This window comes from Tumidithrix helvetica PCC 7403, assembly GCF_965232925.1.
Classification (GTDB): domain Bacteria; phylum Cyanobacteriota; class Cyanobacteriia; order Pseudanabaenales; family Pseudanabaenaceae; genus Tumidithrix; species Tumidithrix helvetica.
Genome location: NZ_CBDDRA010000026.1, coordinates 1 through 55,853, shown reverse-complemented (window position 1 = coordinate 55,853; position 55,853 = coordinate 1). Strand labels below are relative to the sequence as shown.

Sequence of the window (55,853 nt, the reverse complement as noted above, 5' to 3'; positions counted from 1 at the left end):
ATGAGAGAATGCTCGGGAGCCTCTAACACATTGGTTAGCAAGGTAGGTTGGCCAAAGTAGCCAAGTAAGCGACACATGAGGTATTTACTAAATTTGGAAATATTTCGACAGATCCTCGTTTATTAATAAGCGATCGCCGAGTATACAAGTGTAGCGAGTTTTGCCAAAAACTTGGGACTTGATGCGTGAGTGGAAATGATTAGTTTCAGCTTTGCCCAACCGACCGAGACAGGCTCAGGCGAGGTCAAAATCGCTCAACCACCTACAGGGTAGACATTGCGGGGAATTAGCCTATTTTTTGTGCCACATGAAAAGCTGAAACATAAGATAGCGAAAGGCGATCGCCGCAGTTTTTTTCTAATTCTGTTCTTAACCCTTCAAACAGAGTATTTCTGGTTTCGGGCTTTAACACGATGTAGGCAGATGATGCCCTTCATCCAATTTGCTAACTCATTCGTATATCAAATAAGTAAACCCTGAGAGGATTACTCCACATTAACTTTTTGGAATGAGAGCTTACAACGATGAACTACAGATTTCTTGGACTTATTGCTGGTTTGGCTGTGACTGCTGGAATTGTTTCATGTTCTGCTACCCCCACCTCCCAAGCAACTTCCGCAACTCAGTCCACTCCAGCCACCAAGCCTGCTGATGCCATGAAAAGCGATGCCATGAAAGATAAAACTAGCGTAGAAACTAATACAAAAGCCAGCACAAAATCGAGAACTGGAAGTTTTGTAAGTGCAGAGCATACTACTATCGGCAAGGCTAGTATTGTTCAAGAAAATGAAACTTATTTTATTGAGCTTGATGAAGGTTTTAAGACATCAGAAAATGGACCAGATCTATTTGTGATTTTGCATCGATCGCCAAATATTCTGAAAATATCCCAACCACCTGATTATGCGATCGCTGAGAGTGATTATACAATAATTGCTCCTCTCAAAAGTTTCAATGGTAAACAGCGCTACGAGATTCCAAAAAATGTTCAACCAGATAGTTACAAGTCTGTAGCAATCTGGTGTCGTAAGTTTAACGCTACTTTTGGTTTTGCCCCTTTGTCTTGAGGCTTTGTCTTGGGGCTAATACTATATCGCGGTTTTCAAGAAATCTCGGACAAAACCAAAAAAAATGGAAGTATATAGATCCCTGTCTTCGCTGGATTTTCCCTGAATATAGTAATACTTCTGCGATCGTTCTCGGACTCCTTTGCTGCCCGCCATAACTCCACTGGGAATCGATTGAGAAACTTAGCAAGGTTTGTCACAAAAGTTTGTCACAGTGGAGCTGGTCTATTTATCGTAATTGTAGCTGTTTATCTTTATAGGCGGGGATTCACCCCCAATGCCTACAAGCTTACTGTCACGGCAATCAATACCATCACCACAACCATAAACATGGCGGTAAAGATTGTATTGACAATATGACGTTGCGATTCGGCTGTAGCTGGATCTTCCTCGGTAATCTTGGGAAGAATAGCGTAGTTGTTGAGCAGACCCGTTTCATCCATCGTGTAGCCAAGGGGCAGATGCTCTAGAGGTATTTCGCTTTCTGTGTGAATTTCAGCAGAGAGTGGTTCAGAGCCAGCAATAGGACGATCTGCTTCTGCAATTTCTTGAGGTTGCATCGTAAGCATATTCATTTCCCTCTCAGTTCTATACGAAGATTATAGCACGCTCCCCACCAATTCTCATGTTAATAAATGTATGCAGGAAGTAGGTTTCAGCGTATTTCAGGGTTTGGCTTTGAACGAGGGAATAGGCGTTGATTTAAAGGAATATGGAATGGGCAGAACGAAATCATTCAGGCAAGACTGAGTGCATCCAAATTGCAGCTTGCGTGCGATCGCGCAGTCCTAATTGACCGAGAATATTGGTGATATTGTTCCTTACGGTTTTCTCGGAAATATAGAGGGCATCGGCAATTTCTTGATTGTTAGCTCCCTTGGCAATCAACTTTAAAATTTCCTGCTCTCTGGGTGTCAGTTTCGAGAAGTTTGACGGAGGGTTTGTCGCAACAGATGACGGACTCGTTAGGAGCTTACTGGCAAGACCGGGAGCCAATTGCGTATAGCCTTTTTGCACGAGACGAATTGCTTGGGTGAGTTCCTCAAAGGGCGTGTCTTTGAGCAGGTAGCCCGCAGCGCCAAACCGCAGTGCCTCCGTGATATAGTCGCGATCGTCGAAGGTGGTGAGAATCAGTACCTTGACCTCGGGGAACCGTTGCGAAATTTCTCGCGTAGCCGCCACGCCATCCATTTCTGGCATCCGCACATCCATGAGTACGACATCGGGTTGGAGAGATTCTACAAAAGCGATCGCTTCGCGACCATTTTTGCCTTCGCCCACAACTTGTAGCTCGGGGTCAGACTTGAGCAAAGCTCTCATGCCTCGCCGAATTAAATCTTGGTCGTCAATCAGCAGAATCCGAATCATAGGGGTTACTATAAACGCTAAAAGAGCTGTCTAGTGGGAACTGGGCAATAATCTGGCATCCCGATCCCAATGCCGCAATTATTTCAAAAGTACCATCTAAAGCACTCGTTCGTTCTCTCATACCTTGCAACCCAAACCCTGTAATGTTTTGGCTCAAGTCAAACCCTTTGCCGTTATCCCGAATGGTTAGTTGCAGATTGGGTGTGCATTGGAAGCAAATTTCTACTTCTGTGGCAGCGGCATACTTGCGGATATTCGTAAGGGCTTCCTGTGTAATGCGGTACAGAGCTGTCTGAAGCTCATGGGGAATTGGCTTAAAGGATAGATGGCAAATGGGTGAAATGCCCGTAGAACGGTGAAAATCTTCGATCAGAGAACCCAAGGATTCTTTCAGCGATCGCCCTTGGAGGGGATCCGATCGCAGGGTCGCTACGGACTGCCGCACTTCCTGTAAAGCGATTGCGCCTAGTTGTTTTGCCTCGACGATCAGATCCTCTGCTTCTTTGAGATCGGAGTGGAGCAATCTCAAAGCCGCTTCTAGATACAAATTGAAGCCTGTGAGAGAATGTCCGAGGGAATCGTGAATTTCGCGGGCAATACGGTTCCTTTCTTGGACTGTGGCTAACTCCTCAACCTTCAAAGCATAGTCGCGCAAACGAGTATTCGCGACGATCAGTTGTTCTCTGCTTTTGCGTTCCGAAAGAATCGCATCGACGAGTAATTGTAAAAACAGCACGATCAAGCCAAACATCAAGAAAAAACCCACCCAAAAAATCCCCATTTGGTCGGGGGCAATTTTAACCACGAGTCCTTGTGTATACAGCCGATGGGCTTGACCGAGAATGGCAGCAATAAAGGTTAGCCCCGTGACAATCGAACGCGATCGCCCCTCTAATAAAACGCAGTTACGAATGACTAAAACAATAAACAGCAATTGAAATAGCTGGATATGCCCCCAAAATATCATGCATAGAATTAACCCGAACTCAAAGCTAAGCAATAGCAATTTATGCAGCGATCGCTGGGGTAATATCCTTCCCATTAGCCACAAAGTCCCTAATCCCAAGCCATTCGCGATTGTAAGCATACTGACCCCATTCAAGGTAGCCATCCAGACTTGCGCGATCGCGACAATGCCTAACAAAATCCACTCCAAAATTAATAATAGGCGCAGAGGCGAAGCTTGAGAATGTAGTTTCATCGTAAGTAAGAGAATCGTATATTTCACTTTACTGCTCGAACGAGCGGGATGCCAAGATGTTTGTTTGAGGTTGGGACATTTGTCCTGACAGAGCGGGACATATATCTCTGGCGATCGCTGGGTATTGCTTCTAAATTGTTGACATGAGATGAAATCAAGGAGCGAACGCGATGAAAAAGCAATGGATGGCAATGATTGCAAGTGGTTTGATTGGAACCACCCTTTTTGCAATTCCCCCAGCCCAAGCTGACACGAATTCTTTAACGAAAATGTTTCCTGTTTTGGTGGGGATTCAACTCACACCCGCACAGCAAGCGCAGCTAGAAGGACTCAGCGATCGGGCAATGCCGCAGATCCTAAACCTTCTCTCTTCAGAGCAACAGGCGCAATTTAAAGCGGCTCTAGCAGAAGGGAATGGCATAGGACGAGCGATGATGTCACTCAATTTGTCGATGTCTCAAAAGCTAAAGTTACGGAATATCGCTCAATCCTTGCGATCGCAACTCACCACAATTCTCACTGACGAACAACAACAGCAATTGACGCAGAACCTGCGCTCGCAACTACAAGGAAATCATTAGGTCAAAAACTATGAAAATGCACGCACTTAGCCTGATTATGACGGTCGGATTGGCATTAACAGGATTGAACCAAGCCGCCTTTGCTGGAACCACCACACGCACAGGGGTGAATGGTAAAACTCAAACAACTAACCGTACCTATGGTAATGGACAACAGACTACTACACGTACAGGTGTGAATGGCAATACTCAAACAACTAACCGTACCTATGGTAATGGACAGCAAACCACTACGCGCACGGGTGTGAATGGTAATACCCAAACCACCAATCGTACTTATAGTGACGGACAACAGACCACTACGCGCACGGGTGCGAACGGTAATACTCAGACAACTACTCGCACCTATAGTGACGGGCAGCAAACCACTACGCGCACAGGTGTGAACGGTAATACTCAGACAACTACTCGCACTTATTGATTGTTATCCGTTTCACTCATTTCTAAGAGATTCAGGTTATTAGGGGAGAGTAGTTTTACTCTCCTCTCTAAATTTTATCCATTGCTAACTGCTGAATAATTATGGAACATTTAATTTATTCAAGGATTTACCCAGTTTTAGGAATCTTGATCTTAGTCGAAGCCTTGCTACTCATGCGCAGTGGTAAGTATCGCCATTCTTGGCAAGAGAGCGTGGCATCCCTAGGCGTATTTATCGGACAACATCTCACGAACATGGTGATGAAGGTGGTGCTAGCAGGAATCTTTATCGTGATATGGGAACATCGTCTATGGACAGTTCCGCTGAATACTTGGTGGGGGTTGCCCTTATTGTTTTTTGGTATTGAATTTTTCTACTATTGGCATCACCGCTGCGCCCATAGGGTGCGATGGCTTTGGGCAACCCATGCCGTTCATCATTCCACAAAGCATTTTAATTTGTCTGCTGCCTATCGGTTAGGCTGGACAGGAGTTATATCAGGTAATTTCCTCTTCTTTTTGCCCTTGATTTGGCTGGGATTCCATCCGATTGCGGTTACCACAGGACTAGCCTTCAATTTGGTTTACCAATTTTGGATTCATACCGAAATTGTGCCTAAGTTGGGATTTTTAGAATGGGTGCTGAATACGCCCTCGCATCATCGCGTTCACCATGCCTCCAATCCTGAATATATCGATCGCAACTATGGGGGTGTTTTGATCCTGTTCGATCGCCTATTTGGTACATTTACCGAGGAGCAAGCAGCGCATAAACCCATCTATGGCTTAACGCACTCGCTGCATACCTATAATCCACTCAAAATCGCATTTCACGCTTGGATTAGTCTCTTTCAAGATTTATGGAATGCCCGCACTTGGAAAGGTCGGCTTGATACTATTTTTGGAGCACCTAAGTAAGGTAGTTAGCAATCTACCGTTTGCGCCTAACCTATTCACGAGCAACTGTATGCGATCGCGATCGCACATTTACATTAGATTTATCACAGGAATAGAGCGCGAACCATCACCCCCAGATCTTCGTCAATCTTAGATATTAAATACAGTCAGGTAGACCTAGTCAGTCTAAATTCCATATCTTAAGGCTTGGTGAAATTATGCTTATTATCTTAAATACTGAAATCGAGCCAGTTTTCAATGTCTCTACTCCTTGGGGTGAGGAAAAATTGATTTACTTGCTAGAACATATGTACGTTCGGACTGAAACGTACAAACGCATTGAGGATGCGATCGCAGATTGCCAAAGAGATCTACATTCAGGCTTTAACTCAGTTGTCGTCAAAGAAAAAGAAGGCGCTAGCCTTTGGTGCGTCTTACCCAAGATGGTAAATGTCGATCTTCACAAGATGACTACGGCATTAGATAAACAGGAAACGATCGCCCTCGAATCAGCCTCTCCTGCCAAAAGAACCAAGTCTTGGTTAAATCTCGTCATGCATCTAACCCAAAATCCCAACGATCTAATGGCTGTGCATTAGCAAACTCAAGTTAGACTGGATTAGGAAATCATGTCTATTGTCATCATGCATTCAACTTCAGCCAGTTTGCCCGACTCTTTAGATCGCATTGTCAAGCGTTTTCAAAGGCTAGCTGATCCCAAGCAACGCTACGAGCAGCTAATCCTTTACGGAAAAAAACTTGAGGCATTTCCCGAAAAAGATAAGACCCCAGGCAATAAAGTACCAGGGTGTGTTTCTCAGGTTTATGTCACTGCCAGTTGGGATGAAAATCAAAGAGTCGTATTTCAGGGAGACTCAGATGCTCTGATCAGTAAGGGTTTTGTGGGTTTGTTAGCGATCGGCATGAATGGGCTAACCCAAAAAGAAATTGAGCTACTTTCGCCAGACTTTATTAAAGACACGGGCTTAGCCGTAAGCCTCACTCCTTCCCGCGCCAATGGCTTTTATAATGTATTCAAAACCATGCAGGCAAAAGCTGCTGGCTTAGATTTACCCAATTTGTCTTAAGTATTTCTAACGATAAAAATTCCCAAAAAAGTGGCAAATAGGCAGAGGATGACGCTTAGAGAAACATAGAGAAATAGGGTGAGGTAGTCACCACTCTCAAAAAGTGAATTGTTTTCATAGGCAAAAGAAGAGAATGTCGTAAATCCTCCACAAAAACCTGTGGCAAGCAGCAAGCTCAAAGCTGGACTTAAGCGATATTTTGCCACGAGAGCATAAATTACGCCAATGAGAAAACATCCCAAAATATTCACGAAAAAAGTCCCCAATGGGAATGTAAGTTCAAATTGGCGACTAATCGTTTTACTAAGCAAAAATCGCGAAACACTCCCAAATCCTCCTCCCAAGAAAACGATGAATATCTGGCGCATGATGTTTGTCGAGTAAATCGTTGTTAAAATTGCAGTGAAATCATTCTCTCCTGCAAACTTTAATCCATGCCTGCTATTAGTCCCGCGATCTCTTTAGTTTTTCCAGAATTTCAAACCCATGCCACGATGGTAGGACTGATTGCAATTTTTGCGATCGCGCACAGCGGTCTAGCAGCTTTACGGATGCGGGGCGAAAAATTGATTGGGGCTAGGGCATATCGGGTGATTTTTGCACTCGTCAGCTTACCCCTCGCATCAATCTTGCTGATTTATTTCTTTAATCATCGCTATGACGGCATCCAACTCTGGCAAGTGCAAGCTGTACCGGGCATCAACCCTTTGGTCTTGGTCGTATCCGCAATTTCTTTTTTGTTTCTCTATCCCTCCACATTCAATCTGCTCGAAGTAGCCGCGATCGCAAAGCCACAGGTTCACCTACATGAAACGGGAATTATTCGCATCACCCGCCATCCACAGATGGTTGGACAAATTATTTGGTGTGTTGCCCATACACTCTGGATTGGGAGCAGCTTTATGGTAGTAACTTCCCTTGCGCTGATCTTGCATCATCTTTTTGGTGTGTGGCATGGCGATCGCCGTTTGCTGGAACGATATGGCGATGCTTTTGAGGAACTGAAACAGCGAACTTCTGTATTTCCATTTCTGGCGATCGCGCAGGGACGCCAAACCTTTGAATGGAAAGAATTCATCCGCCCTGCCTATATTGGTGTAATTATTGCCGTAGTTCTATTTCGCTGGCTGCACCCGATCGCAATTAATGCCTTTGCCAACATCCCTTGGTAGTCGTCTAAAAGTTCAGGTGGGATAAACTTCAGGCGGGATTTAGCTCGGCAGTAAGATTTTTAATTGCTGCAATCAATTCGGGTACGGAGGATGCCGCCCAATCTAGTTCGGCCCTGCGTCCGACTTGCAGTTGGGCGTGCAGGCTAAACTCCTGCGGGTAGCCCGTTACCTCCACGCGAATCATTTCGGTGGCAGCCGTACAGGTGAGCTTCTCGCGATCGCTTAGCTCTGTTTCCATGTGTGTCATCGTATCTGCAAGCTGCAAACTCAGCCGACAAAAATCGCGCAGTTCCTGACCCGTGAGTTCGATCGCCCAGCGATCGCCACCCACCAAACCTTCAAAAACCTCTGCCTCAGATTGCCAACCAAGTCGCCAGCCCGCACCACTTGCCATGCGTTTTGGCATTCGTTTGAATCTATAAATCTAGTCGCTATACATTTAATCGCTAAGACTTAATCGCTAAGTCTGAGGGGGCGATCGCCTTTAAATAGGGTACTTCCAGATTCTCCCCCCTTAATTCAAGGGGGGCTGGGGGGATCTAAACCTAATCGCTCAAAATTTCTGGTTGGGTCATTTCATCAGACATCTCAATAATGGCTCTGAGAATTGGTTTCATGGCGTGATCGTCGTAATCGTCAATTTCTTCGTAACGTCTGAGCTTGGCACGATTGGCGACCTGCACCGTAATACGGTAGCGATTAGAAGCTTTACCTACCAAATCTTCTACACGACGAGTAATCTGAGCTGAGTCAACAATGTAGCGTTTTGCCATAACGAGTTTGTCTGTCTAAGTTCTGGTTTATGAGTTCGAGTCGATTTTGCCTAGTGCGCCCTTAAACAAATATTCAGTTAAAAAGCAACAGTCAGCCTGTCTAGTTTACCTTGATTCTCAAGTTGTATTGCTTAGAATTATAGGTCATCAGTATTTATACCTAAAGACATATCAAAATATCTGCCAAGCTGTAAATATTGATACTAGTTATTCGGTAAGATTGTTAAGACAGTCTAAAAAATATTTAATATAACGTAAGGATTTTTCTATGGCGAAGCAAACTTTAGCGTCTTTAAACTCTGCGGACTTGGCTGGTAAGAAAGTGTTGGTCAGAGTGGACTTTAACGTACCTCAAGATAAAGTAACTGGTGCAATTACCGACGATACCCGCATTCGCGCTGCATTGCCCACAATTAACTATTTGACTGAAGCTGGAGCCATAGTAATCCTCACCAGTCACCTCGGCAGACCTAAAGGTGTGACTGAAAATTTGAGACTCAACCCGATCTCCGCACGTCTGTCAGAACTTCTCGGTAAGCCCGTAGCCAAGACCGATGATTGTATTGGCGATGCCGTAGCCGCAACCGTCGCTGGTCTGAGCAATGGCGATGTTGTCTTGCTTGAGAACGTACGCTTTTATCCTGAAGAAGAAAAGAACGACCCTGAGTTTGCACGTAAGTTAGCATCAGTTGCTGACATGTATGTTAACGATGCCTTTGGTGCCGCCCACCGCGCCCATGCTTCTACAGAAGGTGTCACCAAATATCTCAGCCCCTCCGTCGCAGGTTTCTTGCTCGACAAAGAGTTGCAGTACTTGAGTGGTGCGATTGATACGCCCCAACGTCCTCTGGCAGCGATCGTCGGTGGTTCTAAGGTTTCTAGCAAAATCGGTGTGATTGAAGCTTTGCTCGGTAAAGTCGACAAGCTTTTGATCGGCGGTGGCATGATCTTTACCTTTTATAAAGCCAGAGGCCTTGCCGTAGGTAAGTCCTTGGTCGAAGAAGACAAGCTCGAATTGGCAAAATCTCTCGAAGAAATCGCCAAGCAAAAAGGCGTACAACTGCTTTTGCCTACCGATGTTGTCGTAGCTGATAACTTTGCCCCTGATGCCAACTCCCAAACCGTCAGCATTGACAATATTCCCGATGGTTGGATGGGCTTAGATATTGGACCTGACTCGCTCAAGGTATTCCAAGAAGCCTTGGCTGATTGCAAGACCGTAATTTGGAATGGCCCAATGGGTGTATTTGAGTTTGATAAATTTGCAGCAGGTACAGACGGAATTGCCCACACGCTTTCTGGTCTAACTGGTTCAGGCACGATTACGATCATCGGTGGTGGTGACTCTGTAGCGGCTGTTGAGAAAGTTGGCGTAGCCGACAAGATGAGCCACATTTCTACAGGTGGTGGTGCCAGTCTCGAACTCCTAGAAGGCAAGGTACTTCCTGGTATCGCTGCTTTAAATGACGCTTAGTTTGCCGTCGGTATCTAGATCGATAGTGAGATAAATAACGAATCGGGGGGATTGGGATGGAAGTCTCAGTCCCCTCTCTATTTCAGCTATCATAACGTGGGTTCGGGTTATTGATTGTTTCTAGACCACATAAGGCGTACTAGTTTAAAACCTACCACTTTTTATAGGGTAAAAACTTTCCATTCATAGTGATCTTTACGCGATCGCCTTTTGGATCTTCTACCTTATCGACATCCAGTGTAAAGTCGATTGCACTCATAATGCCATCCCCAAACTTCTCTTGGATGACATCTTTGAGGGGCATCCCATACACCTGCATAATTTCATAAAATCGGTAGATCAGCGGATCGGTCGGCACAATTGGCCCCAAGCCTTTGACAGGACAGGCTGTTAATTCTGACACCAGATCTAAGCTCAAGCCCAATGCCTGGAGAATTTTGATTGCCTCATCTTCCGATGCGGTTCCTTGTCGGTAAAAAATTGCCGCAACGCAAACTTCATCAAGACCTAGCATCGTTTCAAAGTCAGCAAAACTGAGCCCTTTGATTTTCTTGGCAGCAAGTAACTTTGCAGTGATTTCTGGTATTCCAACGTTAGACATAATCATTCCTCATTATTTTCTAAAATTTTTCAATTGCACTCATTTCGCGCATTAGATGCTGTTCCATTTCTGATTTGAGATCGTGATAGCCAGGATACCGATCGAGATCTTCACGTTGGCGCGGACGCGGGAAAGGAACATCTAATACTCGAGCGATCGTGGCAGCAGGTCCCTTGGTCATCATCACAATTTTGTCTGAAAGCAATAAGGCTTCATCAATACTGTGGGTGATCAGAATCGCCGTTTTCTGCTTTTGCTCCCAAATACGGGCTACTTCATTTTGCAGGAACCCTCGAGTAAGCGCGTCAAGTGCACCAAATGGCTCATCCATTAACAAGATTCTGGGATTAATTGCTAATGCTCTGGCAATCCCTACACGTTGCTTCATCCCACCCGACAATTCATGGGGATGCTTTTTTTGCGCGCCCTGTAAGTTAACCAGACGGAGTTGCTCGTAGACGATTACTTCTCGATCGAATTGAGACATTTGAGGATAGACCGTAGCGATCGCAAAATCAATATTCTCCTCAACCGTCATCCAAGGCATAAGAGCGTAGTTTTGGAAAACCACTCCGCGATCGGGACCAGGTTTTTTAATCAATTTATTGTCAAGCACGATCGAACCAGTAGTTGGCTTTGATAAGCCTGCAATAATATTGAGTAAAGTAGATTTGCCACATCCAGAAGTACCAATAATCGAAACAAAAGTATTCGACTCTATTTCTAAATTGATATCTGCGATCGCAACATAATCAGGGGTAGTACGCTTGAGAATTTTATCGATCGCCGAGCTTCTGCCAGGGTAAACCTTGGAAACACCCTGAATGGAAAGATGGGGTATTGCACTGGTTGCAGTCGATTTAAATTCCATTATGATGCCCTCTGTCCAAAAGAGACCCAAGTTTGCAAAAGGCCAAATAATCGATCCAAAATCAGCCCTACTAAGCCAATCACAAAAATAGCGGTGATAATACTACTGATTTTCAAGTTATTCCATTCATTCCACACAAAGTAGCCAACTCCACCACCAAGGATGATTTCTGCCGCTACGATTACAAGCCAAGCAATGCCAAAGCTAATGCGTAAACCAGCAATAATATTGGGGGCAGCCGCAGGCAATATCACCTTATAGATGGTTCGCCAACGGGAAGCACCTAATGTACGTGCGACATTAATATAGGCTGGATCCACATTACTGACTGCAAACTTCGTATTTGCTAGGGTAGGCCAAACGCTTGTGATTGCAATGATAAACAGAGCTGTTCGCTCCGAATCACGCATCAAAGCTAGCCCTAATGGCAGCCATGCCAGTGGAGAAACAGGACGCAGAATCTGAATAAATGGATCGATCGCTTTAGATGCAATAGGTGATAAGCCCGTAATCACACCGAGGGGGACAGCAATCGCAGAGCCAAGCAAAAAACCTGTAACCACTCGTTTCAGGCTTGTGAGTAAAAGCAACCCAAGCCCCTGATCGTTGGGCCCATCGTAAAAGAAAGGATTAGTGAACCAAAACCAAGAGTCTTTAAGGGTTTGACTTGCCGAAGGCATAATCGGCAGAAAAATTTTACGCTCTACGCCCAATTCCCAAACAACTAAAAATACCAACAAGATCGCTAAAAACAGCAAAAATGCTTTTTGGTTAATCGAGAGTCTAAAAGACTGTGATTGAGAGATCATAATCAAGTTACACCTTATATTTCTTGATTTGCTCATCTACATAAGTCCCAGGAGTCTTGGGATCGAATGAGTCATATTTCAGCTTCTCAATCCGTTCTAGTTCAGTAGGGGGAGTTTGCCCTAACTCTTTTTGCAGTTCTGCCGATACTTCTGTGAGAAAGATATCCTTGGCGATCTTGTCATAGTTGGCTTTATCTTTCGGCATCAAGTCCCAGCGTACCAATTGCGATGAAATCCATTTAGAAAAGCTCTTCCAAGGATAGGGATCGAAACCAATGCGATTGGGAAAATCTTGCGTATTCCCCAATCCATCTTCAAACTTGCCAGTTAGTACTGCCTCAACCACAGGTAAGGGTTGGTTGAGATATTTACGCTCAACCAAAGCGGCTGCAACTTTTTGGCGATTGGCTGGGTTATTTGCATAACCACAAGCATCAATAATCGCTTTGTTTACGGCTCTAAATGAGTTAGGATTTGTGTCGATCCATGACTGACTGGCGGCAAAAGCACAGCAAGGATGTCCATCCCATAAATCTTTACTCAGCATGTGAATATAGCCTACTTTCTCAAACACTGCTCTTTGATTGAAAGGATCGGGCATTAGCATGGCATCAATTTCGCCAGCAGCCATTTTGGCAACACTATCAGGTGGTGGAACAGGAGAGATTTGCACATCCTTATCAGGATCGAGTCCGCCAGCGGCTAGGTAGTAGCGGATTAACATATTGTGCATTGAGAAGGGGAAAGGCACACCGATCTTAAAGCCTTTGAAATCTTTAGCCTCTTTGACTTTGTCTTTATGTTTTAAAGCAATCGTAATTGCTTGACCGTTAATGTTCTCAATGCTCGCTAGCTTGATTGGAAAAGATGCGGAGCCAACACCTAAAGTAATCGCAATTGGCATGGGGGAAAGCATATGATAAGCATCTAGCTCACCTGCGATCGCCGAATCTCTTACCGCCGCCCAATTAGGCATCTTTTTTAAGACCACTTTCAGCCCGTATTTATTGTAAAAGCCCAATGGTTCAGACATGACAATCGGAGTGGCGCAGGTAATAGGAATAAATCCAATCGTTAGGTTAGTTTTCTCTAATTTAGTTGGTGTGGCGCTGTTAGTGTTTGAAATTTCGGTGGGAGGAGTAGAATTATTGCAGCCAGACATCCCCACGATTGCGGCGGCTACCACCACTCGTTGGAGAAACTGGCGACGGCTGAACTCTCCATTGCGAATCGTATTGCTAAAGAATTCTGAAGCATGGACACCAAAGGCAGCTGCCATTGCTCGATCTAAGCCTCCCGCCTCGGTGAGAAGCTCTCGTAAAAACTGTTCTCGAACTGGATTGCCACCACCAATTTGTTGTAGTAACAGTGCTTCTTTTAACTCAACTTCTGTAAGGGTTTTGGCTAGATCTAAGGTATGAGGTTTGTAGGTTCCCATCTCGATCAAATCATCGATCAAATCTGGAGGCGATTGTGGCATACTTTCCAAAAATCCCCAGTGATCTTGAGGCATATGATCTCCGCCACAAGAACATTGGGCAGTATCTGCTAAATCGGTTGAAGACACCCTAATGGAGACTGGCATAAAGAAGTACCTTTCACGAATTAAGTACGTAGAACTGACTTGACTAGCAGTACTTGCGATCGCATTGCTTGAAAGTCATGTGTGTAAGCTATCACGCTCTTTACTAAACCCTATAGCAATATATATCGCAAAAATAGGACTTTCTTTCGATCTCCTTCACGTCCGAACTTTGGCTCTAGATTAGCTAGCAGCCATTGAGTTCCGCCAAACTTGGGGAGAGATACTGTGAATCTGCTTAAATTGACGCACAAAGTAGCTAGTATCTGGATAACCAACGATCGCTGCAATTTGATGAATAGACTGAGAGGTTGTGATTAATAAAGTACGTGCTTGTGTCATTCGTCTCTCTGTAACCCAACGTTTAACAGTTCGTCCAGTTTGGGACTGCACGAGATTAGTTAAATATGCTGGGGAATAGCCAACAGCTTCAGCAATATCACTAAGACTTATTGGTTGGTTGTAGTTTACTTCGATAAATTGAAATACCTGAGCAAGTTTTGGGCAATGGGGAAAGATTGTCTTGGTATTTGTGGGTAGAGACTCATAGCTAGATGATGTTGTGCTTGTCTGCGTTACACCTAAATGCCAAGATTTAATGGTTTCATGTCGCCTCAGTCGTGTGGTAATTGCCGATAAAAATTGTTCGACCGTACAGGGTTTTGTTAGATAATCATCTGCTCCTAGCTCCATACCTCTTCTCAAGTCTGCCATTGTGACTTTAGCGGTCAGAAAAATAAATGGAATCTTTGCTGTGGAAGCCTGCTGATGGAGTATTGAAAGCACACTGTAGCCATCCGAATCAGGCATCATAATGTCACAAACAATCAGATCGGGTAGATGCAATTTTGCCAGCTTTATACCCATAGCAGCACTCTCGGCCCCCAGAGCCTCAAATCCTTCAAGGGTTAAGCATTTGAGGAAAATATCCCTAGTTTGCGTTTCGTCTTCGATGATTAAAATCTTGTGCATCTTGCCCTCTAACGCCCGCAATCTTCGCAAAATTGCTGTAGGAGATTTTGGACTGTATTCTAAAAAATCTATTACTCTTGATAATCGGTTTAAGCTATTGTTTGTGGTGTAAAGGGCTACAGTATTGCTGTAAATAAACTTAAGAATCACCCTGAAACTCTAACCTTCAAAGCGATCACTTAACTTTCGCGAAGTCATAAATTCTGTAAAAACGCTAGCTTGACTATGGGACAAATTCATCGATTGCTATACGAACTTGGCGATCCATTGCCAATTCATCACAGATTCCCATCTGACTATCCAACTTTTGGCTCCTGCAACTTGGATGATATAGAGATAGAAGTCCATAGACTTCATTCCCAGAGCCTCTATGCTGAGGTGGAGGACTTCTTTCAGTACTATCCAAAGTCCATAGGTGTGCTGATTACAGAAGCGCAGTCCAACTCAACCTCTAAGCTTGTCGCCATGATTTCTCGCGATCGCTTTGCGGAATGGCGATCGCAACCACAATGGCAGCAGGCACTCGATCGACCTATCCATTCAATTAAAGCATGGTGGCAAGAGTCCCTAAACTATTTGCAAATCGACGCTCAGTTGAGACTCCAAGATGCTATTTCCCTGCTCTTAGATCGCCCAACTCACCAGATACAGGAGCCAGTAGTTATCCACAAGCAAACAGGGGATAGTTTAGTCAATCCCATTCGGTTGTTTGCAGCTCACACAAGCTTGACACAGTCAAAACAAGCAATCTACCAAACAAACCAAGATGTCGAGAATCTGCGACGGCAGCATCAACTCATCCTGAATGCCGTGGGAGAAGGAGTGTATGGGGTTGACCTAAGCGGTAAAGTCACCTTTGTCAACCCTGCGGCGGCTCAAATGATTGGCTGCGCTCTACAAGACCTGATCGGCAAATCGATGCACCAAGTTCTACATCACTCTAAAGCTGACAGAACTCCATATCCCTTAGAAACTTGCCCGATCTATGCTGCTTTTCAAGATGGCATCATCCATCGTGTTGCTGACGAAGTATTTTGGCGCAAAGATGGAACGAGTTTTCCTGTGGAGTACATCAGTACACCGATGCGTAACGACCAGGGACAATTAATTGGTGCAGTGGTTGCCTTTCGTGACATTACAGAACGTAAATGGGCTGAGGCTGTTTTGCATCGAGCCAATGAAGAGCTAGAGAAAATTGTAGGAGAGCGAACCTCCGAACTTTATGAAGCGAATAAAGAGCTGAGGGAATTGAGCGAACTGCGATCGCGAATGGTATCGATGGTTTGTCACGAGTTTGGCAATCCTCTCAATAATATTTTGTTCTCAGTTTCATCTTTGGAACGATATCAGGAGCAGCTATCACTAACCGAAAAACAAAGCTATATCTTTGGGATTAAAGAAAATGTGGAACGGATGGTTCAAATGATTGATGCGATTTTGAGCATTGGTAAAGTGGAAGCTAAAAATATCCAAGTTCATCCCTGTCGCTTCGATCTAATCGAGTTTTGCCACCATTTAATTTCTGAAATTCAACAGGATTCTACAAGCAATCGGATTGAATTGATTAGTCGGGCTAAACATCTATTTGTGAATGTGGATAAACATTTACTGCGATCGATTTTGGTCAATATTCTGTCTAATTCATTGCGCTATTCAGAAGAACATCTTTCAATCCAATTTAAATTGCAACGAAAAAAACAATTGCTAGTGTTTCAAGTTAGAGATCGAGGCATTGGTATTCCGTCTGAGGATTTACCTTACTTATTTGAACCTTTTTACCGAGCTTGCAATGTTAGTAATATTCCTGGTAGTGGTTTAGGTCTCCATATTGTAAAACGTTTTGTAGATTTGCTCCAAGGCAAAATCGAAGTGACTAGTAAGCTGGGTATGGGTACAACATTCAAATTTTCGTTGCCTATTTAACGTGATATACAAGCGTTCTGGGCAGGCACAGGGGCATCGCCCCTGTGCCTGCCCAGATTTATTGGATGAATAGGATTTATTTGCGAGAATTTAGCATTTATAGATTCAATAGCCTTATACCATTTTCAAAAAATGATGCAACGCATCTTTTTGAAAAGACCGCGCTCTGCGCGGAACACAAAATCCGATTTGTTTCAAATTCAAGAGAAATTGGTATTAGATAAAGGGTTTGGGATTTTCTTATCCCGAACTGAGGTTGTTTTAGTTTTTTTTCAGCTTATCGGTTTCTCCTTTTTTTGTCCTTTTTTCTTATCCCGAACTCGCGTTATCATAAGCACCATTCACGCATAACTACCGCAGATAACTCACACACAACTATTTACCGATCGCTGATAGGAGCAATGACGAATGTCTCAAGGGAAAGAAACGACAGTCCTAATTTTGAGTCTGTTAGTCACAGGTGGATTAGCAGCAGGTGGTTACTGGTATTTCCAGAAGGAGAGCAAAAATTCCGTACAAACAACCTCAACTGAGACGGCTAGTCCAACTTCATCGCCAACCCCTTCATCCACGCAAGCCCCTCCGAGTCCTGCTTCTGTGGCTTCCCTAGATACCTCTCTACCAAATCCTGCCGTGTTGGGCATTGATGGCAGTACGGCGATGGTTGCCTTAGTAAAAGACTTGCGTACTGCCTACGCTCAGGTCAATCCCAATATTCCCACTACCTTTGGTGTACCCGATGGTAGCCCAGGTGGTTCGGGCAAGGGAATTCAAAATTTAATGAATGGCTCTGTGGCGATCGCTGCCACTTCGCGTCCGCTCAAGGCCAATGAAGCGCAAGCGGGAATTCAACTCATTCCGATCGCCAAAGATGCTGTTGCAATCGTCGTTGGTGCTAGCAATCCTTTTAAAGGAAACTTAACCTCAGCCCAATTACGGGACATTTATAGTGGAAAGATTACAAATTGGTCTGAGGTGGGTGGAGCAAATTTACCCATCAAGGTGATCAATCGCGCTGCTGCTAGTGGAACCAGAGACCTATTCCAAGATGTCGTATTGAAAGGTCAAGCTTTTGCTCCTGATAGTGCCAACTTTATTACTTGGTCGCAGGACGAAACTACAGCAATCTTAAGGGCTCTCGGGAATAATGGCATCAGTTATGCCACAGTGTCGCAAGTCGAAAAACAAGAGATCGTTCGGATTGTATCGATCGATGGAGTAGCACCCACGGACATTGCCGCGCTCAAAATTGGCAAGTACCCAATCTCCCGAAATCTGTTTTTAGCAATCAAAAAGCAGACCAGTCCTGCGGTTAAGCAATTTGTCGATTTAGCCCTATCGCCCCAAGGACAGCAAATCGTGCAAAATTTAGGGTTTATTTCAATCCAATAATTAAAGTTTTAGGAGCGATCGCGAATGTCTCAAGGCAAAGAAACGGCAGTCCTAATTTTGAGTCTGTTAGTCACAGGTGGATTAGCAGCAGGTGGTTACTGGTATTTTCAAAAGACTAGCAATGAGAGCAAAAATACCGCAACAAACACTCAAACTGTGGTAGCAAGTCCAAGCCCATCTTCCACATCTACTCCATCACAGCAATCTTCTCCAAGTCCCAGTCCAACTTCTGGTGTTTCCTTAGATACCTCGCTACCAAATCCTTTGGTGTTAAGTATTGATGGCAGTACGACCATGGTCGCGATCGTTAAAGAATTGCGCAATGCCTACGCTCAGATGTATCCCAACATTCCCACCACCTTCGGCATCCCCGATGGGAGTCCAGGCGGATCGAGCAAAGGAATTCAAAATTTAATGAATGATTCCGCCGCGATCGCTGCCAGTTCGCGCCCGCTCAAGGCCAGCGAAGCGCAGGCAGGAATTCAACTCATTCCGATCGCCAAGGATGCTGTCGCGATCGTCGTAGGCATTAACAATCCCTTTAAAGGAAACTTAACCTTGCCCCAAGTACGCGACATCTATACTGGCAAAATCACCAACTGGTCTGAGGTCGGGGGGGCCAATATACCGATCAAGGTAATCAATCGAGCTACAACGAGCGGTACTAGGGACTTTTTTCAAGATGTCGTGTTAAAAGGGCAGCCTTTTGCAAGCGATAGTAGCAATTTCATCACTTGGCCGCAGGACGAAACTACAGCGATCTTAAGAGTTATAGGTGACAATGGCATCAGCTATGCCACTGTATCTCAAGTCGAAAAACAAGAGATCGTTCGGATCGTATCAATAGATGGGGTAACACCTACCGATGCTACCGCCATTAAAACAAATAAGTACCCGATTTCTCGCAACCTGTTTTTAGTAGTTCGGAAGCAGACTAGTCCTGCGGTCAAGCAATTTATCGATTTAACCCTGTCGCCTCAAGGGCAACAAATTATTCAAAGTCTAGGATTTACACCAGTTCAATAAATCCCAGACATAAAGTCTAGAAACAAACTCAAACAGCAGCCGTCACGCGATCGATTTCGCCGACGTAGGTTCCCAGACCGATCGCAGTTTTAATTAAACCGCCATCGGTCTCAACGGCACGATATTGGGAGATCGCTTCCATAATTGGTACTGCTACGATGTGGCGATTTTGCCATGCCACCATATGGTCAAATTTCTCTTGGGCAATCAGATCGACAGCACTGACCCCAAAGGCTGCACCTAAAACGCGATCCAATGCCGAAGGCTTACTACCCCGCTGGACGTGACCGAGGGTCGTGACGCGGGTTTCAATGCCCGTGCTGGTGCTGATCTGGTCGCCCAAATACTGAGCAATCCCGCCATAGAGGGACTGACCCAAACTATTGGTGTATTTGACCGCTTCACCAGTTTCGGTTTTTACGGCTTCGGCGACGACCATCGTACTAAAGTTGATGCCCCGATCGCGGCGATCGCTTAAGGTCTTACAGATTTTTTCCATGCTATAGGGAATCTCAGGAATGAGAATCACATGCGCACCGCCAGCAATCCCTGCACTCACGGCAATATGCCCCGCATCGCGTCCCATCACTTCTAAAATCATGACGCGGCTGTGACTGATCGCCGTGTAGGTGAGGCGATCTAAGGCTTCAACCGCAACATCGACAGCCGTATTGAAACCTACGGAATATTCGGTAGCGCCGAGATCGTTATCAATGGTTTTGGGAACGGCAACGAGATTTAAATTACCCTTTTGGGCAAGTTTGCGTAAAATTGCCAGACTGCCATCGCCACCCACCACAATTAGGGCATCTAGCTCCAGTTGCTTGTAACCTTCAATTACTTCATCGGAGCGATCGACAAGACTGCCATCGGGCATGGGAAAAGCGAAGGGATTGCCTTTATTGATCGTGCCTAGAATGGTGCCGCCATATCTCAGAATGCCAGAAACCTTTTTAATATCAAGGAGTTCGGCATCAACGGGGCGATTCATCAATCCTTGGGTCGAATCTTTAATCCCATAGATCTCTATGTCATAGTCTCGGGCTCGCCGCACTACGGCTCTAGTCACCGCGTTTAAGCCACCACAATCACCGCCACTGGTGAGAATACCAACACGCTTGGGTTTACTCATGCAATACCTTACTTAACTCACAATGTATGAACTTAGCTTTATCTAGCCTTTGAACTAGAAAATTGCAGGTTGTCTCAAGGATCGCTCAGGCAATGCAAATAAGTAGCATCAATAAACACAAATCCGAGAACGCGAAAATGGGCGCAAAAAGATAAGCACCACAGGAACTTATGATTCCTCGGTGCTTATCCCAAATAATTTCTAATAATTTAATGATTGCTTCTTGAAAACTTGAGTTTCTAAGTCTGACGATCTAAATTAGTCACCTAATTCGATCTTCAGCTTAATAGAGAAAACTCAACAAGCTACGTTGGTTGTTTGGTTACAGAGAAGAACCAAGACCGATATAAGAACCATAGAAAAACAAACCGACTACAACAAGCACACTAGTTCCAGCAACAGTTGCTACCAACCATAAGGGAATACGCCCACCTTCAGTCATCGTTTACACCTCTATAAAATAAGTTTTATCTGAATTTTGATTCAAATCGGCGATCTAAGTTTCTATTTGAGTTTTGGCTTGAAGTTTGTAAAGCTAGCAACCTAACCAGTACGAACAACTAGTTAAAGAAATAGCTCGAAAACAACAAAACAGTAACAAAAATAAGCAGCAAACCCAAAAAGAGCGATGTACGGTTTAGCTCTACAGGTTGGCTATTAGGATTTTTGGGAGCCATGAATAATAAGACCTCTAAATTCTCTGGGTTAATCAGTAGTGTCTAACGAGAAATGAACTGCATAGCAGTGATTGCGCCAATGAAGAATACAGTGGGTACGCCGAGGGCATGGATTGCCAACCAACGCACTGTAAATACTGGATATTGAACGGGTTGATTTGAGTTAGTCATAACAGCAGTTTAAATAATGAATCTTGGTTTTAGGGGGAGATTTCCTAACTATTATTTAGCCGCCGCAGGGATTTCTTGGCTGGCATCGTAGCGATCGCGAAGCACTGGTGCTGTTTGGCGATCGGGGGTGTAGTACTCATTGGGTCTAGGCGTACCAAACACGTCATAGGCAAGACCTGTTTGCACAAATAGCCAACCTGCTAAAAACAAAGCGGGAATCGTCAAGCTATGAATTAGCCAATAACGAATACTTGTAATAATGTCTGAGAATGGACGTTCTCCAGTCGTTCCTGCCATAACAGTCCTCTATAGGTTTATATCTAAAATCGTGATGCTTAAATAATAATTTACTATTGTACCAAGTTAGAAATACCAACTTAGAAATACCAACATGGAAATCAGGAAGATCGACCTCGCAGAACGAGACGAGATTCTTCGTGGGGATCGATATGCCTACAGCCAGTGGTTTCATCAAGAATTTAAAGTCTCTCAATTAGGGACAATTAATCCTGACGATGTTTTTGTTGCCGCGATCGCGGGCAAAATAGCTGCCGCCCTGCAAAATTTCCGCTTTCGACAATCGGTACGAGGGATTGTCAAACCGATGGGAGGTATTGGAGGGGTATGGACATATCCAGAATATCGCAATCAAGGCTGTGTTAAAAATTTAATCAAAGCCACTTTTATAGAGATGCAAACCAAGGGGATCTGCGTCAGTATGTTGCAGCCCTTTAAAGAAAGCTTTTACGCTGCCTTTGGCTATGTGACCGCCAACGCAAATTTAGAGCTAAAAGTCCCGATTCAAGCCTTGCGTCACTATCTCAGCCAAAATTCACCATCCCCCACAATCTCAGAACCGATCGCTCGTTGGCAGTGGGAGCGCCAACCTGCTAGCGATCTAAAAGATCCGATTTTAACGTTTATATCGGCTTTGCCACCCCAGCAACATCATGGGTTAGCAATACCGGATCTGACCTACGAACAATGGTGTCTTTGGTACAGACATAAGATCTGTGTTTCTGTGAAACATAACGGTGAAACCTTGGCGATCGCCCTCTACAACATCGACAGCCGCACGACCAAGGAAGGTGGCACGAGGTGCATCGATATCTATGCCATGTTTTGGAAGAATCTAGAAGCTCGCGATCGCCTCATGGCTTTTTTTGCCAACCATCGCGATCAGATCGACTACGTTACAATGTCGGTTCCAGCAAATAGCCATTTTCATACTCTATTTAGGGATGCCCCACATCCGATCGAAGCGATCGTTTCTCATCAGCCTTGGATGGTAAGAGTTATGGATGTGGCTGAGGCTTTGAGGGATTTGCCCGGACCTGCGATCGGAGAAGTTGCGATCGCTGTATCCGATCCACTTTGTGCGTGGAATCAAGGTGTCTTTATATTGCAAAGTCAAGAAGGTAAATTAACCGTAACGCGGAGAGACGAAGTTAAACCCGATCTTTATGCCACGATTGAGGGAATATCGTCGTTGGTTTATGGCACATTGCCCCTAGAGGAGCTATTTTACAAACAATGGCTTAAAGTTCCAAATCATAATGATAACGATTCTATTGCTCCTTCCAGTGACCTAACTCATATTCTAGAACAATGGTTTCCTGCCTTCCTTATCTTCAACCCATTTAAGTTTTAGTTTTTTAGCATTGTCAGTTGTTAGTGCAAAAAAGATTGATAACTGATAGCCAAATCATATTTCTTGTCAAGTTGAGATGCTGTGAAAGCAGGAGAACCACATCTGTTGGAAGCTCCAAAATGGTTTTACTGGTGGATAGATAGTCTGATTCGGCGAAGGATCTCATCTATCTATCCCCCTTTTGAATGTGGTTAGAGGGCTGGAGGTAAACTGATGTTGTTATTCTGGTAGTTTTCCCATAATTCAAATCCCTTTTTAAGTCTTTGTTTAGATGTATCCCTATAGGCTTTGACTTCAGACTGCAACAACTTCTTCATTACAGGTTGCTTGGACAAATTTAGCAGTTCCTTTAATTCATCTTCCGAAAAATCGGCCTCCAGTCTTGCTGCGTAGGCATCTTTAAAATGTTTCCATCCAATCTCTCTTACAAACATTTTTTTGAAACTTTCGTGGATTTTAAGCTCAACCCCCGAACCGACTAATGCGCCCATCATCTGATCTAAATGCATATCATACCGTTTTGCGATTCCTACCTCTACCAGCAACTCGCTCGCTAACTTATGTTTGGAGGTCTCTTTGGCAGATGTTTTGGAGTGAGCTTCATCTAAAGGGAGTTGTTGAGAATTTGCTGCATATACTGCGACGAAGGTACAGCAGACCGCCAGTAACAATGCTAGAAACCTTGAAAATTGCAACTTCACTTTGAGCATTTGAATTTAATTACCTCAGCTTCAATCGACGACCTCACCAATTCAACCCAAATTACGGCTGAATTCTCTTGCTATCTTAGTTTTTTACTCCTGTCAAAACAAGTCAAACCTATAGGTTTTTATGCAATGCCGATCGCGCTTATCTATAACCTATTTACATATTGCTTTTAAGGCGATCGCCTTAAAAATAGCCAATCGCTGTTTGTCAATTTCAACTGGGGCTTTGGATAGCGATCGCATCTATACAAGCTTCAAGCTAAGAGCGATCGCTAGCAGGAATCGCAGATTATTCCATTTCAAGGGTAAAATGCTGTTGCTGCAAACAAGGCTTCATTATGCGACTCTGTATCAACCCCCATTGCAAATCTAGCGATCGTCAAAATCCAGACACCGTAGATTTTTGTGAGAACTGTCAATGCGAATTGCTGATCGATCGCACCTATGTTGTAAAGCGTTTGCTCAGTGACAATACTGGCTTTGGCACAATCTATGAGGTAGAAAATGCGAAGCAACAGCCCAGGGTGCTGAAAATCCTTAGGTCTGAATTTAACGAACAGCCTAAAACCATCTCGCTTTTCCAACAAGAAGCTCTAATATTAGGTAAAATTGATTCTCCAGGATTACCCAAAATTGATGGCTATATCCATCACCCTCTGCCAGATAACACGATTTTGCATGGCATTGTGATGGAAAAAGTTGAAGGAATCAATCTCTATGAATGGATAACTACCCATAAGCCCGTCTCCGAGAAAATTGCGATCGCCTGGCTGCGTCAAATCATGCGGGTATTACAAATCGTGCATCAAAACGGTTATTTTCATCGCGATATCAAACCCGAAAATATTATGCTCAAACCATCGGGGAAGCTGACTTTGATTGACTTTGGCACAGCACGAGAAGCTACCTATACCTATCTGGCAAAGATCGGCAGTTTAGGCGGCATCACGAAAATAAATTCTGCTGGCTATACTGCGCCAGAGCAGTCGCGCGGCTTTGCGATTCCACAATCAGATTTTTATTCTTTAGGAATGACTTTCATCCATTTAGCGACGGGTAAACATCCCCTCGATCTGCACGACCCCCATACAGACATCTATAATTGGCGTCCATCTGCGATGCAGCTCTCTGATGATTTTGCCCAACTATTAGAACGTTTAATTTCGCCTAGACCCGTCGATCGCCCCGCTGACTGCGCTGCAATTTTACACAATCTTGACGAACTCGATCGCTTATCCAAAGAGAATCAAACCGAACGCCAAAACCAAGCAAAGAAAAAGATCGAACAGCAAACCAGAAATAAGATTTGGCTAAGTTTCGCGATCGTCGCCTTTTTGGGGTTGACAGTCTATGCGCTCGCCATTTTCTATCGTCTTCTTCCTTCACCGATTCCACTACCAACTCCGATCGTTCAGCCTAAATAATTGATGCAACTTCCTCTCTTAAAATTTCTCGCAAATGAATACGAGCAGGTAAACATTTCGTCCGCCCTCTAATGTTTCACCCATTTGAACATGTGTATCAGCAATAGAATTCGTTCCTACAATACGAATTCGATCTTATTTAATTTCCATTTCTAAAGAACCAATCATCAGTTGCGTAGATGCTTTAGCAACCGTTCAAATCCTTCGGGTAAAGGCGCGATCGCTTCAATTGCCTCACCACTGACAGGATGGGTAAAGGTCAAACGCCAAGCATGTAATGCCTGTCCTGTTAGATATTTCGCGAATTGCTTTGCCATTGCCTTAGCATTGGGGCTATAAACGGGATCGTTGGCGATCGCATGTCCCATATGCGCTGCATGTACGCGAATTTGATGGGTGCGCCCCGTTTCTAGATCGAATTTTAATAGGGAGAAATTGCGCAATACCTCTTGGACTTGCCAATGGGTAATCGCAGGTCTGCCATCTGCTACTACTGCCATCTTTTTGCGATCGTTCCTATGCCGACCAATTGGGGCAACAATCGTGCCAGAACTCATTTTAGGGATGCCATGTACGATACCCAAATATTCTCGTCGTGCCGTTTTAGCTTGGATTTGCGCTTGTAAATGTTGATGCGCTTGGTCAGTCTTAGCAACCACGATCGCGCCACTCGTGTCTTTGTCTAGGCGATGCACAATGCCAGGACGCTGAACGCCATTAATTCCCGACAAACTACTGCTAGATCGGTTGTTGCCTAGTAAAAGATTCGGATCTTCCTCTAATTCGTCAAGCTCTGGAGTTCGATCCCCTAAAATTCGATCCAGTGAAATTTGACAATGAGCCAGTAGTGCATTCACCAAGGTACCATCCTCATGACCTGGGGCGGGATGGACAACCAAGCCTGCGGGTTTATTAATTACCAACAGATGCTCATCTTCATAAAGAATATCTAGTGGAATTGACTGTGCGATTAGGTCAAGAGGCTTCGCTGCGGGAATTTCAATTGTCAGGCGATCGCCACTTTTTACCAAGGTTTTCTTATCGTCACAAACGCGGTCATTTAGGCATACCAAGCCAGATTCGATCAGTTTTTGCAAGCGCGATCGCGACAGATCTGGGAGTTGTTGAGTCAGAAAGCGATCGAGCCGATCGGCAACCAGATCGGGTGGTACAGCAATCATTAAATGGGCGTTTGGGATATCCAATGGAGCTGAAGAAAGCATAGCCATAGATTCATGATGAGTTCTAATATTTAGCCGTTTTCCTAAGCCTATTTCTAGAGTAGATCGAATGGGGATTTCTGGGGGTAGTAAGTTTTGGGTAGCATATTTGTCATAATGGTTAATTATTCGTGGCATTCACAAAAGTTACCAAACAAAAACTATCGTGGCTCATACTTTTTTGATGCAACCAGGCAGGTGGTCGTTTGAAGGCAGTTGGCTAGACCGCGAAGCTTTAGCGATTCCTGTAAAGGGGAGAACATTAGTCGGGTGGTCTAAGGATAACTTTTGGTTCACGATGGTGACCGAGCTGACCTTTCCTGAAAGCGATCGCGCCAAAGTTACCTTAACCTATCGGGGCCGCATCGATGCGGATGAACGTAGATTTACGTTTGTGCTAGATCATAGTGAAATGGGCCGAGTTGAAGGCGAAGGCTTGGTCGCCCCTGATTCGATCGTGCAACGCTATTGGGTGATGGGTGACAAGAAAATGCGTACGGGTTTTCAAACACTCTATAAACTAGATGCCGATCGCTATCTTTTGTCTAGTGGCATTGTTGGGGGACAAAACCTAGAAAGTACCATGGAAGCCGTTCTCACGCGGCAACATTAGTATCTTTGTTTGTCAGTTGTCAGTTGTCAGTATGGATACCGATAACCGATAACCGATGACTAAATCACCGATCGCTAAATAACCGATAACCCTTTACCTTTTTCCTTAAAATGTAACCCTGATAGCGGATAGCTCAGTGTTGAGCGATACAATAAATCCAACGTAGGTTTTTTGAGGGGTTAAATGCTAACAGATAACGATCGCGTCCAGGTGCTCAGCGAAGCTTTGCCCTATATGCAGAAATTTGCAGGGCGAACCATTGTCGTCAAATATGGCGGTGCGGCGATGAAAGAAGAACACTTACGACAGGGCGTGATGCGTGATGTCGTCACGATGTCATTTATGGGGCTTCGTCCAGTTTTAGTCCATGGAGGCGGGCCTGAGATCAATACATGGCTGACTAAATTAAATATTCAGCCCCAATTCATTAATGGCTTGCGCGTTACCGATGCGCCCACGATGGAAGTCGTAGAAATGGTACTGGTTGGGCGCGTAAATAAGCAGATTGTGGAGCTAATCAATCTTGAAGGGGGCTCTGCTGTAGGTTTGTGTGGCAAAGATGGCAATTTGATCCGTGCTAGACCTCAAGGTGACGAAGCGATCGGGTTTGTCGGCGAAGTCAGTAGTATTGACATCAGGTTATTAGATACCCTACTCAAGGCTGGTCATATTCCTGTAGTTTCTAGTGTGGCTTGTGATGAAACAGGTCAGGCTTACAATATCAATGCGGATACAGTTGCGGGTGAGTTGGCAGCGGCTCTGGGTGCTGAAAAACTCGTACTCCTCACTGATATCTCAGGAATTTTAGAAGATTACAAGGATCCAAGTAGTCTAATTCATAGTTTGAGTATTCAACAGGCGAGAGAGCTGATCGAGAGAGGTGTGGTCAGTGGTGGCATGATTCCTAAGGTACAATGCTGCGTGCGATCGCTTGCTCAGGGCGTCAAGGCAGCTCATATTGTGGATGGGCGCGTGCCTCATTCTCTGTTGCTAGAGGTGTTTACCAATAGCGGCGTGGGTTCGATGTTAGTTGCCTCCGATCCAGCGAATGGTGAAATTATCTAAGATTGGTTAATTTCTGACAAATATCAAATCCTCAAGGGCAAAGCATTTGCAAAGCAGTCTTTTCTTCGATCGCAGATCTACTGATGCGAATGCTTCGCTCCCACTATTCTTTAAGAACTCATTACCAAAGTGTCTGGTCAGCCGCCCAAATCTGATGATTCTGATTCTAAACCCACTGCTCAACCCAGTGCTAAAGCTACTGACCAACCAACGGATAAGCCTATTGTTCAACCCAGTGCTAAATCAAGTTCTAAACCGAGTTTTATATCAAGGTTTACACCAAGGTTTAAGTTAAAACCTAACGGAAAAATCACTTTTTCGATTTGGCTATGGCTGGCAATTTTGCTGCTTTGTAGTTCCTTAATTAACACCCTGTTAGTTTTGTTGATGGTTTACCAGCGATATCTGGCGATCGCTGGGATTGCGATCTTGTTATTACTACCAACCATTACGACCTTGACGGACTACTCCTTGACGGCTTGGGGTTATGTTTTGAGCGGGGTGGTAATTTTCGCAGCTTTAATCTTTTGGGCAAAGGCTTCGGCTGTTACCTTGATTATTGCGGCAATTATTTGGATTGGAATTATCGCGATTCCAATAACCGTTGAAAAAATGATCGGAGCATCCTTTAGCCGAGTAACCACAATAATTATATTGAGTATGGTTTGTCTGCTTGGCTTAGCGATCGCTTGGTTGACCGTTTGGTATCAGAGTTGAGGTTCCGAAATTCCGATCGACTTCCTTGCCAGCTTTTCACTTTGACATGTCTAACATCCTTTGCATCGGGCGTAGCGCTGCCAACCGAATTGACTCATCTAAGGTAACTTCAGGGGTTCGATGCTTCATGGCAAGATAGAGCTTTTCTAAGGTGTTTAGACGCATGTGGGGGCACTGATTGCAAGCACAACCATTATCAGGTGGCGCAGGAATCAATAATTTTGCGGGTGCCATCTTTTGCATCTGATGGATCACACCTTCTTCAGTAACAACGATGAATGCTTGACTGGAACTAGTCTGCACGTATTTTAAAAGCCCCGTAGTCGAGCCAATATAGTCAGCATGTCTCAGGACATTGGGTTCGCATTCAGGGTGAGCAATAATTTCGGCATGGGGATGCTCTTGTTTGAGTTCCACCAATTTACGCTCTGAAAAGATCTCATGCACGATGCAAGCACCTTGCCACAGCACCAAATCTCGACCCGTCTGTTCGGCAACATAGCGCCCCAAATTGCGATCGGGCGCGAAGATAATCGGCTGGTCTTTAGGAATTTGATTGATGATCGCGACAGCATTGGCACTCGTACAGATAATATCGCTCATCGCTTTAATCGCTGCCGAGCAATTTATGTAGGAAATTACCAAATGATCGGGATGTTTGGCTTTAAATTCGGCAAATTGTTCGGGAGGGCAACTGTCTGCGAGAGAACAACCTGCGTTTAAATCTGGTAAGAGAACCTGTTTATTGGGGTTAAAAATTTTGGCTGTTTCTGCCATGAAATGAACGCCCAAAAATACGATGACATCGGCTTGACAGTTGGCAGCAGCTTGAGAGAGACCCAACGAATCGCCGATATAGTCTGCAACGTCCTGTAGGTCAGGCTCTTGGTAATAGTGTGCAAGAATGACAGCATTGAGTTGCTGCTTGAGTTCAGCGATCGCCTCAAACAGATCGTGAGGTATTTGAGAGAATGCTGTTGCTGGTTGTTGTCGATCGCTTTTGGGTAAGGTAAGAAACACGGCTTGCCTCGGCTAGTTAGTAGGTGAAGGAGTTTATATTGCTTATCATCTTTAAGATGCAAATAATTATAGTATAAATTACCAAAATATACTACTCCTATAGGTAGATTTTGCAGGAATTTAGATCCTCGACATTTTCTAAAAGTCGGGGATCTTGCGCCAATTCCCAAGCAATCACCTAATCACTTTCTTCTCGCCAAGCTTGGGGTTGTTGAAAATGATAAATATCTCTAATTAACTGCGCCCAGCTATCAGTGAGAGAATCTAGAATGCGATCGCCTTTCTCTTTGGTCGCCACCGTCGGGTCGCCCAAAACGCCACTCTTACTCAAATCTCTGGTGACCCAAGCAAAAGGGCTAGCTCCTTCCATAGATAGCAAACTGTGCTGCGGTAAACCATGGGGATATTCTGTAATGGCTTTATCCATATGCACGCGATCGGGTAAAAGCGATAGCATGACACTGGTCTCGGCATCACCCCCGTGAATTCCCAACTCCATTTCCTTAGCAGTTAGGAATTCGGCGGCGACATGAGGAACTCGCCATGTAAATAGAGGAAACACCATAAAGTCTGGATATTTCTGATGGATGTCTCTCGCGACTAATTCTAAAATTTGCGGTTGTCCACCGTGGGAGTTCATCAATACGAGTTTGCGAAATCCCGCTCGATAAATGCACTCGGCGATATCCGTTAAAATGGCAAGCATGGTTTGAGTGGTCAGCGTAATCGTGCCCGCAAAATCATCGTGTTCGCTAGATTTGCCATAGTAAAGCGGTGGCAAGCTATAGGCGGGAATTTCTGGTTCTAGTTTCTCAAGTGCTTTACCTAATACGCCCATACTAATGGCTGCATCCACCACAAGCGGTAAATGCGCACCATGTTGCTCGATCGCCCCCATCGGTTGCACGATCGCTACATTCGCCTTGTTAGGCATCGCCGCAATCTCCTGCCAAGTCAGGTAAGCAAAAAAGCGATCGGGGGGAATAAAAGAGTGAATCATATGCGCTCACGCCATAACCAGTAAAAACAACTGTAACTTGCGTATCATTGTAATAGTAAGATTCAAAGCAGTTTTTGTGGTTACCACCTAAAACTCGTAGCATTCGTCATAAGCTTGCGAAAACACCCAGAACGCTCAGGAAAATCATCATGAAAGGCGGCATCCGCATCGGCAAAATCTTTGGCATTCCCCTACACCTCGATCCATCGTGGTTTTTAATCGTGGGGTTAATGACTTTTTGGTTTAGCGCAGCCTATGCCAAGTTGTCCCCCAATTTTTCATGGGCATATGGTTTATTAACTGCCCTGTTACTGTTTTTGTCTGTACTTCTGCATGAACTCGGTCATAGCCTCACGGCGAAAGCACATGGTATTGAAGTTACTTCAATTACCCTGTACCCCTTTGGTGGAACCTCTTCCTTCGATCGCGAGTTTAAGAGTCCTTGGATCCTATTTAGCGTTTCGATCGCTGGACCTTTGGTCAATCTAGTTTTGGGTATTTTGTTGACTGGTTTGGCTTGGTCTATTGCTGGAGATGGTATTTTCATCACAACTAGTCCTAAGACTATGGATAATCTGGTTGCCAACGTGGGCACACTCAGAACGATTTGGGGCTTTATGGTGTTAAATATTGCCTATATCAACATTATTCTAGGCGTGTTTAACCTAATTCCTGGATTGCCTCTAGATGGGGGACAAGTACTCAAAGCCGCAGTATGGCAAATTACAGGCGATCGCACGACAGGTATTCGTTGGGCAGCTAGATCGGGGCAGATTTTAGGGATTGTGGCAATGCTTCAAGGTGTCCTGTTGATTGCGAGTCAACGTCTGTTTGACGGCTTCTTTCTGATGCTACTGGGATGGTTTGTGATGAATCAAGCCTTGCGCCACCTTCAAATCACCAACCTTCAGCAGGCCTTACAGGAACTCACTGCCGAAGAAGCCATGACCAGGGACTTTCGCATTGTGGATGCTGATATGACCCTACGCAGGTTTGCCGATGAGTTTTTGCTCATGGAAGATAAGAATGCCGAACCTGTGTATTTTGCGGCTTCCAATGGGCGCGATCGCGGCATCATTTTAGCTGAAGAAATTCGTCATGTCGATCGCAGTGAATGGGAAAACAAAACCCTACATAGTATCGTTAAACCCCTACCATCGATTGACTCGGTAGAGCTAAAGACCAAAATTCCATCGGTAATTAATTTGCTAGAAGAAAAGAAGGCTCGCTATTTGCCCGTTCTTTCTCAAGTCGGCTCCGTTGCTGGTATTGTCGATCGTGGCGATGTGATTCGGGCTTTATCTCGCAAATTTAACTGGAAAATTCCTGAAACCTATATCCAAAACATCAAAAAAGAAGGGAAGTTCCCACCCGAACTTCCGCTTGCGGATATTGCTGCCCAGATCCCCTAGCGATCGCGAGTTTCAGAAAATCGATTTAGCAACTTTACGCCAAATCTTCTATCCATTCTCAGCAACGCGATGTAAGGTCTTCTCGCCGATCGCTTTGTACCTTGGATTATCCACCAATCCTGTTTCTAATAGTACGACTCCAAAAAAAATTGCGCATCCTTTGGCACGTTGCAGGGTTGCCTCGGAAATATTTGCATAGGCAGCGATCGCTTGCTGACGAGTATGGCGATCGCCAAAAAGCATCCATATCGAAGCGAGATCTGTGGCAATATCACCTGATGTCATATCGCCCCAATCGATTTTGAAGTTCAGAGACTGGCTTTCCACTCGAACTTAAATTCTTCTGTACCTGCTTAGGACGACCCTACGAATTTCAAATCAAACTTGCTACTGTTTGATTACCTGCTCTGATTTTTTAACCCAAACTTATACCAATTTTACTTAGAGTTGCAACAGATCGAGATTTGAGTTCCGCGCTCCGCGCGGTCTTTCAAAAGATAATGCGTCGCATTATCTTTTGAAAATGGTATTACATTAGCGATGAAGCTAATATCGAATCCTCAAATACCATTGTTTATTATGATTTCCAATTACCAAAAACTATCAAGGGTAATCATTTCTTTCTCCTCTGACTCGCGTCCTGGGGAGGATGGCGGTGTTGATTCGCGTTTTGCTGTTTTAGAGACAGCATTTTCTGGACTCGAAGCCTTCACCTTTAACGGTTCATCGCTTGATTCGTCTGCAAACTCAAATTCATGAAATAGAGGCTCGATAAACCGATTGGTTGTTCTTTCGCTTTCAACTTCAACTATGTTGTTTTGCGATTGGGCATTTACAAGAGCTTCAGAGGGTGGTTTCGCTTGAGGAGTCGATTGCAGATAATTCGGCGAATTAGGAACGACCTTCTCTTCAAAGCCAAAATCATTCAAAAAATCACCTACTGTCAGAGACTGTTCGCGATCGCCGATCGAATCTGGGGAAGAAATTGGATTAGTCGCGATCGCCTGTTTAGACTCTGGATTGGAACGATTGGGTTCTAGGTCTTGAATCAAATCATCCAGCACATTGTCAGAGACCGTAGTAAATCCACGTTGGTTCTTTGAATTTGCATCTATTCCTAAATCTACAACTCGATAATTTACACTTTGTTCGATACTCTGCGCTGCTGCAATTGGAGTAATTGGTGGAGTAATTGGTGTGTCATTAACATCTAGGGTAATGCCACTATGCTGTTTAGGGGTCGGTACTTCTTCATCTGGGGCGGGTTCAAAATATACCTGCGTTACCAAACGAATTTTAACCTTTTGCCAAGGTTGCCCTGGCTGTAAAACGGAAACGTTGGTGATGATTTGATCGCCTTTCTCATCGGTACTGCTATATTCAGCGATCGTATCCAAAAGATGTCTGAGGTTTGGGTTCGTCGCAACCGAAGAGAAAGAAAAGTTGGATTTATTGATTGCCTGCATCAGTTCTGAAAGCGTGGCTAGACATCTAACTGTTCCAACCCGATCGTCAATAAATCGAATAATGATGTCCTGATATTCTTGCTGGTTGCGATTTAGTTGAGACAGCTTCTGCACGAGAATAATTCCCTTCTGATTTTTGATTGGATCGAGCAGTGTTGTGGTGCTCTCAGGAGGAATTGACAACGAGCTTTCGATAGGCGTCAAAGAAAACTCGCTTTCCCATATCAAAGCTTTCGTATCTACCCTACGCGCAGCGATGCGTACCTGTTTGACAGATTCCACTTGTAAAATTACCATGCCTCGGTGGATGAGATCCACAACCGACTTTTGATTGGGAAGTTGGGCTGACAGCAAAACAATCCGCAGGCATTCCCCTTCCATACTAGCTTGGGCAACAATCCCCTTGGGTTGTAGAGAGCGGTTGATTAATGCAGCGATCGCAGTGGCATCCCCCTGCTTAGCCATCTCTAAAATGCTTAACTGCTGTGTCATATTCTTTACCAGAACGACTGTAATTTGCTCTTACGGCGCATCTCTAGATTTTAATGAAAAGCCCTTGCAGAATGGGCACGGAAACCAGCCTACCCTAAACCTGGTCGATCAAAATCATGATTTGGCTGATACTGTCCCCCACAAGACTCTCGGTCATCTTATCAACGTAGCCTTGTCTATTTTCAAACAAATTGTCAAGAGATTGTAATAAGTTTTCTGGATTTAGATCCTCTTCTGGCAAAACCGCACTATATCCCTGTTTCTGAAAAGATTGAGCGTTGAGAATTTGGTCGCCCCGACTGGCAGCTTTAGACAAGGGAATTAGTAAATGGGGCTTTTTGAGGGCTAGCCATTCAAAAATTGAGTTAGCACCCGCCCTAGAAACAATTACATCCGCGATCGCTAAAACATCTGCTAGTTCGCTACCCAAATATTCAAATTGTTTGTAGTGTTTGTAGCGATCGAATGCTGGATTGAGGTTATTTTTGCCGCACACATGCACGACTTGAAATTTCTGGGTAAGTACCTCTAAAACTGACCAAATCGCTTGATTAATTTTGCCCGAACCCGTGCTGCCACCCACCACAAACAAAACGGGTAGCTCTGTACTAAACTCACAGAGTTGCCTACCGATTTCAGGATTCCCTTTGAGAATTTCCTGCCGAATTGGAAGCCCCGTACATACTGTCCTATTGGAATACTTCCGTAGGTGTTTCAGCGTCTCGGGAAAGGTGACGCAGATCTGTGTAGCTAAAGGGAGCGAAATTTTGTTAGCCAATCCTGGGGTAATGTCAGACTCATGGACGATAACGGGAATTCGTTGCAGCCAACTTGCCAAAATTACGGGCACGGTCACAAACCCACCCTTAGAAAATACAACTTGGGGCTTTAGGCGTTTAAGGGCGCAATAAGCATCAAAAATCCCTTTAATCACCTTAAAGGGATCGGTAAAGTTTTTGAGATCGAAATATCGTCTGAGTTTGCCAGAGGCAATGCCATGATAGGGAATCCCAAGGTCGGTAATTAGCTGCTTTTCAATGCCATTGGCTGAGCCAATGTATTCAACCTGCCAGCCAGACGCTTTGAGCTTTGGCAAGAGAGCAATATTGGGCGTCACATGCCCTGCCGTGCCACCCCCTGTGAGAATAATTTTTTTAGATTCTCGCAATTGGGATGGCTGTTGGCTTGACATGGGATTCAGAATTTGTGACTCACCCCATTTTATCTATGTTTGTTACGCTTCGCAGCGAGGAATTCGAGTTTAGCGGTTAGCAAAAAGTTATCGTCGGACGATCTTCGTCTAAAGCTGATTTCCTTTATGAATCCCTGTGGGATAGGCGGCGATATGAGATCGGGCAAAATACCTATCCCACAAGAATTGCTCGTTAAGCTAGATCGAATACCAAAACTTCGGCTTTATTGTCCTGACCGACCAAGTACAGTTCGCCTGCGTCACTTACCGCTGCGGCATCCCCAGCGTGGAGAACTTCACCATTGAGGGCGATCGCACCTTTGGCAACCTGTACCCAAGCATAGCGATCGGGCTGAACCACATGCGTCACCTTTGCCTCCCGATCTAGGATCGTGGCATAGACCTTAACATCTTGATGCACCATAACCGAGCCGTTTTCACCATTGGATGAAACAATCAAACGCAACTGGTTATGCTTTTCGGCAGGGCTAAACATCTTTTGCTCGTAACCTGGCTCAACCCCCGCTTTATTGGGCAAAATCCAGATTTGCAACAAATGCACGAGATCGGAGGAAGAATGGTTGTACTCGCTATGCGTGATTCCAGTACCAGCCGTAAGGCGTTGCACATCCCCAGGCAAAATCACAGAACCATTGCCCATGCTGTCTTTATGCTCTAAAGCACCATCTAGCACATAGGTAACGATCTCCATATCTTTATGGGGGTGCGTACCAAATCCTTTACCTCCCAACACGTAATCTTCATTAATCACGCGCAGATCTCTAAACCCCATGTGGCTTGGATCGTAATAGTTCGCGAAGGAAAAGGTGTGATAACTATCTAGCCAACCATGATTGGCATGTCCCCTTTCCTCTGACTTGCGTATCGTTAACATGTTTACCTCCCTTCCTCTCAAATTTATAAATCTTTATAGATTCTCAATCGCCCGCAGGTTTACAGCTTGGAATGGGCCCCATCACAAAAAGGAGGGCTCTCTGTATATTTACATTGGCAAAGGGCAACACGCTTTGTTTTGTCAATCTCAAACGCCAAGGGTGTAAACTCACTGCCTTGATGCCCTCCATCGCAAAAGGGTTGATTTTTTGACTGCCCGCAACTGCACCAATAATAGGTGTTAGCCTCAAGCTCAAGTACAGCAGGTCTCTTAGCAGCGATATGGGGTTCACTCATCTCTAAGGCTCCTAGTAAAACTAGTGAATTTTTATTGCTTATAGATACAGTATATGCCTTACAATACTTTCGTAAAGTATGTACTTTTTTGTAAGATACTACCCAAAAAGATACTATGAAATTTCTAGAGGAAATTCATCAAGAAAGCCTAAGCCTTGACCATAAAAATTTAGAACCAGACGATGAAAACTCTAAGCGCAGTAGTTGCCCTGTAGAGGCGGCGCTAAAAGTGATTGGTGGGCGTTGGAAAGTGTTAATTTTACGGGAGCTATTTGGTGGCATTAAGCGGTTTGGGCAATTGCATCGCGCGCTTCATGGTATTACCCAAAAGATGCTGACCCAGCAGTTGCGAGAGCTAGAACGAGATGGCTTGGTCGATCGCCATGTATATATGCAAGTTCCGCCCAAGGTAGAATATTCGCTCACCCCTCTCGGCACAACGCTCGAACCCGTTCTAAATTCTCTCCATGATTGGAGTACAAAATATTTGACGCGATCTTGATTCAACGAGCAATTCAAGCTTAACTACCTTTATAGGTCAGATATTCGATATCATAACTGTCTGGGTTGTTTGGGTTTGGTCAGTTTTTAGATGAGAAAATGGCACAAACATATCTAGAATTAACTAAGGAAGAATGTGTTATGGGCTTTGCAGATTTATCCCTTGCTGAGATAGCTGAAGACTATAAGCTAAAGGTTGAAATTGTCTGTCAACTTTGCGAACAGCTTGGTATTCGTTATCAAGATGTCCAAACCAAACTAGCACTAGAAGATGCTAAAGCCATAATTCTTGCAGCTCAGAATCAAAAGAAATCAACTTAGAATCAATTTATTATTCAGCGTAATTATGAGCAGAAATAAATATAAATACATTTTGCTTGCGATCGCAACTGTGATGCTGGTTTGGCAATTTTTTACCAGTAGCGTTATGGCAGCAGAAACTACTGATAAGGCAACTCGCACTGTACAACTCAATGACAAGGAAAAAGTTGTATTGTCTAGCAAAGAAATTGCCAAGGGCAAGAAGCTATTTCAAAATGCTTGTGCCACCTGTCACGTAGGTGGAGCAACCTTCACCAACCCTAACGTTGGTCTTGACCCCGAAACTTTGGCTTTAGCGACCCCAGCACGCAATACAATCGCAGGGCTTGTGGACTTTATGAAAAACCCCACGACCTTTGATGGTGTGGAAGAAATCTATGAAGTGCACCCCAGCATGAGAAGCACAGATATCTTCCCTGGCATGCGTGGACTCACTGACAAAGATTTGAAGCTAATTGCAGGCTACATCCTTCAACAACCCAATGTTAGAGGAATTGGCTGGGGCGGTGGCAAAATATACTATTAATCAAGTATATTGCTACCTTTCTTTGTTCTACGCAACTTAAGTACCTTCAAGAATATTGTCGAGTCAAGTCATGAAAAATTTCTCAATTGTGAAGCGTCTAAGCGCTATCTGCATTGGTCTGCTATTGGTTATTGGTACCCTGTTTATGTCAGCTGCTCCAGCATCTGCTGAAACCTTTACCGTCAAAATGGGTTCTAGCAGCGGACAGCTTATTTTTGAGCCTAAAGTGTTAAACATTAAGCCCGGTGATACGGTGAAGTGGGTTAATAACAAGGCTTATCCTCATAATGTGATCGTTGAAGGTCAAGCCGATCTTTCTCACAAAAAGCTACTACAAAAACCTAGCCAAGAAGTAGAGTCTACTTTTAACGAACCAGGTGAATATAGCTACTATTGCTCTCCTCATCGTGGTGCTGGTATGGTTGGCAAAATCGTCGTGGCTGGCTAGTTAATTAGCGATCGCTTTTAAACTGGTTAGAACAAAGTAGGGGCAATTCATGAATTGCCCCTACTTTGTTTTTAGATTTTTTAAGAAAAATTTCTTAACTTCTCGATCCCTAAGCCATTGGCTTCCGTAAGGGATAGCAAGCCAGATTGAGGCTGGGGGCATTCTGTACAAAGATCGATCGCAAGTAGATCTCCTGTTGCTAGACCACAGGCACGGTTTAATCGTCGGCTAAATTGTAGGGATGCTGCTAAATGCAATGCGCCTTGCCGCGCGATCGCTCCGTCTAACGTTGTCGTCAACACCACATCGAGCCCATGCTCAAATGCTCTATGGGCAGCTTGTTGGGTTGCCAAAATTCCGCCCATTGCCATGGGCTTTAAAATAACGAGATCGGCAGCCTGAAGAGAGATGATTTGTTCGAGTTGCTGGATATTTGTGACTGACTCATCGGCAGCGATCGCGACATCAACACTCTGCCTCACCCTTGCCATTCCCGCTATATCTGAGGCACTCGTAGGTTGTTCGACATACTCTAGGTGTAAAGATTCTAATCGTCTTAGATTTGCGATCGCTTGTTCGACTGACCAAGCTTGGTTGGCATCAATGCGAATTTGAATTTGTTCTCCTGCGATCGCCCGAACTGCTTTAAGCCTTTGCCAGTCTTGCTCAAAATCCTCCAAGCCTACTTTTAGTTTGAGACATCGATATCCTTGCCCCAGTAACTCCAGAATTTTACGCTCGGTTGCCTCTAAGGACATCGCACCAATTGTGGCGTTAACGGGCACATCCTTCCAACAAGCTGTAGGGATAATTCCTCGATTGAGCGTTTTACATTCCTCTTCCACGATTGACAGGGAGGTTGGGAATGGGGGCAGATCGAGATTCAGATACTGAGCAAGAGGAGATAAATGAGCTTGGGCAAGTAGATCGAGCAGTGCTAACTCCATCCCGTGTTTTGCCGCAGGAGTATGGCAGTAATCCTGTAATAAATTCCTCAAATCCTTGAGGTTGACCAATTGAATGCCCACAAACAGATCGCGCATCTGCTCAAGGCTCTCTTTTGCTTCTGCAAGCGTCTCCATACCAAATCCCGTAAGTGGCGCAGCCTCACCTAACCCTCGCCTTCCTCGGTCGTCAATAATTTGAATGACAATGCCTCGACGATCGCGCCACATACCATAGGCAGTTTGAAAGGGTTGCCGAAAGGGTAAACAGTAAGGCTGTAGCCTAATTTCCCGAATGACGATCGGTTGAGTACCCATTCCTAAGCCGCAAAAGGATTTCAAAACCAGCTAGCCGCTAAATGCTACCTCAATCAATCCACTCGTTTTCTCGCTTTTCTTCTTTGTACATCAGATGATCGAAGCCATCTTCTAGACTGGGTGGATTGAACGTTAGGCATCGGTACATTTCTACAATGATGTCTTCAGGGACTTGGCGATCGCGGGCTTGGTTGCGATTTAGGCAAATCCACAAGGGGACATTGAGCCATAGTCCTGTAATTGGCTTAAATCCATGACTTCGAGCCAATGCGATCGCTTCTTGACGATATTGGCGCTTGTAATTTGTGGCATCATATATTACAGAATGTTGCAATTTTGCGGCTTGGGTAAATTCTTGCTGCACCTGTGCCCAGATTTCTTCCCATCGACCTTGCTCGCTGGCTGAACCATAGAGACTTTCTCGGATCAGATCGGGAGAAATTACTTGAGTCGGAGAAGTTTCAGATCGCGGCGATCGGAGTAATTCTTTTATCAACGTAGACTTACCACTTCCTGGTACACCGATCAGTAAGATTGCTCCAGCCATCAAATCGCACAACCATAGAAACAACAAAATATCCCTTACAGGATTTTAATCATAGGTAGACTTAGAATATATGCCAACCCTGCACGACTTCACAATTAAAAATATTGACGGTCTGTCCACGAACCTCTCTCAATATAAAGGCAAGGTTTGCTTGATCGTCAATGTTGCCTCTCAGTGCGGTTATACCCCGCAATACAAAGGTCTAGAAGCTTTATATCGCGACTATAAAGACAAAGGCTTTGAGATTCTAGGATTTCCGAGTAACGATTTTGGCGCTCAAGAACCTGGCACAGAGTCTCAGATCAAAGAGTTTTGCTCTCTACGCTACGAAGTCACGTTTGATATGTTTACAAAAGTCAAAGTTAAAGGGGCTGAAAAAGTTGACATCTACAAATACCTGACTGAAACCACAGGTAGCGAAGTGCAATGGAACTTCAACAAGTTTTTGGTCGATAAGGAAGGCAAAGTCGTTAAGTACTACCCTTCTAACGTCTCCCCTGAGAGTGCAGAACTTAAAAAAGATATTGAAGCGCTTTTGTAAACTTGGATTTGCCCTCTTTAATTCTCCTCGTTGAAGGGGCAATTTATGAATTGCCCCTTCAACGCGAAAGCTTGGAAATCTATTTCCTAGGACAAAGCAAATAAAAAAGGCTGAGATAATCTCAGCCTTTTTTATTACATTAATCTAAATTTATCTTTACTAGATAAATCTTAGAATCTGAAGGTTGTACGAACTACACCGACGGTAGCAGTACCATTGTTGCTGTCACTGTTAGGGTTGAACACAAAGAACACACCAGGAGTGATGCTGATATTTTTAGACACGTAGAAGTTGTAATAAGCTTCTAAGTGGTAAGGAGTGGTAATGTTACCTGCACCTTGGTTTGCACCACCACCAACAGAGTTACGGAACAGAGGCTGACCAAAGGCGATCGCAGCCGCATCTCCACTGGAGAAAATATCCTTAAAGGAGAAAGCAGCCAACCAGCTAGTGAAAGTGGTAGAAGCAGTTGTGTTCACAGCATCCGCAAATACCAAAGCTCCCCATGTGTTGAATGCAATATTCTTGCTGAGGCGCCATACCAAGTTACCAGCAACCGTATTACCTCTGATAGGACCTGTATATCCACCAGTAACAGAGATAGAGTCTAGGTTCAAACCAGAGTTTAGGGAGTTGGTTTGGTGATAGCTGTTTGCATAACCGATACCTAGATCGAGTGATTCAACAGGCTTCCAAACCAATTGGACACCTGCAATGGTTGTGCCACCAAATAGACCAGACGATCCAGCTCCACCAGCAACAGTTCCTACAGCATTAGCAGGGTCGTTAGCACCATAAAACAGTTGAATGTTACCTTGACCTACTTTAAAGTCAACAGCAGCGATCGCTCTAGGATTGGCAACGCGCAATAGAGGGCTATAACGAGTAAAGCGGGAGATCGAAGCTTGAGCTTCGTTTTCAATGGGGCTTAAGCGATCGAGTACGTCATCAGTGGCGATTTCAGGACCGATCCAAGCTCTGGCATTGTCGCCAAGTGGGAAGCGGTAGAACAATTTACCTAACTCAAAACCACCAGAAGTAGTAGCTCCGTTGACAAAGCCATCAAAAGATAGACGAGTTGTATTGCCTGAGCCCAATGCATCAGGGAACGTACCGCCAGGTAAACTGCTAGCTTGTAGGCGCGTTCTCAACAAATCTTTGCCAGTAAAGCTGGTATCAAAGTTTAAACGAGTGCGCTGACCAAAAATAACATTCGTTCTGTCAGAACCAGGAGCAGCAGAGCTACCGTCCGTTGCACCCGTAACAGCGAAAATAACTTCGCCATTTAACTTGGTGGTTGTCGAGAACTGTTGTGCTTCTAGCTTGGTGGTTTTAGCTTCTAGCGCATCGACGCGACCGCGTAGGGTGGCAAGCTCAGCTGCAAACTCTTCTTGGAGTTTTTGGACAGCTGCGAGGTCTTCCTTGCTAACTTTGTCAGCAAGCCCAGCAGAGATGATTTCGTTGATTTTGTCTAAGCAAGCATTCAAACCAGCGGCAAATTCGTAACGGCTGAGCGCGCGCTGACCGCGATAGGTGCGATCTGGGTAACCTGCAATACAACCATAGCGTTCGACCAAAGATTGCAAAGCAGTAAATGCCCAATCAGTAGGGCGGACATCACTTAGCTGTGAAACTGAGGTAACGTTTTGAGCCGTTTTAGAATCATTTCTGCGCAAAATTGGGTCAGTGCCAATGTTGCGAATCAATGACGACTCATTGGGCGTTGTAGATAAATTTTGGGGAACTGTTTGTGCAATGGTCTGAGGTACTGCCACTTGTGGACGAGTCTCAGCCTTTAATGCAGTTGCCTCAGTTTTGATAGTTTGAGATGCAGTGGCAACTTCAGCACCAGCAGCATTTACCATCATTGTAGAAGCAGCCATAGCAGCCATCACAGCAAGCTGGCTGACTGGCAATCTCAGTTTTGTTTGTTGTTTAGTCATTATTTTTACTTTCATCCTCACACTGGTTATGATTCTACACGCAACTCACCTAAATGTAGCAACACGAATAGTAAAAAGTTAAGTGTTCTGTTATACAAGTCACAGGGAACTTAGATTTATTAGATTAAAGTTTCCCACGATCATTTTATTCTCAAAGTCCATAAAAGCCCTTAGGCTAATAAGCGGAATTATGCAAGGAATCTTAACACAACTGAGTTATGGAGTTATATTCTGCGTAGCTGAGTTTAATAAAAATATAATTGCGTTTCATCCATAAATAAATTTAATAAGTAGAGAATAATCTTTAGTAATAATAGAGAAATCTCTTAAAAATCTTGCTTTATCTCTATTTGTTCTAGAAACACCTGTGTGTGGATTTTTTATATTTCACTCGGCGAGCGTTGTTTTAGATGATTTGACTTCTAGCTAGAGAGATAACTTTGCAATGATTGAGCTAAAATGTATGACAGTGATGAATGCTATACGGACAAGCACTGCAATATGCTGCGCTACCTCTAAGGACGATAATCTCTAAGCCATTGGTGGGGTCAATGTTCCAAATCTGTGAATGTATTTTGTAAAGGTATTCACAGTTTTAAACGGTACACTGAATAACAGTAAATAGAGGAATCTCTCAACACTTCTGTTTACTGCATATGCGAACCAACATATTTGCAAGTCAAGGCAATCGCGTAAGCAAAAATGCTCAAATGTTCTGGTTGGCTTCAAAACCTTGAAATCAAGACTTGCGTGAGTTTCGTTGCAAGTCCCAACCTAGACTGAAAATCGCACAACGATTCGATAGCATTGTTCATCTCATTTCAATGTACATTTACTGCTCAATTTGCGCTTAATACTGTCACCTCATGGAATTTTCGATCGCCCAACTCTTAGACAACTTTTCTGAAGATAAACTTGTTGCTCCTAAAGCCATAGAAAAAAAACTTGGTATCAGTGAAGACAATACGAATATTCGTAAGCTTCAGGTAGCTCTAGATGCCCTAGAAAAAGTGGGTATTCTCGAAAAAGATAAAGGGCGATATCGCCGTATCGGTGAAGATGGTTTAGTAGAAGGTCGTCTGCGATGCTCTAGTAAAGGGTTTTGTTTTGCCATTCAGGACACAGAAGGGGCTGAAGATATTTACATTCGCGAGAGTCGCCTCAGTAATGCTTGGAACGGCGATCGCGTATTGGTGAGAGTGACCAAAGATGGCATTCGCCGCCGCAGTCCTGAAGGAGAGGTGCGGCTCATCCTCGAGCGATCGAATTTAACGTTACTTTCAACGGTTAAAGCCACTGAATCAGGCTATCGGGCGATACCGCTCGACGATCGGCTTTTATTTGAGATTGAGTTGATACCTGACGAGGAGACCCCTGACCTAAGTTTGGCTGTGGGTAAGCTCGTGCACTTAGAAATGGTGCGTTACTCGTTGGGAAGTCATTTACCTGTAGCTAGAATTGCGCAGATATTGGGGGATGATGCTGAGTCTACGGATGATATCGACCTTGTCTGCTGCAAGCATAACTTGCCGCGCCGATTTGGTGCAAAAGCCATGTCTGCAGCAGCAAGCTTGCCCAGAGGCGTAAGAAAAGCCGATCTCAAACATCGCCTCGATCTACGTAAAATGCTAGCGATCAAAATTGCCAATATGCCTGCAATTTCGATTAGTCCATCAGAATCAGGATGGGACTTGGGCGTGCATATTCCTGATGTTTCGGCTTATATCTCGCCAGGATCGCCCATGGATCTAGAGGCACGCAAGCGGGTACGAGCATTTTTCTTGGGTGAAGTCGTACTACCGATGCTACCCGAAATGCATGTCCTCGATCAGCTCGAGCATCTAACCATGTCTGTTTTACTCAAACTTGACAAGAGTGGGGCAACGATCGGCTTTGAGATTCAGCCATCGGCAGTTTCAGTGCGAGCAAACCTGAGCTATCAAAAAGCACAACGCCTTTTGGATGGAGATAGTAGGGGAGAGGATGACGATCGCGAAGTTGATGTAGAGTTGCAAACGCTCATAGGTCAGATTGCCGAGCTTGGCACATTGCTACAGCAGCGTTCTCAAGGATTTCATCTGGTTTTACCTCAAACCCCATCTCAAGAGGCGGATGAAGGTGTTTTAGGGGTTCCTGTTATCCCTGTGTCTTTGCCCATTTGTGGCATGGTTACCGAAATCATGATTTTGGCAAATCAGGCGATCGCTTCGCATCTACATGCGTTTTCTCTACCAACTCCCTATCGCTTTCAAACGGCACCTGATGTTAGCAAAATAGTTGACTGGCTCAAACTGTTAGACAGTATGGGTATCTCTGCTGGATTGCCCGATCCCGAGCAATTGCAACCTAAAGATTTCCACTATTTACTCGAGCAAATCGATCGGCTTGAGCCAACCACAAGCCGCGAAATTTTGCGATATTTACTCCTATCGATGCTTAAGCCCTGTGAATATAGTCTTGAGCCTGGTTCGCACTTTGGATTGGCATTTACGGATGCCACACCCTATGTTCATGCTGTATCACCACAACATCGCTATGCCGATCTATTGGTGCAACGTACCTTGCACTTAATTTTTCAAGAGGGGCGCGATCGCCGTAGCAGTCGGATCAAAGATGGCATTAATTTAAAAAGTTCTAGCTGTCACGGTCAGGTCAACTGGAGTGTACTTCCCCCCGAAGTTGAGCGTCAGTTGCAAGAAGATCTAGAACTTGTTTTACCTAAGCTCACTGCCCACGATGCCTTATTTCAGAAGGTAACTTCTGATTTAGAGGGCTTACGCAAAGCAGAATATATGCGCGTCCGCATTGGTGACAACTTTTTTGGTGTGATTACCAGCGTGCAGTCCTACGGATTTTTTGTAGAGATTGAGTCGCTTTTGGTGGAAGGACTCGTTCACGTCAGCTCGCTTAAGGATGATTGGTACGAATTCCCGCAGAACAATGGCAGAGGCAAAAGTCGTGCCTCGACCATGTTGGTCGGTCGCCGCAGTGGTCGTCAATATAGCTTAGGCGATCGGGTTGAGGTACAGGTCAAAGGGGTAGATTACTATCGTCAGCAAGTCGATCTAGTCGCAGTTGTCAGTGTGGAAAACGAGCAAGAAGGTGACGATCTGGTTCAAGGAGAGATTTCCGAAGAATTTGAAGATGTTTATACCGCCACACTCAATCACTTTGAGGCAGAATGATACCTGCTGAGTAAACGAACTTCTGCTAAGTAGGGGGTTATCTAGTAAACCTCAGTGAATACTGTGTTTGTATAGACTCACCTAGTTGGTGCGATCGCTTGTCATTTGCCCCTCCCCAACTCATCACTTATGCAACTCTCTCGCCCACTGGTACTACTGCTTAACCGTTTTCAGCCATCAGCCGAAACGGTAATGCTAGTCTTGGCGATCGTCGTGGGACTTTTGAGTGGGACAGGTGTGACACTATTTAGGAAGTTGATCTTGTTTGCCCAACAGATCTACTGGCATGACTTAGCAGTCGTGGTTTCGGCATATAGCCCCATTGCGATCGTGCTAGTGCCTATTTTAGGTGCACTGGTTGTTAGCATATTGCGCCTGCAACTCGATCGGGTTGAAAAGGTTGCGGGCGGATCTGAAACCCATAAAGATGTCGGCAAAGCCGATCATGCTGCGAAGCAAGATTCGCGAAAACAGCCCTTCATTCAAGCTCCCCTCAAAACGATCGCGGCAGCTTTTTCGTTAGGTGCAGGTGCATCACTCGGTCCAGAAGGTCCCAGTGTAGAACTAGGCAGCAACATTGGTTCAATGCTAGGACAATCCCTGAAATTCTCTAGCGAGCGCACGCGCTTGCTTTTGAGCGCAGGCGGTGCAGCGGGTCTTTCTGCGGGATTTAATGCACCGATCGCAGGCGTGTTTTTTGCCCTAGAGGTGTTATTAAGAGATTCATTTGGCACGTCAAAATCGAGCCTTAACTCTGATATCAGCGTTGTTGTCATTGCTGCGGTTGTCTCGGCACTGGTTGCCCAAATTGGTTTAGGCGAGCAACCTGCTTTTAGCCTACCTGTCTATGAAGTCAGAAGTTATTGGGAACTCCCCCTGTATATGGGGTTAGGTGTACTGGCAAGCTTAGTCGCGATCGCCTATACCCGTTCTCTCAAATTTGCCAAACGTATTTTTGCGGGTGAAGTTGCCAAATTTGAATTTATGGCAAAACTGTCAGTCCCGAGCAAACTCGTGTTGGGCGGTCTGAGTGTCGGACTAGTTGCCTTATTTTTCCCCGAAGCGATCGGCATTGGCTACGAAACCGTGGAATCGATCTTGCAGGATTCACCATTTACCGTGCCACTCTTGCTGGCTTTGTTGATTACTAAGCTAGGCTTAACGGCAATTAGCTTAGGAAGTGGGTTTGTGGGTGGTATCTTCGCGCCATCAATTTTTTTAGGGGCAGTATTGGGTAGCGCCTATGGTCAAATTATGGCGGCGATTATGCCCGCATCGATCCCCGTAGCAGCATCGCCAGCCTATGCCCTTGTGGGTATGGCTGCCGTCTTAGCAGGGAGTGTCAAAGCGCCTCTAACATCGGTGTTATTGCTGTTTGAGATGACTCGCGACTATCGCATTGTTTTACCGCTCATGGCATCTGTAGGGTTATGTGCTTGGTTGAGCGAACAAATGATGCAAACATCCCCGCCCTATAGCTTTAGCGCCCAGCTCAGCGAGTCTCAGGAAGCCATTGATGTGTTAGCAAAAATCAAAATTGCGGAGGTGATGACCCTCAATCCCCCTTCTGTAAGGTATTCTATGTCTTTACTTCAGGCGGCTCAAATCATTACGAGTGGCTATTACCACAGTGCTGTCGTCGTAGATGAGGCAAATCACCTGATCGGAATTCTGACAACACAAGATGTCAAAAGGGTTTTGTCTTTGCCTGATGCTGACAGTCAACTCGATAAGCTAACAGTTGAGCAAGTTTGCACCAAAGAAGTTGTCCATACCTATGTAGATGAGTCCCTATCAGAAGCACTGCGTCGAATGGCAGCGAGGGATCTAAGGCAACTACCTGTGGTGGATCGTCACGCAGTCAAGCGGGTAATTGGTTTGGTAGATCGGCAAGCAATTACAACGGCTTACAATACAGCACTTACAAAACAAGCGATCGCTGATAAAATTACTGCGAATAAAATTGCAAATATCTCTACCTTAAATAAATTAGATAAACTAGACAAGTTAGATAAATCAGAGAGTAAGCTGAATGAAAAAGTAGAAGATCTCATCGTTCATCCCTCAACCAACAATTCAGAGCGGTTAAAAACCCAACCAGAGATGCCTAGCATACTTGAGATTGAAGTCCCCGAAACAAATACCCCTTCCCCAGATTTAACCTCGCCACATCAACTAGCTGAAACGCCATGAGTAGTGAAGAATTTTTGATTGAGTTCGTTGCACAAGATGGGTCTGCAAATATTCCACGCACAGAAATTAAAGCAATTGACGCACAAGCAATCAAAGCCAATGTGCGTAAACTAGCCAACTTAGTGCAGCAATTTGCCATAGACCCAGATCAAACGGGCGAATTAGAACTGGACGAAGTCTCTGTCTCGATTAAGATTACCGAAAAAGGAGAGGTCGTTTTACTGAGTGGGCAAACCACTGGCATGATGACGCTGCACTTTCGGCGATCGGCTAAAGTCAATCAGGCAAAAGCGATCGCTCCAGTTGCACAGGAAGCACCAAGCTATATTTCTAGTACTGGTGTTGACTACAGCAACTTACAACATTTCCTAGCCGCAGGAAAATGGCAAGAAGCTAACCAAGAAACATGGCATGTCATGTGTCAAGCCCTACATAAACCCAAGGGAACCCATTTATCCCCTGAAGACATCAATCAAATACCCTGCCAAGACTTCAGCACGATCGATCGGCTTTGGCGAGAACATAGTCAAGGGAAATTTGGCTTTAGCGTCCAAAATCGACTCTATAAAGCTTCTATATCTGGCTAATCCTATAGGCTAGTTATCTGAAGCACGCCGTTTGAGCGCGATCGTTGAGCGAATGTATTCAAGTTGTATTAATCCACCACCCTTTAAACATTTTCAGAGGCTGAGTCATCGTCATGGATCCAGAAAAGCAGAAGCAGATTACGATGTATTTCATCGAGGAAGCAAAAGAGCACCTGCAAACGATTGAGGCAGGTCTGCTTAACCTTGAGTCAATGCTCGAAGATCCAGAGACAATTAATGAAGTCTTTCGAGCCGCCCACTCAATTAAAGGGGGAGCAGCTATGCTAGGTTTTACTAGCATTCAGCACCTATCTCACATTCTTGAAGATCACTTTAAAGTGCTGAGAGAAAACTCTAAAATCCATGTCGATCAGGAGCTACAGACACTTTTTCTAAAAGGTTATGACAAGCTACAGGAGTTATTAGATCTGCTGCAGGGACCTTTTGGGCTCACAAAAGATGCAGGAGAAGCTGTAGTAAAAGAATCTGACCCGATTTTTGCACAACTAAAAAATCGTCTCGATCTTCTGCTGAGTGGTGACACTATGATTCTCACAGAAACAACGATTCAGATTCCAGAACCACGCCAAGTTGATGCCAAGGCAATGGTCGCAGCATTCCAGTCTGATATTCCAGTGAAGCTGAGGGATATGCTGCAACTGTTTAAGCAACCAGATAGTCCGAAAGCCCGCCAAAACTTGCAATCTATTTGCACGCAACTGATCGACACAGGAGCCCAATTTCGGTTAAGCAAGTGGGGGGAAATGATGGATGCGGTGCGGTTGGTTGTTGGCAACCAAAACAATCAATTTCGCATCCTTGCACCGATTGTGATTAAAGAAGTCAAGCAAGCACAAGAACTAGTTTTAAGGCAACGTCCGCAGGAAATTACTATTTCAGCACAACTGCGAGAACTTATCCCTGCCTCTGAAGGGACTCTTGCCAAAGACTCTAACGTAGACGATCTCAGTGACTTTTTTGCAGCCGCTCCGGCCGTGGTTACTGCGCCACCCGTGGAAGATAAAGCCACAAAACAATGGCAGAATCTTGGCGATCGCTTGGGATGGCGCAAACAGGGGGCTTGGATCTCAACCGCAGCCGTGCAATTTTCCAATGCTGCTCCTGAAGGACATCTGCCTGCTCCGATCTGGCTTTCGGCTTGGGAAAAGCCGAAAAGCAGTCAAGGTGAGGACTTGAAGGCTCAGTATGCGGCGTTGATTGCCAAGTTGTCTGATTGCAATATTTAGTGTAAATAAGCTTTTGGCTTGTGCTATCCTTGTAAAGGTCAATTTTTTAGCAACAACTGTGCCTAAACTTAAAACTCGTAAATCTGCCGCTAAGCGATTCAGGGTTACCGGCAGTGGTAAAATCATGCGTCGCCATGCCTCTAAAAACCATCTTTTAGAGCATAAAACTACTTGCCAAAAAAGTAGACTTTCCAAAATGGCTGTGGTTGACGAAACCGACACGGATAGAGTCAGAGCCATGATGCCCTACGCTTAATTTAATTATTAGTTTAATAATTCAAACTAGCGAAAAGTATCTAAAAACATAAATTGCATTCCCCCTATATTTCGTCTTTCGTCAGGCGTTGCGATTTCAAATCATGAAAAGCAAACAGTGAAAAACTGGCGATTGATGTTCGACAAACGTTAACTGATAATTCATAACTGATATGACCAGAGTAAAGCGCGGTAATGTTGCTAGAAAACGCCGCAATAAAGTATTAAAACTAGCTAAGGGCTTTCGTGGCTCGCATTCCAAACTTTTCCGTACTGCCAATCAGCAAGTAATGAAGGCATTGCGGAATGCCTATCGCGATCGCCGCAAGAAAAAGCGTGATTTTCGTCGTCTATGGATTACGCGGATTAATGCCGCATCTCGCATGCAAGGCATAAGCTACAGCCAATTCACTGGCTTGCTCAAAAAAGCCAATATTGGGATTAACCGTAAGATGTTGGCACAGCTAGCAATTCTCGACCCTGATGCATTTAACAAGGTTGTAGAAGTCGCGAAAGCTGCAAAGTAATATAAGTTTATACCCCAAATTTGATTTTAAAGAGGATAGATATACAGTATCTATCCTCTTGTGTTTTATGGCTATCAGTTTTGCTTTGTAGTCATGTCTGCATTTGATTTTCGGCGCCAAGCTTTTGCAAGGAATACCGACCAAAGGGTAAAGCCCAAAACAGAGAAACCCGTGAGCCAGTCTGTCCAGATAAAAAAATGCATTTTTACAGAAAATTGAGACATGGAACCGTAGAAATAATGGGCAACGCTACTTAATCCCGTTAATGAGTAGATCGAGAGACAACTATAGGCAAGCCAAAACTTTTCTTGTTGGTAGAGCCAATAGCCTAAAATGCCAATCCCAGTTAAAACGATCCATGAAATATAGATTGAAGGTAGGGTAATCCAATCGGGCTGTGGATAATCGGCAACGAAAACATAATTATCGGTGTAGTGGATTGCAGTTGAAATTGTGCTGGCAAGCAAGAAAATTCGCAACCATTGCAGATGCTTGTCCTTGGGATCGATCGCCATACTGGTTCAAGAAGAATGTGGCTAGTTCCCGTATTGTATTATGGGAGAGTGCAATCCCTCCATGACACTCTGAATGCGAAGTATCCTTGCAACATCCGTGAAAAACAGGTCTCGTCTACTCACGTTGTTCGTTTCTTTGCCCCTACTGTTGGGGGGAGTTTCCACTATATATTTACCTGAGGCGATCGCTTCAGATTGGGCAACCGTACAAACAAGAGGGCGATTGTTGGTTGGTGTCAAGGATTACGCACCACCCCTTAGTTTTCGAGACGCTTCAGGACAGTGGAAAGGATTTGAGATTGATATTGCCAAGAAACTCGCGAAAGAGCTTTTGGGCAGCGAACAATTGGTGGAATTTGTCCCCTTAACGAACCGCGATCGCTTACCTGCGCTATGGAACAATCGGGTAGATCTTGCGATCGCTCAAATCTCAGTCACCCATAATCGCACCCGCTTGGTGGACTTTACCCTACCCTACTATACTGATGGAACCGCTTTAGTGGTGGCGCGTGGAATTCGCAAGCAGGATTTCACGCAAACTAAAGGCATTGCTGTAATCAAAAACTCTGCAACGATCGCAGTCTTACAATATCACTTCCCAAAAATGTCTCTGATTGGGGTTAATTCCTATCAAGAGGGTCTAGCCGCACTCAAAGATGGGAAAGTCCAAGCCTTTGCAGGTGATAGTAGTGCCCTCGTACAATGGCTCAAAGAGAACCCCGACTATGAGTCCATCGATCGATTTCTGTCTCACCATAGTCTAGCGATCGCACTTCCCAAAGGACTTCAGTATATCGAACTAAGAGAACGTGTTTTGAAAACAATGGAACGGTGGCGCAAGAATGGATGGTTACGCGATCGGGCTACGTACTGGGGCTTACCTTAAACCACAGCCTCGTATCTTTTCTACATCTGGTTTTCTTTCTCTTCTTAATTACTTTTTCAGCAAGCCCTAATTATTGCTAGACTCAAAGGCTCCTAGAGCTTTTAAGGTCTCTCTCTGAGCATTTGTTAAGCCTTGAATTCCATTGAGTTTCATGCCTTCATAGGGACGAGGTATTCTCAAAGTTTCCAAACACTTGTAGTTTTCTAGATCCCAAACCTTGATGCATTCATCCATACTGCCACTGATTGCAATCAATTTTGGAACACTTTCCTGACTAAGCGAAACTAAGCTGACTTGCATTGTGTAAATGACTTCCGCGTGACCTTCCATAACTTGGAAATTCTCACCTGTCGCGATATCCCAAAGTTTAAGCGCACGATCTAGACCAGCACTGATGATAAATTTAGCATCGGGGCTAAACTGGATGGCAAAGATAGCACCTTGATGACCGATAAAGGTGCGAATACATTCCCCTGTGGCGATATCCCAAAGTTTGATGGTTTGGTCTAGGCTGCAACTGAGCAACAAAGTTCCATCAGGGCTAAACTTGACAGACCACGCACTATTTCCATGTGCGTTGAATAGGCGATCGCATTCATAGGTTTCAAGATTCCAAATTTTAACGATTCCACTAAAATCACTGCTGGCTAGTAGCTTCCCATCAGGACTAAAAGCAACACCAGCAATAGCACAGGGATAATCATCGAATGTTTTTAGGCATTCCCCCGTGCTAACATCCCACAGCTTTACGGTATGGTCATAACTACAACTTGCTAGCTTGGTTCCATCAGGGCTAAAAGCGATCGACCACACCCAACTCGTATGCCCAGAAAGGGTTTTGAGGCAATTTCCCGATTGGTAATTCCATAATTTTACTGTCCAGTCTGCACTACTACTAGCCAATAAAGAGGTAGGTGATGATTGCGAACTTGAAGGTTGAAAAGCAACAGACCAAACCCTATTTGTGTGCCCGCGTAATGTCTGTAAGAGCTTGCCCTCCCGAATATCCCATAGCCTAATTGCCTGATCTTCGTATCCACTTGCTAAATAACCACCTCCTTTATTAAAGTCAGTAGGATTGAGGGCAAGGGATAGCACTGCGTTTGTATGCCCTTGAAAGGTTTTGGTACAGCGATCTGTTTTTAGATCCCAGAGTTTGATGACGTGATCGTCACCACCACTCGCCAGCAGAAATCCACTACAGTGAAAAGAAACAGACCAAATGCGACTACTATGTCCAAAGAAAGTCTTGACGCAATCTCCAGTCGTGATGTCCCAACATCTGACTGTTTTGTCATAACTGCTACTGGCTATTTGCGAACTATCGGGGCTAAAAGCAATATCTGTGACGAGTTGCCGATGTCCCACCAAAGTTTTGAGCAACACTTGGGTAGTAGCATCCCAGATTTTAATCGTGTGGTCAAAGCTACCACTCGCGATCAAACTGCTATCGGGACTAAAGGCAATCGATCGCATCCAACGTTCGTGTGCTTGCCACTCACAACGGCAAGTGCCTGTGGCGACGTCCCATAGCCGAATTATGCAATCTTCACCAGCACTCGCTAGGGTTTTACCGTCGGGGCTAAAAGCCAGACTCCATACACGTCCGCTCAGACCTTCTAAGGTCATAATCTCAGGATTTTGGGTTGTGGGTAGAGCCGACCATAGGCGAATCGTAGCGTCTTGACCGCTACTGGCGATCGTTTGACTGTTGGGGCTAAAAGCCACTGCGCATACGATATAGCTATGACCTGTATAGGTTTGTAAGCATTCACCCGTTTCAACATCCCATAACTTGACGAGATAGTCATCACTGGCACTCGCAAAGTATTGATCGTTGGGACTAAAAGCGATCGCCCAAGTCCAGTGTTGGTGTCCTCGACACCGTAGGAGTAGATCGCCTGTATGGGTATCCCAAATCTGAATTTCACCTTTGGTGTCACTACTGGCTAAATACTTTCCATTGGGACTAAAGGCAACGTTGAGCACACCGCCAAAAGTATTGGCAAATGCAGTTTGAGTGACTTTTGCCCCCGTAAAATCTGTGTCTTGTAAGGAGGCGTTGAGAAGATATGCCTGTCGAATATATAGGTTAGAAAAGTCAAAATTTTTGAGATCGGTTTTTAAGTAACAGAATAAGTTGAGTAAGTTCCCCGCTGCATAGCCTGTTTGAGATTCTGTGCGATCGCGGAGCTCCGCCAAGATGTTTTTTAGGTGTTGTTCGAGTTGGGATTGGGTTCCAAAATGACTTAAAAGCCTTTCGACTAAAGGATTAACAATAAATTGGATTTGAGCATCGCGCACGTTATCTTGTGTCTGGGATTCCACGATCGCATAGGTTATCAAGAGATCCAGTTTACCCTTGAGAATTTCTTGCTCTAGATTTTGAATGAAGCGTTCTGTGACATATTCCATAATCACAGGTTGTTGGGTCGAACCTGCCTTACAGGTCTCAATTAGCGATCGCGTGTAAAGTACTTCTAATGCCTTAAGTAATTTATGTGAAGGTGCTTTCGGTAAAATTTCTGCTTCCAGCTTTGTTGGTAAGACTCCTTCGCGATTGATCGCCAGCCAGTTCATCACCTTTTGTTGAAGAGGAGACAAACCCTGAAACTGTTCCTCCAGTAAATCCCATAAATTGCTAGAAACGGTACTGCCTTGTGCTAGAAATGCCCGAGCATCTCCAGCACAAAATGTCACGATCGTGGTTGCGGCTAATTTAAGCGCCAGGGGATTGCCACCAAAGTGATTGACGAGATCTTGACTTTGAGATGCTGTAGTTTCCAGACCTTGGGCAGCTAGGAGTCGTTGACCTTCAATTCCTGAGAGTCCTTGCAACTGTAGCGATCGGATGGGAATGTTTGTTCCTTCTCTTACAGCAAGACCGCTTGGTTTTTCGCGACCCGTTAAAATAATGCAACTTTGGTGCGGTTCATCAGAGATACGCTCAAAAAGTTGGCGATACTCCTCATATCCCACTTGGTACTGCCCACTGCGATCGCCAGATTGCAAGATTGACTCAATGTTATCGAGAATCAACAAGCATCGTTTTCGTTTGAGTACTTCCATCAGGGCTGAAATTGAACTCTCGACAGCCTCTGAATTGGTTAGGCTTGGTAAAATTTCGTCGAGTAAAGCATGGAGGGGTGGAGCCTGCCGCAAACTTCGCCAAACATAGATATCAAACCGAGATCGAACTTGTTGAGATATTCTCTCAGCAAGTGTAGTTTTGCCAATCCCACCCTGTCCAAAAATTCCAATCAAATGACAAGGCGTACCAATCCAGGCTTCGAGGGTCTGTAAGTCTGTTTGCCTACCGTAAAAGGACTCTTCTGGTGGCTCGATTTGCTCGGCATCTGACTGGCTGATACTGTCCCAGTATCTCTTTAAAACGGTGCGAAAATTGTTCTTAGTGACCCTCTCATTCAAGGCTTGCGTCAGCTTTCTCCAGATTTCTGCCCCCACACGTCTAACATGAGAGTCTTCATAACCAGTTTGGATGGCAATTTTGGGATAGCTCATTTGCTCCCAAACAAGACGAAAGATTTTTACTTGTACATCGTTAAGGTGTTCTGGTGCGATCGCGCGCTCTATCAACTCAATCGCTTCTTCTACATTCATCTCAGGAAAGTCATTCACTACATTTGCTTAAAAGACGGCCCAAGAGTTTTTGGGGTGTAACTTATAACATATTGATATAATTTAGAGCTTTGCCACGATCTGACGAGAGATGATGCCCCTTTCTTAATCATTATTCATCAAATGTCTCCAGATTTGCTACTTTTTGCCACTATTTGATACTGCCAATGTCTAGTGTTTTTTATAGAGTAGTTGTTGTAAATCATAACCTAAAAGCTTAGAAGACTTCTTCTGTGTTTCAAAGGGAGCATCTCAATTAGGCACTGAGCAAATATACTTAGGGGCATAGAAATAACCGTTGAGGTAAGCACAACGATGCTTCAAGACTTGAGCAACATTGTGACGGTTCCATTGAGCACCAGA

61 protein-coding genes (1 of these 61 running past the window's edge) are annotated in these 55,853 nt (G+C 44.6%); 30 read left to right on the top strand and 31 right to left on the bottom strand.

Going from position 1 to position 55,853, the window contains the following annotated elements:
- Window positions 1-77: the beginning of an ergothioneine biosynthesis protein EgtC gene (gene egtC, locus ACP2WE_RS20380; RefSeq protein ID WP_425217370.1), read on the bottom strand. It extends 739 nt beyond the left edge of the window; 77 of the gene's 816 nt are visible here — the first part of the coding sequence; it begins with the start codon at window positions 75-77; its stop codon lies beyond the left edge, outside the window.
- A gap of 447 nt (window positions 78-524) precedes the next feature.
- Between egtC and ACP2WE_RS20375 the strand changes: the two genes are divergently transcribed.
- Complete coding sequence (locus tag ACP2WE_RS20375; protein WP_425217369.1) at window positions 525-1,067, top strand: DM13 domain-containing protein; 543 nt, start codon at window positions 525-527, stop codon at window positions 1,065-1,067.
- 281 nt (window positions 1,068-1,348) lie between these two features.
- Here ACP2WE_RS20375 and psb34 read toward each other — a convergent pair whose 3' ends face one another.
- The 3 genes from psb34 to ACP2WE_RS20360 all read right to left on the bottom strand — a co-directional run bounded on the left by psb34 (window position 1,349) and on the right by ACP2WE_RS20360 (window position 3,636).
- The gene (psb34, locus tag ACP2WE_RS20370; RefSeq protein ID WP_425217368.1) at window positions 1,349-1,636 is read right to left on the bottom strand and encodes a photosystem II assembly protein Psb34; all 288 of its coding nucleotides are present in this window, start codon (window positions 1,634-1,636) and stop codon (window positions 1,349-1,351) included.
- A gap of 163 nt (window positions 1,637-1,799) precedes the next feature.
- On the bottom strand, window positions 1,800-2,435 hold the full coding sequence (locus tag ACP2WE_RS20365; protein ID WP_425217367.1) for a response regulator: 636 nt from the start codon (window positions 2,433-2,435) through the stop codon (window positions 1,800-1,802).
- The gene (locus tag ACP2WE_RS20360; RefSeq protein ID WP_425217366.1) at window positions 2,413-3,636 is read right to left on the bottom strand and encodes a sensor histidine kinase; all 1,224 of its coding nucleotides are present in this window, start codon (window positions 3,634-3,636) and stop codon (window positions 2,413-2,415) included. Before ACP2WE_RS20360 ends, ACP2WE_RS20365 begins: the two co-directional genes overlap by 23 nt.
- A 170-nt stretch (window positions 3,637-3,806) precedes the next feature.
- Here ACP2WE_RS20360 and ACP2WE_RS20355 point away from each other — a divergent pair, with 170 nt between their 5' ends.
- The 5 genes from ACP2WE_RS20355 to ACP2WE_RS20335 all read left to right on the top strand — a co-directional run bounded on the left by ACP2WE_RS20355 (window position 3,807) and on the right by ACP2WE_RS20335 (window position 6,622).
- Window positions 3,807-4,217 (top strand): hypothetical protein, encoded by a 411-nt coding sequence (locus ACP2WE_RS20355; RefSeq protein ID WP_425217365.1) that lies wholly within the window; start codon window positions 3,807-3,809, stop codon window positions 4,215-4,217.
- A gap of 10 nt (window positions 4,218-4,227) precedes the next feature.
- Window positions 4,228-4,638, top strand: coding sequence for a hypothetical protein (locus ACP2WE_RS20350; RefSeq protein ID WP_425217364.1), 411 nt, complete (start codon window positions 4,228-4,230; stop codon window positions 4,636-4,638).
- A 101-nt stretch (window positions 4,639-4,739) separates the two neighbouring features.
- Window positions 4,740-5,555 carry a sterol desaturase family protein gene (locus tag ACP2WE_RS20345; protein WP_425217363.1) on the top strand — a complete coding sequence of 272 codons (816 nt, stop codon included), beginning with the start codon at window positions 4,740-4,742 and terminating at the stop codon, window positions 5,553-5,555.
- 197 nt (window positions 5,556-5,752) lie between these two features.
- Window positions 5,753-6,133 (top strand): hypothetical protein, encoded by a 381-nt coding sequence (locus ACP2WE_RS20340; RefSeq protein ID WP_425217362.1) that lies wholly within the window; start codon window positions 5,753-5,755, stop codon window positions 6,131-6,133.
- Window positions 6,134-6,178: 45 nt separating this feature from the next.
- The gene (locus ACP2WE_RS20335; RefSeq protein WP_425217389.1) at window positions 6,179-6,622 is read left to right on the top strand and encodes a SufE family protein; all 444 of its coding nucleotides are present in this window, start codon (window positions 6,179-6,181) and stop codon (window positions 6,620-6,622) included.
- Here ACP2WE_RS20335 and crcB read toward each other — a convergent pair.
- Window positions 6,619-6,990 (bottom strand): fluoride efflux transporter CrcB, encoded by a 372-nt coding sequence (gene crcB / locus ACP2WE_RS20330; protein WP_425217361.1) that lies wholly within the window; start codon window positions 6,988-6,990, stop codon window positions 6,619-6,621. The two genes, ACP2WE_RS20335 and crcB, sit on opposite strands and share 4 nt — an antisense overlap.
- 66 nt (window positions 6,991-7,056) lie before the next feature.
- Here crcB and ACP2WE_RS20325 point away from each other — a divergent pair, with 66 nt between their 5' ends.
- Entirely contained in the window at window positions 7,057-7,794 is a 738-nt protein-coding gene (locus ACP2WE_RS20325; protein WP_425217360.1) for an NnrU family protein, read from the top strand.
- 28 nt (window positions 7,795-7,822) lie between these two features.
- On the opposite strand, the gene ACP2WE_RS20320 is transcribed toward ACP2WE_RS20325, so the two are convergent.
- Window positions 7,823-8,200 (bottom strand): DUF1818 family protein, encoded by a 378-nt coding sequence (locus ACP2WE_RS20320; protein WP_425217359.1) that lies wholly within the window; start codon window positions 8,198-8,200, stop codon window positions 7,823-7,825.
- Between the two features lie 139 nt (window positions 8,201-8,339).
- Window positions 8,340-8,567, bottom strand: a complete 228-nt coding sequence (locus ACP2WE_RS20315; protein ID WP_330483174.1) for a DNA-directed RNA polymerase subunit omega — start codon at window positions 8,565-8,567, stop codon at window positions 8,340-8,342.
- 268 nt (window positions 8,568-8,835) lie between these two features.
- Here ACP2WE_RS20315 and ACP2WE_RS20310 point away from each other — a divergent pair, with 268 nt between their 5' ends.
- Complete coding sequence (locus ACP2WE_RS20310) at window positions 8,836-10,041, top strand: phosphoglycerate kinase (protein WP_425217358.1); 1,206 nt, start codon at window positions 8,836-8,838, stop codon at window positions 10,039-10,041.
- A 151-nt stretch (window positions 10,042-10,192) separates the two neighbouring features.
- On the opposite strand, the gene cynS is transcribed toward ACP2WE_RS20310, so the two are convergent.
- From cynS to ACP2WE_RS20285, 5 genes are all read right to left on the bottom strand, one after another.
- Window positions 10,193-10,642, bottom strand: a complete 450-nt coding sequence (cynS, locus tag ACP2WE_RS20305) for a cyanase (RefSeq protein WP_425217357.1) — start codon at window positions 10,640-10,642, stop codon at window positions 10,193-10,195.
- A 19-nt stretch (window positions 10,643-10,661) separates the two neighbouring features.
- Window positions 10,662-11,513, bottom strand: a complete 852-nt coding sequence (locus ACP2WE_RS20300; RefSeq protein ID WP_425217356.1) for an ABC transporter ATP-binding protein — start codon at window positions 11,511-11,513, stop codon at window positions 10,662-10,664.
- The gene (locus ACP2WE_RS20295) at window positions 11,513-12,322 is read right to left on the bottom strand and encodes an ABC transporter permease (protein WP_425217355.1); all 810 of its coding nucleotides are present in this window, start codon (window positions 12,320-12,322) and stop codon (window positions 11,513-11,515) included. Before ACP2WE_RS20295 ends, ACP2WE_RS20300 begins: the two co-directional genes overlap by 1 nt.
- Before the next feature lie 7 nt (window positions 12,323-12,329).
- A complete protein-coding gene (locus tag ACP2WE_RS20290; RefSeq protein WP_425217354.1) occupies window positions 12,330-13,907 on the bottom strand; it encodes a CmpA/NrtA family ABC transporter substrate-binding protein in 1,578 nt (525 codons plus the stop codon).
- A 180-nt stretch (window positions 13,908-14,087) separates the two neighbouring features.
- Window positions 14,088-14,876 (bottom strand): response regulator transcription factor, encoded by a 789-nt coding sequence (locus ACP2WE_RS20285; protein WP_425217353.1) that lies wholly within the window; start codon window positions 14,874-14,876, stop codon window positions 14,088-14,090.
- A 225-nt stretch (window positions 14,877-15,101) separates the two neighbouring features.
- On the opposite strand from ACP2WE_RS20285, the gene ACP2WE_RS20280 reads away from it, so the two are divergent.
- The 3 genes from ACP2WE_RS20280 to ACP2WE_RS20270 all read left to right on the top strand — a co-directional run bounded on the left by ACP2WE_RS20280 (window position 15,102) and on the right by ACP2WE_RS20270 (window position 19,217).
- A complete protein-coding gene (locus tag ACP2WE_RS20280; RefSeq protein WP_425217352.1) occupies window positions 15,102-16,799 on the top strand; it encodes a sensor histidine kinase in 1,698 nt (565 codons plus the stop codon).
- 408 nt (window positions 16,800-17,207) lie between these two features.
- On the top strand, window positions 17,208-18,191 hold the full coding sequence (locus ACP2WE_RS20275) for a phosphate ABC transporter substrate-binding protein (protein WP_425217351.1): 984 nt from the start codon (window positions 17,208-17,210) through the stop codon (window positions 18,189-18,191).
- 24 nt (window positions 18,192-18,215) lie between these two features.
- Window positions 18,216-19,217: a phosphate ABC transporter substrate-binding protein gene (locus ACP2WE_RS20270; protein WP_425217350.1), complete on the top strand. Its 1,002-nt coding sequence runs from the start codon at window positions 18,216-18,218 to the stop codon at window positions 19,215-19,217.
- Between the two features lie 28 nt (window positions 19,218-19,245).
- Here the strand turns inward: ACP2WE_RS20270 and ACP2WE_RS20265 are convergent, their stop codons facing one another.
- From ACP2WE_RS20265 to psbE, 5 genes are all read right to left on the bottom strand, one after another.
- Complete coding sequence (locus ACP2WE_RS20265; RefSeq protein WP_425217349.1) at window positions 19,246-20,349, bottom strand: ATP-dependent 6-phosphofructokinase; 1,104 nt, start codon at window positions 20,347-20,349, stop codon at window positions 19,246-19,248.
- Between the two features lie 322 nt (window positions 20,350-20,671).
- Entirely contained in the window at window positions 20,672-20,791 is a 120-nt protein-coding gene (locus tag ACP2WE_RS20260) for a photosystem II reaction center protein J (protein WP_425217348.1), read from the bottom strand.
- 118 nt (window positions 20,792-20,909) lie between these two features.
- Window positions 20,910-21,026, bottom strand: coding sequence for a photosystem II reaction center protein PsbL (gene psbL / locus ACP2WE_RS20255; protein WP_071590099.1), 117 nt, complete (start codon window positions 21,024-21,026; stop codon window positions 20,910-20,912).
- A 42-nt stretch (window positions 21,027-21,068) separates the two neighbouring features.
- On the bottom strand, window positions 21,069-21,197 hold the full coding sequence (gene psbF / locus ACP2WE_RS20250) for a cytochrome b559 subunit beta (protein ID WP_330483169.1): 129 nt from the start codon (window positions 21,195-21,197) through the stop codon (window positions 21,069-21,071).
- Window positions 21,198-21,248: 51 nt separating this feature from the next.
- Window positions 21,249-21,494 (bottom strand): cytochrome b559 subunit alpha, encoded by a 246-nt coding sequence (gene psbE, locus ACP2WE_RS20245; RefSeq protein WP_330483168.1) that lies wholly within the window; start codon window positions 21,492-21,494, stop codon window positions 21,249-21,251.
- 94 nt (window positions 21,495-21,588) lie between these two features.
- On the opposite strand from psbE, the gene ACP2WE_RS20240 reads away from it, so the two are divergent.
- The gene (locus ACP2WE_RS20240; RefSeq protein WP_425217347.1) at window positions 21,589-22,848 is read left to right on the top strand and encodes a GNAT family N-acetyltransferase; all 1,260 of its coding nucleotides are present in this window, start codon (window positions 21,589-21,591) and stop codon (window positions 22,846-22,848) included.
- 191 nt (window positions 22,849-23,039) lie between these two features.
- Here ACP2WE_RS20240 and ACP2WE_RS20235 read toward each other — a convergent pair whose 3' ends face one another.
- The gene (locus tag ACP2WE_RS20235) at window positions 23,040-23,558 is read right to left on the bottom strand and encodes a DUF2059 domain-containing protein (protein WP_425217346.1); all 519 of its coding nucleotides are present in this window, start codon (window positions 23,556-23,558) and stop codon (window positions 23,040-23,042) included.
- 121 nt (window positions 23,559-23,679) lie between these two features.
- Between ACP2WE_RS20235 and ACP2WE_RS20230 the strand changes: the two genes are divergently transcribed.
- Together ACP2WE_RS20230 and ACP2WE_RS20225 are read left to right on the top strand one after the other, a co-directional pair.
- A complete protein-coding gene (locus tag ACP2WE_RS20230; RefSeq protein WP_425217345.1) occupies window positions 23,680-23,928 on the top strand; it encodes a hypothetical protein in 249 nt (82 codons plus the stop codon).
- Entirely contained in the window at window positions 23,894-24,979 is a 1,086-nt protein-coding gene (locus tag ACP2WE_RS20225) for a serine/threonine protein kinase (RefSeq protein WP_425217344.1), read from the top strand. Before ACP2WE_RS20230 ends, ACP2WE_RS20225 begins: the two co-directional genes overlap by 35 nt.
- Before the next feature lie 167 nt (window positions 24,980-25,146).
- Here ACP2WE_RS20225 and ACP2WE_RS20220 read toward each other — a convergent pair whose 3' ends face one another.
- On the bottom strand, window positions 25,147-26,160 hold the full coding sequence (locus ACP2WE_RS20220; protein ID WP_425217388.1) for an RluA family pseudouridine synthase: 1,014 nt from the start codon (window positions 26,158-26,160) through the stop codon (window positions 25,147-25,149).
- Between the two features lie 205 nt (window positions 26,161-26,365).
- Here ACP2WE_RS20220 and ACP2WE_RS20215 point away from each other — a divergent pair, with 205 nt between their 5' ends.
- The 3 genes from ACP2WE_RS20215 (at window position 26,366) to ACP2WE_RS20205 (ending at window position 28,594) form a co-directional block, all read left to right on the top strand.
- Complete coding sequence (locus ACP2WE_RS20215) at window positions 26,366-26,812, top strand: hypothetical protein (protein WP_425217343.1); 447 nt, start codon at window positions 26,366-26,368, stop codon at window positions 26,810-26,812.
- Between the two features lie 183 nt (window positions 26,813-26,995).
- Entirely contained in the window at window positions 26,996-27,877 is an 882-nt protein-coding gene (argB, locus tag ACP2WE_RS20210) for an acetylglutamate kinase (RefSeq protein WP_330483602.1), read from the top strand.
- A gap of 129 nt (window positions 27,878-28,006) precedes the next feature.
- The gene (locus ACP2WE_RS20205) at window positions 28,007-28,594 is read left to right on the top strand and encodes a hypothetical protein (RefSeq protein ID WP_425217342.1); all 588 of its coding nucleotides are present in this window, start codon (window positions 28,007-28,009) and stop codon (window positions 28,592-28,594) included.
- A gap of 36 nt (window positions 28,595-28,630) precedes the next feature.
- Here ACP2WE_RS20205 and nadA read toward each other — a convergent pair whose 3' ends face one another.
- Window positions 28,631-29,614 carry a quinolinate synthase NadA gene (nadA, locus tag ACP2WE_RS20200; protein ID WP_425217341.1) on the bottom strand — a complete coding sequence of 328 codons (984 nt, stop codon included), beginning with the start codon at window positions 29,612-29,614 and terminating at the stop codon, window positions 28,631-28,633.
- A gap of 178 nt (window positions 29,615-29,792) precedes the next feature.
- Window positions 29,793-30,614: a creatininase family protein gene (locus ACP2WE_RS20195; protein WP_425217340.1), complete on the bottom strand. Its 822-nt coding sequence runs from the start codon at window positions 30,612-30,614 to the stop codon at window positions 29,793-29,795.
- Between the two features lie 149 nt (window positions 30,615-30,763).
- Here ACP2WE_RS20195 and ACP2WE_RS20190 point away from each other — a divergent pair, with 149 nt between their 5' ends.
- Complete coding sequence (locus ACP2WE_RS20190; RefSeq protein ID WP_425217339.1) at window positions 30,764-32,026, top strand: site-2 protease family protein; 1,263 nt, start codon at window positions 30,764-30,766, stop codon at window positions 32,024-32,026.
- A 48-nt stretch (window positions 32,027-32,074) separates the two neighbouring features.
- On the opposite strand, the gene ACP2WE_RS20185 is transcribed toward ACP2WE_RS20190, so the two are convergent.
- The 5 genes from ACP2WE_RS20185 to ACP2WE_RS20165 all read right to left on the bottom strand — a co-directional run bounded on the left by ACP2WE_RS20185 (window position 32,075) and on the right by ACP2WE_RS20165 (window position 36,367).
- The gene (locus ACP2WE_RS20185; protein ID WP_425217338.1) at window positions 32,075-32,353 is read right to left on the bottom strand and encodes a protein kinase family protein; all 279 of its coding nucleotides are present in this window, start codon (window positions 32,351-32,353) and stop codon (window positions 32,075-32,077) included.
- Between the two features lie 263 nt (window positions 32,354-32,616).
- The gene (locus ACP2WE_RS20180; RefSeq protein WP_425217337.1) at window positions 32,617-33,984 is read right to left on the bottom strand and encodes a hypothetical protein; all 1,368 of its coding nucleotides are present in this window, start codon (window positions 33,982-33,984) and stop codon (window positions 32,617-32,619) included.
- Window positions 33,985-34,078: 94 nt separating this feature from the next.
- Complete coding sequence (gene murG / locus ACP2WE_RS20175) at window positions 34,079-35,176, bottom strand: undecaprenyldiphospho-muramoylpentapeptide beta-N-acetylglucosaminyltransferase (protein WP_425217336.1); 1,098 nt, start codon at window positions 35,174-35,176, stop codon at window positions 34,079-34,081.
- A gap of 193 nt (window positions 35,177-35,369) precedes the next feature.
- Entirely contained in the window at window positions 35,370-36,071 is a 702-nt protein-coding gene (locus ACP2WE_RS20170; RefSeq protein ID WP_425217335.1) for a pirin family protein, read from the bottom strand.
- 59 nt (window positions 36,072-36,130) lie between these two features.
- Window positions 36,131-36,367 carry a CDGSH iron-sulfur domain-containing protein gene (locus tag ACP2WE_RS20165; RefSeq protein ID WP_330483592.1) on the bottom strand — a complete coding sequence of 79 codons (237 nt, stop codon included), beginning with the start codon at window positions 36,365-36,367 and terminating at the stop codon, window positions 36,131-36,133.
- A 115-nt stretch (window positions 36,368-36,482) separates the two neighbouring features.
- On the opposite strand from ACP2WE_RS20165, the gene ACP2WE_RS20160 reads away from it, so the two are divergent.
- The 4 genes from ACP2WE_RS20160 (at window position 36,483) to petE (ending at window position 38,163) form a co-directional block, all read left to right on the top strand.
- Window positions 36,483-36,869 (top strand): winged helix-turn-helix transcriptional regulator, encoded by a 387-nt coding sequence (locus tag ACP2WE_RS20160; protein WP_425217334.1) that lies wholly within the window; start codon window positions 36,483-36,485, stop codon window positions 36,867-36,869.
- A gap of 140 nt (window positions 36,870-37,009) precedes the next feature.
- On the top strand, window positions 37,010-37,189 hold the full coding sequence (locus ACP2WE_RS20155) for a translation initiation factor IF-2 (protein WP_408648765.1): 180 nt from the start codon (window positions 37,010-37,012) through the stop codon (window positions 37,187-37,189).
- A gap of 25 nt (window positions 37,190-37,214) precedes the next feature.
- The gene (gene psbV / locus ACP2WE_RS20150; RefSeq protein WP_425217333.1) at window positions 37,215-37,715 is read left to right on the top strand and encodes a photosystem II cytochrome c-550; all 501 of its coding nucleotides are present in this window, start codon (window positions 37,215-37,217) and stop codon (window positions 37,713-37,715) included.
- Between the two features lie 55 nt (window positions 37,716-37,770).
- Entirely contained in the window at window positions 37,771-38,163 is a 393-nt protein-coding gene (gene petE / locus ACP2WE_RS20145) for a plastocyanin (protein ID WP_425217332.1), read from the top strand.
- A gap of 80 nt (window positions 38,164-38,243) precedes the next feature.
- On the opposite strand, the gene menC is transcribed toward petE, so the two are convergent.
- Window positions 38,244-39,449: an o-succinylbenzoate synthase gene (menC, locus tag ACP2WE_RS20140; RefSeq protein WP_425217331.1), complete on the bottom strand. Its 1,206-nt coding sequence runs from the start codon at window positions 39,447-39,449 to the stop codon at window positions 38,244-38,246.
- A gap of 25 nt (window positions 39,450-39,474) precedes the next feature.
- The gene (locus ACP2WE_RS20135; RefSeq protein WP_425217330.1) at window positions 39,475-39,972 is read right to left on the bottom strand and encodes an AAA family ATPase; all 498 of its coding nucleotides are present in this window, start codon (window positions 39,970-39,972) and stop codon (window positions 39,475-39,477) included.
- Window positions 39,973-40,042: 70 nt separating this feature from the next.
- Between ACP2WE_RS20135 and ACP2WE_RS20130 the strand changes: the two genes are divergently transcribed.
- The gene (locus ACP2WE_RS20130; RefSeq protein WP_425217329.1) at window positions 40,043-40,513 is read left to right on the top strand and encodes a glutathione peroxidase; all 471 of its coding nucleotides are present in this window, start codon (window positions 40,043-40,045) and stop codon (window positions 40,511-40,513) included.
- A 170-nt stretch (window positions 40,514-40,683) separates the two neighbouring features.
- On the opposite strand, the gene ACP2WE_RS20125 is transcribed toward ACP2WE_RS20130, so the two are convergent.
- Window positions 40,684-42,456 (bottom strand): iron uptake porin, encoded by a 1,773-nt coding sequence (locus tag ACP2WE_RS20125; protein ID WP_425217328.1) that lies wholly within the window; start codon window positions 42,454-42,456, stop codon window positions 40,684-40,686.
- A gap of 866 nt (window positions 42,457-43,322) precedes the next feature.
- Here ACP2WE_RS20125 and ACP2WE_RS20120 point away from each other — a divergent pair.
- From ACP2WE_RS20120 to rplT, 6 genes are all read left to right on the top strand, one after another.
- Window positions 43,323-45,641: a ribonuclease R family protein gene (locus ACP2WE_RS20120; protein ID WP_425217327.1), complete on the top strand. Its 2,319-nt coding sequence runs from the start codon at window positions 43,323-43,325 to the stop codon at window positions 45,639-45,641.
- 129 nt (window positions 45,642-45,770) lie between these two features.
- Window positions 45,771-47,834, top strand: a complete 2,064-nt coding sequence (locus tag ACP2WE_RS20115) for a chloride channel protein (RefSeq protein WP_425217326.1) — start codon at window positions 45,771-45,773, stop codon at window positions 47,832-47,834.
- Entirely contained in the window at window positions 47,831-48,421 is a 591-nt protein-coding gene (locus tag ACP2WE_RS20110; protein WP_425217325.1) for a GUN4 domain-containing protein, read from the top strand. Before ACP2WE_RS20115 ends, ACP2WE_RS20110 begins: the two co-directional genes overlap by 4 nt.
- A 113-nt stretch (window positions 48,422-48,534) precedes the next feature.
- Window positions 48,535-49,668 carry an Hpt domain-containing protein gene (locus ACP2WE_RS20105; RefSeq protein WP_425217324.1) on the top strand — a complete coding sequence of 378 codons (1,134 nt, stop codon included), beginning with the start codon at window positions 48,535-48,537 and terminating at the stop codon, window positions 49,666-49,668.
- Window positions 49,669-49,726: 58 nt separating this feature from the next.
- A complete protein-coding gene (rpmI, locus tag ACP2WE_RS20100) occupies window positions 49,727-49,924 on the top strand; it encodes a 50S ribosomal protein L35 (protein WP_330483579.1) in 198 nt (65 codons plus the stop codon).
- Window positions 49,925-50,096: 172 nt separating this feature from the next.
- Complete coding sequence (gene rplT, locus ACP2WE_RS20095; protein WP_425217323.1) at window positions 50,097-50,450, top strand: 50S ribosomal protein L20; 354 nt, start codon at window positions 50,097-50,099, stop codon at window positions 50,448-50,450.
- A 74-nt stretch (window positions 50,451-50,524) separates the two neighbouring features.
- Here the strand turns inward: rplT and ACP2WE_RS20090 are convergent, their stop codons facing one another.
- On the bottom strand, window positions 50,525-50,965 hold the full coding sequence (locus ACP2WE_RS20090) for a hypothetical protein (RefSeq protein ID WP_425217322.1): 441 nt from the start codon (window positions 50,963-50,965) through the stop codon (window positions 50,525-50,527).
- A 97-nt stretch (window positions 50,966-51,062) separates the two neighbouring features.
- Between ACP2WE_RS20090 and ACP2WE_RS20085 the strand changes: the two genes are divergently transcribed.
- Window positions 51,063-51,851 (top strand): transporter substrate-binding domain-containing protein, encoded by a 789-nt coding sequence (locus ACP2WE_RS20085; protein ID WP_425217321.1) that lies wholly within the window; start codon window positions 51,063-51,065, stop codon window positions 51,849-51,851.
- Window positions 51,852-51,917: 66 nt separating this feature from the next.
- Here ACP2WE_RS20085 and ACP2WE_RS20080 read toward each other — a convergent pair whose 3' ends face one another.
- On the bottom strand, window positions 51,918-55,490 hold the full coding sequence (locus ACP2WE_RS20080) for a WD40 domain-containing protein (RefSeq protein WP_425217320.1): 3,573 nt from the start codon (window positions 55,488-55,490) through the stop codon (window positions 51,918-51,920).
- Between the last annotated feature and the right edge of the window lie 363 nt (window positions 55,491-55,853).

Coding starts and splice junctions, on each gene's coding strand:
- ACP2WE_RS20295 (WP_425217355.1), bottom strand. CDS start 12,322: ATGATCTCTCAATCACAGTCTTTTAGACTCTCGATTAACCAAAAAGCA.
- ACP2WE_RS20125 (WP_425217328.1), bottom strand. CDS start 42,456: ATGACTAAACAACAAACAAAACTGAGATTGCCAGTCAGCCAGCTTGCT.
- ACP2WE_RS20320 (WP_425217359.1), bottom strand. CDS start 8,200: ATGCCAAAACGCATGGCAAGTGGTGCGGGCTGGCGACTTGGTTGGCAA.
- ACP2WE_RS20315 (WP_330483174.1), bottom strand. CDS start 8,567: ATGGCAAAACGCTACATTGTTGACTCAGCTCAGATTACTCGTCGTGTA.
- ACP2WE_RS20260 (WP_425217348.1), bottom strand. CDS start 20,791: ATGACTGAAGGTGGGCGTATTCCCTTATGGTTGGTAGCAACTGTTGCT.
- ACP2WE_RS20110 (WP_425217325.1), top strand. CDS start 47,831: ATGAGTAGTGAAGAATTTTTGATTGAGTTCGTTGCACAAGATGGGTCT.
- ACP2WE_RS20190 (WP_425217339.1), top strand. CDS start 30,764: ATGAAAGGCGGCATCCGCATCGGCAAAATCTTTGGCATTCCCCTACAC.
- ACP2WE_RS20180 (WP_425217337.1), bottom strand. CDS start 33,984: ATGACACAGCAGTTAAGCATTTTAGAGATGGCTAAGCAGGGGGATGCC.
- ACP2WE_RS20275 (WP_425217351.1), top strand. CDS start 17,208: ATGTCTCAAGGGAAAGAAACGACAGTCCTAATTTTGAGTCTGTTAGTC.
- psbL (WP_071590099.1), bottom strand. CDS start 21,026: ATGGCTCCCAAAAATCCTAATAGCCAACCTGTAGAGCTAAACCGTACA.
- ACP2WE_RS20090 (WP_425217322.1), bottom strand. CDS start 50,965: ATGGCGATCGATCCCAAGGACAAGCATCTGCAATGGTTGCGAATTTTC.
- rplT (WP_425217323.1), top strand. CDS start 50,097: ATGACCAGAGTAAAGCGCGGTAATGTTGCTAGAAAACGCCGCAATAAA.
- ACP2WE_RS20325 (WP_425217360.1), top strand. CDS start 7,057: ATGCCTGCTATTAGTCCCGCGATCTCTTTAGTTTTTCCAGAATTTCAA.
- ACP2WE_RS20335 (WP_425217389.1), top strand. CDS start 6,179: ATGCATTCAACTTCAGCCAGTTTGCCCGACTCTTTAGATCGCATTGTC.
- ACP2WE_RS20360 (WP_425217366.1), bottom strand. CDS start 3,636: ATGAAACTACATTCTCAAGCTTCGCCTCTGCGCCTATTATTAATTTTG.
- ACP2WE_RS20220 (WP_425217388.1), bottom strand. CDS start 26,160: ATGATTGCTGTACCACCCGATCTGGTTGCCGATCGGCTCGATCGCTTT.
- psb34 (WP_425217368.1), bottom strand. CDS start 1,636: ATGCTTACGATGCAACCTCAAGAAATTGCAGAAGCAGATCGTCCTATT.
- ACP2WE_RS20115 (WP_425217326.1), top strand. CDS start 45,771: ATGCAACTCTCTCGCCCACTGGTACTACTGCTTAACCGTTTTCAGCCA.
- ACP2WE_RS20355 (WP_425217365.1), top strand. CDS start 3,807: ATGAAAAAGCAATGGATGGCAATGATTGCAAGTGGTTTGATTGGAACC.
- ACP2WE_RS20285 (WP_425217353.1), bottom strand. CDS start 14,876: ATGCACAAGATTTTAATCATCGAAGACGAAACGCAAACTAGGGATATT.
- cynS (WP_425217357.1), bottom strand. CDS start 10,642: ATGTCTAACGTTGGAATACCAGAAATCACTGCAAAGTTACTTGCTGCC.
- ACP2WE_RS20280 (WP_425217352.1), top strand. CDS start 15,102: ATGGGACAAATTCATCGATTGCTATACGAACTTGGCGATCCATTGCCA.
- psbV (WP_425217333.1), top strand. CDS start 37,215: ATGAGCAGAAATAAATATAAATACATTTTGCTTGCGATCGCAACTGTG.
- ACP2WE_RS20265 (WP_425217349.1), bottom strand. CDS start 20,349: ATGAGTAAACCCAAGCGTGTTGGTATTCTCACCAGTGGCGGTGATTGT.
- ACP2WE_RS20240 (WP_425217347.1), top strand. CDS start 21,589: ATGGAAATCAGGAAGATCGACCTCGCAGAACGAGACGAGATTCTTCGT.
- ACP2WE_RS20270 (WP_425217350.1), top strand. CDS start 18,216: ATGTCTCAAGGCAAAGAAACGGCAGTCCTAATTTTGAGTCTGTTAGTC.
- ACP2WE_RS20170 (WP_425217335.1), bottom strand. CDS start 36,071: ATGTTAACGATACGCAAGTCAGAGGAAAGGGGACATGCCAATCATGGT.
- ACP2WE_RS20160 (WP_425217334.1), top strand. CDS start 36,483: ATGAAATTTCTAGAGGAAATTCATCAAGAAAGCCTAAGCCTTGACCAT.
- ACP2WE_RS20365 (WP_425217367.1), bottom strand. CDS start 2,435: ATGATTCGGATTCTGCTGATTGACGACCAAGATTTAATTCGGCGAGGC.
- ACP2WE_RS20235 (WP_425217346.1), bottom strand. CDS start 23,558: ATGCTCAAAGTGAAGTTGCAATTTTCAAGGTTTCTAGCATTGTTACTG.
- murG (WP_425217336.1), bottom strand. CDS start 35,176: ATGTCAAGCCAACAGCCATCCCAATTGCGAGAATCTAAAAAAATTATT.
- ACP2WE_RS20165 (WP_330483592.1), bottom strand. CDS start 36,367: ATGAGTGAACCCCATATCGCTGCTAAGAGACCTGCTGTACTTGAGCTT.
- ACP2WE_RS20310 (WP_425217358.1), top strand. CDS start 8,836: ATGGCGAAGCAAACTTTAGCGTCTTTAAACTCTGCGGACTTGGCTGGT.
- ACP2WE_RS20155 (WP_408648765.1), top strand. CDS start 37,010: ATGGGCTTTGCAGATTTATCCCTTGCTGAGATAGCTGAAGACTATAAG.
- ACP2WE_RS20340 (WP_425217362.1), top strand. CDS start 5,753: ATGCTTATTATCTTAAATACTGAAATCGAGCCAGTTTTCAATGTCTCT.
- psbF (WP_330483169.1), bottom strand. CDS start 21,197: ATGACTAACTCAAATCAACCCGTTCAATATCCAGTATTTACAGTGCGT.
- ACP2WE_RS20195 (WP_425217340.1), bottom strand. CDS start 30,614: ATGATTCACTCTTTTATTCCCCCCGATCGCTTTTTTGCTTACCTGACT.
- ACP2WE_RS20130 (WP_425217329.1), top strand. CDS start 40,043: ATGCCAACCCTGCACGACTTCACAATTAAAAATATTGACGGTCTGTCC.
- psbE (WP_330483168.1), bottom strand. CDS start 21,494: ATGGCAGGAACGACTGGAGAACGTCCATTCTCAGACATTATTACAAGT.
- ACP2WE_RS20375 (WP_425217369.1), top strand. CDS start 525: ATGAACTACAGATTTCTTGGACTTATTGCTGGTTTGGCTGTGACTGCT.
- ACP2WE_RS20300 (WP_425217356.1), bottom strand. CDS start 11,513: ATGGAATTTAAATCGACTGCAACCAGTGCAATACCCCATCTTTCCATT.
- ACP2WE_RS20230 (WP_425217345.1), top strand. CDS start 23,680: ATGCAATGCCGATCGCGCTTATCTATAACCTATTTACATATTGCTTTT.
- ACP2WE_RS20225 (WP_425217344.1), top strand. CDS start 23,894: ATGCGACTCTGTATCAACCCCCATTGCAAATCTAGCGATCGTCAAAAT.
- ACP2WE_RS20290 (WP_425217354.1), bottom strand. CDS start 13,907: ATGCCAGTCTCCATTAGGGTGTCTTCAACCGATTTAGCAGATACTGCC.
- crcB (WP_425217361.1), bottom strand. CDS start 6,990: ATGCGCCAGATATTCATCGTTTTCTTGGGAGGAGGATTTGGGAGTGTT.
- ACP2WE_RS20350 (WP_425217364.1), top strand. CDS start 4,228: ATGAAAATGCACGCACTTAGCCTGATTATGACGGTCGGATTGGCATTA.
- ACP2WE_RS20105 (WP_425217324.1), top strand. CDS start 48,535: ATGGATCCAGAAAAGCAGAAGCAGATTACGATGTATTTCATCGAGGAA.
- argB (WP_330483602.1), top strand. CDS start 26,996: ATGCTAACAGATAACGATCGCGTCCAGGTGCTCAGCGAAGCTTTGCCC.
- ACP2WE_RS20120 (WP_425217327.1), top strand. CDS start 43,323: ATGGAATTTTCGATCGCCCAACTCTTAGACAACTTTTCTGAAGATAAA.
- ACP2WE_RS20345 (WP_425217363.1), top strand. CDS start 4,740: ATGGAACATTTAATTTATTCAAGGATTTACCCAGTTTTAGGAATCTTG.
- ACP2WE_RS20135 (WP_425217330.1), bottom strand. CDS start 39,972: ATGGCTGGAGCAATCTTACTGATCGGTGTACCAGGAAGTGGTAAGTCT.